General features: G+C 66.2%; 40 protein-coding genes and 1 tRNA gene (1 of these 41 only partly in view). 20 read left to right on the forward strand and 21 right to left on the reverse strand.

Translation table 11 applies throughout. The features are described 5' to 3' along the window. The 3 genes in view from NCCP691_RS15190 to rsmA are tightly spaced (at most 4 nt apart) and all read left to right on the forward strand, a layout consistent with a single transcriptional unit that may run on beyond the window. A protein-coding gene (locus tag NCCP691_RS15190) for a peptidylprolyl isomerase (protein WP_373870364.1) crosses the window boundary here: on the forward strand, window positions 1-1,275 show its 3' portion. Its footprint begins 126 nt before the window's first position; the window shows 1,275 of its 1,401 coding nt (coding positions 127-1,401); its start codon lies off the left edge, out of view; its stop codon occupies window positions 1,273-1,275. Between the two features lie 4 nt (window positions 1,276-1,279). Further along, window positions 1,280-2,299 carry a 4-hydroxythreonine-4-phosphate dehydrogenase PdxA gene (pdxA, locus tag NCCP691_RS15195; protein ID WP_220809401.1) on the forward strand — a complete coding sequence of 340 codons (1,020 nt, stop codon included), beginning with the start codon at window positions 1,280-1,282 and terminating at the stop codon, window positions 2,297-2,299. 1 nt (window position 2,300) lies between these two features. Continuing rightward, window positions 2,301-3,074 carry a 16S rRNA (adenine(1518)-N(6)/adenine(1519)-N(6))-dimethyltransferase RsmA gene (gene rsmA / locus NCCP691_RS15200; protein WP_220809402.1) on the forward strand — a complete coding sequence of 258 codons (774 nt, stop codon included), beginning with the start codon at window positions 2,301-2,303 and terminating at the stop codon, window positions 3,072-3,074. Window positions 3,075-3,435: 361 nt separating this feature from the next. Here the strand turns inward: rsmA and gloA are convergent, their stop codons facing one another. From gloA to NCCP691_RS21415, 12 genes are all read right to left on the reverse strand, one after another. Further along, window positions 3,436-3,825: a lactoylglutathione lyase gene (gene gloA / locus NCCP691_RS15205; protein WP_220809403.1), complete on the reverse strand. Its 390-nt coding sequence runs from the start codon at window positions 3,823-3,825 to the stop codon at window positions 3,436-3,438. 10 nt (window positions 3,826-3,835) lie between these two features. Then, window positions 3,836-4,741: a M48 family metallopeptidase gene (locus NCCP691_RS15210; protein ID WP_220809438.1), complete on the reverse strand. Its 906-nt coding sequence runs from the start codon at window positions 4,739-4,741 to the stop codon at window positions 3,836-3,838. Continuing rightward, complete coding sequence (locus tag NCCP691_RS15215; RefSeq protein WP_220809404.1) at window positions 4,713-5,498, reverse strand: lysophospholipid acyltransferase family protein; 786 nt, start codon at window positions 5,496-5,498, stop codon at window positions 4,713-4,715. Before NCCP691_RS15215 ends, NCCP691_RS15210 begins: the two co-directional genes overlap by 29 nt. A gap of 30 nt (window positions 5,499-5,528) precedes the next feature. Next, on the reverse strand, window positions 5,529-6,095 hold the full coding sequence (gene gmhB, locus NCCP691_RS15220) for a D-glycero-beta-D-manno-heptose 1,7-bisphosphate 7-phosphatase (RefSeq protein WP_220809405.1): 567 nt from the start codon (window positions 6,093-6,095) through the stop codon (window positions 5,529-5,531). Between the two features lie 4 nt (window positions 6,096-6,099). Further along, on the reverse strand, window positions 6,100-8,184 hold the full coding sequence (gene glyS / locus NCCP691_RS15225; RefSeq protein WP_220809406.1) for a glycine--tRNA ligase subunit beta: 2,085 nt from the start codon (window positions 8,182-8,184) through the stop codon (window positions 6,100-6,102). A gap of 51 nt (window positions 8,185-8,235) precedes the next feature. Then, window positions 8,236-9,147 (reverse strand): glycine--tRNA ligase subunit alpha, encoded by a 912-nt coding sequence (gene glyQ, locus NCCP691_RS15230; protein ID WP_220809407.1) that lies wholly within the window; start codon window positions 9,145-9,147, stop codon window positions 8,236-8,238. A gap of 80 nt (window positions 9,148-9,227) precedes the next feature. Further along, a complete protein-coding gene (gene lnt, locus NCCP691_RS15235) occupies window positions 9,228-10,799 on the reverse strand; it encodes an apolipoprotein N-acyltransferase (protein WP_373870363.1) in 1,572 nt (523 codons plus the stop codon). After that, window positions 10,799-11,683: a CorC family transporter gene (locus NCCP691_RS15240; RefSeq protein ID WP_220809408.1), complete on the reverse strand. Its 885-nt coding sequence runs from the start codon at window positions 11,681-11,683 to the stop codon at window positions 10,799-10,801. Before NCCP691_RS15240 ends, lnt begins: the two co-directional genes overlap by 1 nt. 86 nt (window positions 11,684-11,769) lie before the next feature. Then, entirely contained in the window at window positions 11,770-12,225 is a 456-nt protein-coding gene (ybeY, locus tag NCCP691_RS15245; RefSeq protein ID WP_220809409.1) for an rRNA maturation RNase YbeY, read from the reverse strand. Then, window positions 12,209-13,225, reverse strand: a complete 1,017-nt coding sequence (locus NCCP691_RS15250; RefSeq protein WP_220809410.1) for a PhoH family protein — start codon at window positions 13,223-13,225, stop codon at window positions 12,209-12,211. The genes ybeY and NCCP691_RS15250 overlap by 17 nt, the downstream gene beginning before the upstream one ends. Window positions 13,226-13,250: 25 nt before the next feature. Next, the gene (miaB, locus tag NCCP691_RS15255; RefSeq protein WP_220809411.1) at window positions 13,251-14,591 is read right to left on the reverse strand and encodes a tRNA (N6-isopentenyl adenosine(37)-C2)-methylthiotransferase MiaB; all 1,341 of its coding nucleotides are present in this window, start codon (window positions 14,589-14,591) and stop codon (window positions 13,251-13,253) included. A gap of 2 nt (window positions 14,592-14,593) precedes the next feature. Further along, on the reverse strand, window positions 14,594-15,154 hold the full coding sequence (locus NCCP691_RS21415; RefSeq protein WP_238482455.1) for a hypothetical protein: 561 nt from the start codon (window positions 15,152-15,154) through the stop codon (window positions 14,594-14,596). A gap of 57 nt (window positions 15,155-15,211) precedes the next feature. Between NCCP691_RS21415 and NCCP691_RS15265 the strand changes: the two genes are divergently transcribed. The 6 genes from NCCP691_RS15265 to csgH all read left to right on the forward strand — a co-directional run bounded on the left by NCCP691_RS15265 (window position 15,212) and on the right by csgH (window position 19,721). Further along, on the forward strand, window positions 15,212-15,619 hold the full coding sequence (locus NCCP691_RS15265; RefSeq protein WP_220809412.1) for a CsgE family curli-type amyloid fiber assembly protein: 408 nt from the start codon (window positions 15,212-15,214) through the stop codon (window positions 15,617-15,619). A gap of 17 nt (window positions 15,620-15,636) precedes the next feature. Beyond that, on the forward strand, window positions 15,637-16,080 hold the full coding sequence (locus tag NCCP691_RS15270) for a curli assembly protein CsgF (RefSeq protein ID WP_220809413.1): 444 nt from the start codon (window positions 15,637-15,639) through the stop codon (window positions 16,078-16,080). Beyond that, window positions 16,080-16,967: a CsgG/HfaB family protein gene (locus NCCP691_RS15275; RefSeq protein ID WP_220809414.1), complete on the forward strand. Its 888-nt coding sequence runs from the start codon at window positions 16,080-16,082 to the stop codon at window positions 16,965-16,967. Before NCCP691_RS15270 ends, NCCP691_RS15275 begins: the two co-directional genes overlap by 1 nt. Before the next feature lie 36 nt (window positions 16,968-17,003). Beyond that, entirely contained in the window at window positions 17,004-17,501 is a 498-nt protein-coding gene (locus tag NCCP691_RS15280) for a hypothetical protein (protein ID WP_220809415.1), read from the forward strand. Window positions 17,502-17,550: 49 nt separating this feature from the next. Beyond that, window positions 17,551-19,329 carry a beta strand repeat-containing protein gene (locus NCCP691_RS15285; protein WP_220809416.1) on the forward strand — a complete coding sequence of 593 codons (1,779 nt, stop codon included), beginning with the start codon at window positions 17,551-17,553 and terminating at the stop codon, window positions 19,327-19,329. 80 nt (window positions 19,330-19,409) lie between these two features. Continuing rightward, complete coding sequence (gene csgH / locus NCCP691_RS15290) at window positions 19,410-19,721, forward strand: curli-like amyloid fiber formation chaperone CsgH (RefSeq protein ID WP_220809417.1); 312 nt, start codon at window positions 19,410-19,412, stop codon at window positions 19,719-19,721. A gap of 74 nt (window positions 19,722-19,795) precedes the next feature. On the opposite strand, the gene NCCP691_RS15295 is transcribed toward csgH, so the two are convergent. From NCCP691_RS15295 to tsaE, 6 genes are all read right to left on the reverse strand, one after another. Next, window positions 19,796-19,872, reverse strand: a tRNA-Met gene (locus NCCP691_RS15295). 42 nt (window positions 19,873-19,914) lie between these two features. After that, window positions 19,915-20,832 (reverse strand): tRNA (adenosine(37)-N6)-dimethylallyltransferase MiaA, encoded by a 918-nt coding sequence (miaA, locus tag NCCP691_RS15300; protein ID WP_220809441.1) that lies wholly within the window; start codon window positions 20,830-20,832, stop codon window positions 19,915-19,917. 40 nt (window positions 20,833-20,872) lie between these two features. Next, window positions 20,873-22,705, reverse strand: a complete 1,833-nt coding sequence (gene mutL, locus NCCP691_RS15305) for a DNA mismatch repair endonuclease MutL (protein ID WP_220809418.1) — start codon at window positions 22,703-22,705, stop codon at window positions 20,873-20,875. A 161-nt stretch (window positions 22,706-22,866) separates the two neighbouring features. After that, window positions 22,867-24,624 (reverse strand): methyl-accepting chemotaxis protein, encoded by a 1,758-nt coding sequence (locus NCCP691_RS15310; protein ID WP_220809419.1) that lies wholly within the window; start codon window positions 24,622-24,624, stop codon window positions 22,867-22,869. A 172-nt stretch (window positions 24,625-24,796) separates the two neighbouring features. After that, window positions 24,797-26,116: an N-acetylmuramoyl-L-alanine amidase gene (locus tag NCCP691_RS15315; RefSeq protein ID WP_220809420.1), complete on the reverse strand. Its 1,320-nt coding sequence runs from the start codon at window positions 26,114-26,116 to the stop codon at window positions 24,797-24,799. Continuing rightward, entirely contained in the window at window positions 26,080-26,565 is a 486-nt protein-coding gene (tsaE, locus tag NCCP691_RS15320; RefSeq protein WP_220809421.1) for a tRNA (adenosine(37)-N6)-threonylcarbamoyltransferase complex ATPase subunit type 1 TsaE, read from the reverse strand. Before tsaE ends, NCCP691_RS15315 begins: the two co-directional genes overlap by 37 nt. Before the next feature lie 41 nt (window positions 26,566-26,606). On the opposite strand from tsaE, the gene queG reads away from it, so the two are divergent. Continuing rightward, window positions 26,607-27,758: a tRNA epoxyqueuosine(34) reductase QueG gene (gene queG / locus NCCP691_RS15325; protein WP_220809422.1), complete on the forward strand. Its 1,152-nt coding sequence runs from the start codon at window positions 26,607-26,609 to the stop codon at window positions 27,756-27,758. Here queG and NCCP691_RS15330 read toward each other — a convergent pair. The 3 genes from NCCP691_RS15330 to NCCP691_RS15340 all read right to left on the reverse strand — a co-directional run bounded on the left by NCCP691_RS15330 (window position 27,680) and on the right by NCCP691_RS15340 (window position 31,339). Further along, window positions 27,680-28,570, reverse strand: a complete 891-nt coding sequence (locus NCCP691_RS15330; protein WP_220809423.1) for an AEC family transporter — start codon at window positions 28,568-28,570, stop codon at window positions 27,680-27,682. The genes queG and NCCP691_RS15330 overlap by 79 nt on opposite strands. 82 nt (window positions 28,571-28,652) lie before the next feature. After that, window positions 28,653-29,243 (reverse strand): response regulator transcription factor, encoded by a 591-nt coding sequence (locus NCCP691_RS15335; RefSeq protein WP_220809424.1) that lies wholly within the window; start codon window positions 29,241-29,243, stop codon window positions 28,653-28,655. Between the two features lie 8 nt (window positions 29,244-29,251). After that, on the reverse strand, window positions 29,252-31,339 hold the full coding sequence (locus NCCP691_RS15340; protein ID WP_220809425.1) for a PAS domain-containing sensor histidine kinase: 2,088 nt from the start codon (window positions 31,337-31,339) through the stop codon (window positions 29,252-29,254). A 144-nt stretch (window positions 31,340-31,483) separates the two neighbouring features. On the opposite strand from NCCP691_RS15340, the gene NCCP691_RS15345 reads away from it, so the two are divergent. The 10 genes from NCCP691_RS15345 to NCCP691_RS15390 all read left to right on the forward strand — a co-directional run bounded on the left by NCCP691_RS15345 (window position 31,484) and on the right by NCCP691_RS15390 (window position 40,292). Continuing rightward, window positions 31,484-32,482 (forward strand): TRAP transporter substrate-binding protein, encoded by a 999-nt coding sequence (locus NCCP691_RS15345; protein WP_220809426.1) that lies wholly within the window; start codon window positions 31,484-31,486, stop codon window positions 32,480-32,482. Window positions 32,483-32,688: 206 nt separating this feature from the next. Next, window positions 32,689-33,663, forward strand: coding sequence for a tripartite tricarboxylate transporter substrate binding protein BugE (locus tag NCCP691_RS15350; RefSeq protein WP_220809427.1), 975 nt, complete (start codon window positions 32,689-32,691; stop codon window positions 33,661-33,663). A 235-nt stretch (window positions 33,664-33,898) separates the two neighbouring features. Further along, entirely contained in the window at window positions 33,899-34,633 is a 735-nt protein-coding gene (locus tag NCCP691_RS15355; RefSeq protein ID WP_220809428.1) for a TerC family protein, read from the forward strand. Window positions 34,634-34,673: 40 nt separating this feature from the next. Further along, window positions 34,674-35,099, forward strand: a complete 426-nt coding sequence (locus NCCP691_RS15360) for a universal stress protein (RefSeq protein WP_220809429.1) — start codon at window positions 34,674-34,676, stop codon at window positions 35,097-35,099. A 176-nt stretch (window positions 35,100-35,275) separates the two neighbouring features. After that, complete coding sequence (locus NCCP691_RS15365; protein WP_220809430.1) at window positions 35,276-36,250, forward strand: tripartite tricarboxylate transporter substrate binding protein BugD; 975 nt, start codon at window positions 35,276-35,278, stop codon at window positions 36,248-36,250. A gap of 146 nt (window positions 36,251-36,396) precedes the next feature. After that, a complete protein-coding gene (locus NCCP691_RS15370) occupies window positions 36,397-36,858 on the forward strand; it encodes a tripartite tricarboxylate transporter TctB family protein (protein ID WP_220809431.1) in 462 nt (153 codons plus the stop codon). 13 nt (window positions 36,859-36,871) lie between these two features. After that, window positions 36,872-38,371: a tripartite tricarboxylate transporter permease gene (locus tag NCCP691_RS15375; RefSeq protein ID WP_220809432.1), complete on the forward strand. Its 1,500-nt coding sequence runs from the start codon at window positions 36,872-36,874 to the stop codon at window positions 38,369-38,371. A gap of 128 nt (window positions 38,372-38,499) precedes the next feature. Then, on the forward strand, window positions 38,500-38,994 hold the full coding sequence (locus NCCP691_RS15380) for a methylated-DNA--[protein]-cysteine S-methyltransferase (protein WP_220809433.1): 495 nt from the start codon (window positions 38,500-38,502) through the stop codon (window positions 38,992-38,994). Then, the gene (xerD, locus tag NCCP691_RS15385; RefSeq protein WP_220809434.1) at window positions 38,994-39,899 is read left to right on the forward strand and encodes a site-specific tyrosine recombinase XerD; all 906 of its coding nucleotides are present in this window, start codon (window positions 38,994-38,996) and stop codon (window positions 39,897-39,899) included. Before NCCP691_RS15380 ends, xerD begins: the two co-directional genes overlap by 1 nt. A 12-nt stretch (window positions 39,900-39,911) precedes the next feature. Beyond that, window positions 39,912-40,292, forward strand: a complete 381-nt coding sequence (locus NCCP691_RS15390; protein ID WP_220809435.1) for a YbaN family protein — start codon at window positions 39,912-39,914, stop codon at window positions 40,290-40,292. The last annotated feature ends 384 nt before the right edge of the window (window positions 40,293-40,676 follow it).

Raw genomic sequence — 40,676 nt, forward strand, 5'->3', positions numbered from 1 at the left:
CCTCGCCCCGCCGCCGCGCCGCGCATCTATCTCGCCGATTCGATCATCGCCGTCGTCAACAACGAAGTGATCACCCGCCAGGAGCTGCTCGAGCGCCTGCGCACCGTGGAGCGGCGCATGCGCGCGCAGAACATCGCGCTGCCGCCCCAGCAGGAATTCCAGCGCCAGCTGCTTGAGCGCATGATCGTCGACCGCGCCCAGCTGCAGCTGGCCAAGGAAAGCGGCATCCGCGTCGACGACACCATGCTCGACCGGGCGGTTGCCCGCATCGCCGAACAGAACCGCCTGAGCATGCAGCAGTTCCGGGCCGAGCTGGAGCGCGAAGGCATCCCCTATGCCCGCTTCCGCGAGGACATCCGGGAAGAAATCATCATGCAGCGCCTGCGCGAGCGCGAAGTCGACAACAAGATCCAGATCACCGAATCCGAGGTCGACAACTATCTCGCCGCCGAAAAGGGCGCCGCGGCCGACCAGAAGGAATTCAACGTCTCCCACATCCTGGTGCGCATTCCGGAAAACGCGAGCGCCGAGCAGATCGCCGAACGCCGCGCGCGGGCCGAGAACGTGCTGCAGCAGCTCAAGGCGGGCGGCGATTTCGCCAAGCTGGCGGCGACCTACTCCGACGCCACCGACGCGCTGTCCGGCGGCGAACTCGGCTGGCGCACGCCGGAGCGGCTGCCGCAGCTGTTCGTCGACACGGTCGGCGGCATGAAGGAGGGCGAGATCTCGCCGGTGATCAAGAGCGCCAGCGCTTTCCATATCGTCAAGCTCGGCGGCCAGCGTACCGCCAGCGTGATGAAGGGCGGCACGGCGGCCACGGCCAGCGTGCAGCAGACCAAGGTGCGCCACATCCTGATCAAGGTCAATCAGATCGTCACGCCCGACGAAGCCCGCCGCAAGCTCAACGACATCAAGCAGCGCCTGGACAACAACGCCGCCAAGTTCGAAGACCTGGCCAAGCTGTACTCCAACGACCTGTCCGCCTCGCGCGGCGGCGATCTCGGCTGGGTCTACCCGGGCGATACCGTGCCGGAGTTCGAGCGCGCGATGAACGCGCTCAAGCCGGGCGAAGTCAGCGAACCGATCGAGTCGCCGTTCGGGTATCACCTGATACAGGTCCAGGAGCGCAAGACGGATGACGTCTCCGCCGAGCGCCGCCGACTGATCGCCCGCCAGGCGATCCGCGAGCGCAAGCTGGAAGAGGCGACCCAGGAATGGCTGCGCCAGCTGCGAGACCGCGCCTACGTCGAATACCGCTTCGACAACGCGGGCTGACGCCATGCACAGGCCGACCCTGGCCGTAACCTGTGGCGAGCCGGCGGGCATCGGCTACGAAATCTCCATTCGCGCCGCCTGGGCGCTGCGCGGCGAGATCAACAGCGTACTGATCGGCGACGCCGCGCTGCTGGCGTCCATCGCATCGGCCATCGATCCGGACATCCGCCTGATCGCGCTGTCCACGCAGGCCTTGCGCAACAGCGGCCTGCCGCAGCTCGGCGCCAATGCCCTGGCAGTCATCGACTGCCCGCTGGCCGAGCCCGCGGTCGCGGGCCGCCTCGACCCGCGCAACGGACGGGCCGTACTGCAGACGCTGGATGTGGCGATACGCGGCGCCGGGCAGAAGACCTTCGACGCCGTCGTCACCGCTCCGCTGCAGAAGAGCACGATCAACGATGCCGGCGTGGCCTTCACCGGCCATACCGAATACCTCGCGCAGCAGACCGGCACCCGGCAGGTGGTGATGATGCTGGCGGGCGGAGAACCCTTGCTGCGCGTTGCGCTGGCGACCACCCATCTGCCGCTCAGGGACGTGGCCGCTGCCATCAGCGTCGATGGCCTGTCGCGCGTTCTCGATATCCTCGATGCCGACCTGCGGCGCAAGTTCGGCTTGCCGAATCCCCGCATCCTCGTCACCGGCCTCAATCCACACGCGGGGGAGGGCGGCTACCTCGGGCGCGAGGAAATCGACATCATCACGCCGGCGCTGGAAGCCGCCCGGACCCGCGGCATCGACGCGCGCGGCCCCTATCCCGCCGACACCCTGTTCCAGCCGCGCTACCTGGACGACGCCGACTGCGTGCTGGCCATGTATCACGACCAGGGCCTGCCCGTGCTCAAGCATGCGAGCTTCGGCCGCGGCGTCAACATCACGCTCGGCCTGCCGATCATCCGCACCTCCGTCGACCACGGCACCGCGCTCGACCTCGCGGCCGCCGGCCTCGGCCACGCCGACGACGGCAGCATGCGGGAAGCGCTCCGGCAGGCGGCGGCGATGGCGCTGGCCTCGAAAAGACAATGACATGAAACACATCCCACGCAAGCGCTTCGGCCAGAACTTCCTGACCGACGACGGCGTCCTGCACGACATCATCCGCGCCATCGATCCGCGCCCCGACGACAGCATGGTCGAGATCGGCCCCGGCCTGGCCGCGATGACGCGCCTGCTGCTGGAGTCGGTGCGCCGCCTGCATGTGGTCGAACTCGACCGCGACCTCGTCGCCAGGCTGAAGAAGGCCTTCGACCCGGAGCGCCTCGTCGTCCACGAGGGCGACGCGCTGCAGTTCGATTTCGGCAGCATCCCGGTAGCGGAGGGCGGCAAGCTGCGCGTGGTCGGCAACCTGCCCTACAACATCTCCAGCCCGCTGCTGTTCCACCTCGCGCAGATCGCGCCGCAGGTGCAGGACCAGCATTTCATGCTGCAGAAGGAAGTGGTGGAGCGGATGGTGGCGGAGCCGGGCAGCAAGGCCTTCGGCCGGTTGTCGGTGATGCTGCAGTGGCGCTACTACATGGAGCTGCTGTTCGTCGTGCCGCCTTCCGCCTTCGACCCGCCGCCGTCGGTCGATTCGGCCATCGTGCGGATGATCCCGCTGCCTCAGCCCCTGGACTGCGACGTGGCGCTGCTGGAAAAAGTGGTGACGCAGGCGTTTTCCCAGCGCCGCAAGGTGATCCGCAACTGCCTGTCGGGGATGTTCAGCGAGCAGCAGCTGATCGACGCCGGCGTCGATCCGCAGGCGCGGCCGGAGGCGGTGCCGGTGGAGGGATTCGTGGCGCTGGCGAATCTTCTGCGGCGGTAGAGCAGGCCGCCGTGCCGGCACCAGCGCCGGCCGCCCGAAGAATGAATAACCGCAGCCATTGACGCCACCTCCGCCAGGCCGGCAGGGACGCCGGCCCTACCACAGCGCGCCGCCGCCAACCAGGTAGTGCCAGCCTCCGTGCCGGCACCAACGCCGGCCGTCCGAAGAATGAAGAACCGCAGCGATTGAAGCCACCTGCGCGAGACCGGCAGGGACGCCGGCCCTACCACAGCGAGCCGCCGCCAACCAGGTAGTGCCGGCCTCCGTGCCGGCACCAACGCGGGCAGTCCGAAGAATGAAGAACCACAGCGAGTGACCCAACCCGACCTCCGCCACGCCATCACAAACGCCTGCCCTCCGTTCAATCCCCCTTGCGCTCGATCAGCTCGATCTTGTACCCGTCCGGGTCCTGCACGAATGCGATCACGGTCGTGCCGCCCTTGACCGGTCCCGCTTCGCGGGTGACATTGCCGCCCATGGTCTTGACCGACTCGCAGGTCTTGTAGGCGTCGTCCACCGCGATCGCGATATGACCATAGGCGGTGCCGAGTTCGTACTTGTCGACGCCGTAGTTGTAGGTCAGTTCGATTTCCGCATGGTCGGGATTGGTGCCGTAGCCGACGAACGCGAGCGAGTACTGCTGCTCGGGGCGGTCGGTGGTGCGCAGCAGTTTCATGCCGAGCACGCGGGTGTAGAAATCGATGGAACGCTGCAGGTCGCCGACGCGCAGCATGGTGTGCAGAATACGCATGAGGTAATCCTTAAAAGATGGGAAGGGTTTCCGGTCCGCTGTCGCGCAGGCTCCGCCGCGCGGCCTCGAATTCCGGGAAGATCGATTGCACCGTCGCCCAGAAGCGCGGGCTGTGGTTCATCTCCCGCAGGTGCGACAGCTCGTGCGCGATCACATAGTCGATCAGGGGCAGCGCGAAATGGATCAGGCGCCAGTTCAGCCGTATCCTGCCCTGCGCCGTGCATGAGCCCCACTGGGTGGTGGCAGACGACAGGGCGAAGGACTGGTAGCGCACGCCCAGCTTGTCCGCATACACCGGCAGACGCTCGCCGAATACGCGCCTGGCCTCGCCCTGCAGCCAGCCCTGCACCCTGTCCTTGAGTTGCTGCTCGCCGGCGTCGGGCGGCAGGCTCACGGTCAGCTGGCGGCTGTCCGCGCACCACGCGATGCCGCTGCCCTGGGCGGACAGGATGCGCAGCGTGAGATCGGCGCCGAGATATGGCAGGGTGGCGCCGTCCACCCATTGCATCTGCGGCTGCAGCCGTCGGGCGGAGCGCTCGCGCCGCTCGGTCAGCTTGCTGAAGATCCACCGCTGCTTTTCCCGGATCGCGCTTTCGATCTCGGCCACCGTCACCCAGCGCGGGGCCGTGATGCGCAGGCCGTCGTCGTCGATCAGGAAGCCGATGGTGCGGCGCTTGGAACGCAGCAGCCGGTACTCGAGCAGATGCTCGCCGACCTGCAGGCGGCGCTTGCGCACGGACGCCGCGTCCCCGCCGCCTGTCGAAGGAAAGGCCTGCGGCGCGTCGGGAGGGGATGGCTGTTGCTGGCGCGGAGCCGGCTGGTCGACCGCCGGCTGCGAGGCCGGCGGCGCGGAAAAGAAATCGAGCTGCAGCGCGAGCTGCTGGGGGTCAGGCGGAGTCTGGCGTAGCAGCTTCAAAGGCATGGGGTGCGGTGTCGTTGGTATAGATGCCGGGGCTGGAAATGCGGCGCATCTCGGATTCTATCCAATTCTCGACTTCCTGCATGAGCTCGGCCGGATGCCTGCCGGCCGACGAGATCGGCTTGCCGATGGAGACGGTGATCAGGCCGGGTTTCTTGATGAAGGAATTCTTGGGCCAGCATTCGCCGGCATTCATCGCGACCGGAATGACCGGCACGCCGGTCTCCACCGCGAGACGGGTGCCGCCGCTCTTGTACTTGCCCTGCTTGCCGACCAGCGAGCGGGTCCCTTCGGGGAACATGATCACCCACTGGCCGTCGGCCAGCCGCCGGCGGCCGACTTCCACCACCTGGGCAAAGGCGTCCTTGGTCTTGCTGCGATCGATCGGGATCATGCGCAAGAGCGCGATGCCCCAGCCGAAGAAGGGGATGTAGGTCAGCTCCTTCTTGAATACGAAGACCAGCGGACGCGGGAAATTGAAGCAGTAGAAAATGGTTTCCCAGGCCGACTGATGCTTGGACAACAGGATGGCCGGCGAATCCGGCAGGTTTTCGCGGCCCTTGACCTGGTAGCGGATGCCGCACACCACCTTGGCCGCCCAGATCACGAACTTGTTCCAGTAGACCGTCATGTGATAGCGCTGGCGATACGGCAGCGGCGCGAACAGGAAGCACAGCGGCGCCCAGATCACGGTCGCCACCGTCATCAGCAGCATGAACACCAGCGAGCGCAGGAAGAGGACGAACTTGTACATGAATGCTCCGGGAGAAAAGAGGGCGCGGCGTCAGGCGGCGCTTGCGGTCTCGGGCTTGCGGCCGAGAAGATCGTCGACGAATGCCGCGAGGTGGTCGTGCACCCGCGTGCCGGGCGGCAGGCCGCCCTTGGCCAGGGTCCGCTCGCCCTTGCCCGTGCGGACGAGGTGCGGCGTGCAGCCGCACACATAGCCGGCCTGCAGGTCGCGCAGCGAGTCGCCGACGGTGGGCACGCCCTTGAGGCTGATGTCGAAGCGCCTGCCGATCTCCTGCAGCATGCCCGGCTTGGGCTTGCGGCAGTCGCAGTTGTCATCCGCCGCATGCGGGCAGAAGAAGATGGCGTCGATGTCGGCGCCGACGCGCTGCGCCGCATCGTGCAGCTTCTGGTGGATGGCGTTGAGCGTGACCATGTTGAACAGGCCGCGGGCGATGCCGGACTGGTTGCTGGCGACGACCACGCGGTAGCCCGCCTGGTTCAGCCGCGCGATCGCTTCCAGCGAGCCGGGGATAGGAATCCACTCCGCCGGCGACTTGATGAACTCGTCGGAGTCGTGATTGATCACGCCGTCGCGATCGAGAATGATGAATTTCGGGACCACGCTCTTATGCCGCCAGCTTGGAGATGTCGGCCACCCGGTTCATCATGCCGTGCAGCCCCGACAGCAATGCCAGCCGGTTGTTGCGCAGCTGCTCATCCTCGGCCATCACCATCACGTCATTGAAGAACGCATCGACGTCGTTGCGCAGTGCGGCCAGCGACTTGAGGGTGCCGCTGTAGTCGCCGCCTTCGAAAGCGGCGTCGACCTGCGGACGCAGCCGGTTCATGGCTGCATACAGGCCCTGTTCGGCGGCTTCCCGCAGCAGCGTCTGCTGCACCTCGGCGCGCACGCCTTCGGTCTTCTTCAGGATGTTGGTGATGCGCTTGTTGGCCGCCGCGAGCGATTCCGCTTCCGGCAGCGCGGCGAAGGCCTTGACCGCGTCCAGGCGTTCGATCACGTTGTCGAGCCGGTCGGGCTGCTGCGCGATCACCGCTTCCACCTCGTTCTGCGCATAGCCGCGGTCGCGCAGCAGGCCGCGCAGGCGGTCGTAGATGAACTCGGTCAGCTCGGCGCTGCCATCCTTGAAATTGGCATTGCCGGCGAAGAGTTGCGCGGTGTCGGCCAGCAGGCCGCGCAGCGACAGCGGCAGGCGCTTTTCGACCAGCATGCGCAGCACGCCGAGCGCATGCCGGCGCAGCGCGAACGGGTCCTTGTCGCCGGTCGGCTGCAGGCCGATGCCCCAGATCCCGACCAGGGTTTCGAGCTTGTCGGCCAGCGCCGTCGCGGTGCCGCTCGCGGTCGCGGGCAGGGCATCGCCGGCAAAGCGCGGCTGATAGTGTTCGGAAATGGCCAGCGCCACTTCTTCCGGCTCCCCGTCATGGCGGGCGTAGTAGGTGCCCATGATCCCCTGCAGCTCGGGGAACTCGCCCACCATGTCGGTCAGCAGGTCGGCCTTGGCCAGCTGCGCGCTGCGCCTGGCCAGCGCGGCATCGGCGCCGGTCGCGGCGGCGATCTTTTCCGCCAGTGCCGCCACCCGCTCGGTGCGCTGCGCCTGGGTGCCCAGCTTGTTGTGATAGACCACGCTCGCCAGTCCCGCCACGCGGTCGGCGAGCTTGCGCTTCTTGTCCTGCTCGAAGAAGAACTTGGCGTCCGACAGGCGCGGCCGCACCACGCGCTCGTTGCCGCCGATGATGTGCTGCGGGTCCGGGGTCTCGAGGTTGGAGACGATCAGGAAGCGCGAGCGCAGGCGGCCCGCCGCGTCGGTCAGCGCGAAATATTTCTGGTTCGTCTGCATGGTGAGGATCAGGCATTCCTGCGGCACGGCCAGGAAGCTTTCCTCGAAGCGGCAGGCGTAGACCACCGGCCATTCCACCAGGGCGCTGACTTCGTCGAGCAGGCTCTCAGGCATCAGCACGCGGTCGTCGCCCGCCTTGTCCAGCAGGGCGGCGCGGATGCGCTCCTTGCGCGCCGCCGCGGAAGCGATCACCTTGCCCTGCACCTCCAGCGTCTGCGCGTAGCTGTCGGCATCGGCGATCGCGATGTCGCCCGTCGACAGAAAGCGGTGGCCGAGCGTGACGCGGCCGGCCTGCAGCCCGAGCAGCGCGACCGGCACTTCCTCGGCGCCGTGCAGCGCGATCAGCTTGTGCGCCGGACGCACGAACTGCACCGTGTCGCCGTCGGGACGCTGGTAGCTCATCACCTTGGGGATCGGCAGCCTGGCGACGGTTTCTTCGAGCGCCGCCTGCAGGCCCTTGCCGAGGGCGCCGCCGGGTGCGGTGTAGGTGTAGAAGAAGCTTTCCGCCTTGCCGTCCTGCGCGCGCTCGAGGTCGGCGGGCGTCAGGTCGGGGAAGCCGAGCGCGGCGAGTTTCTTGGCCAGCGGCGCGGTCGGATTGCCGTCCTTGTCGAGGGCGACCGAGACCGGCAGGACTTTCTCCCGGATCGACTTGTCGGGCGAGGTGGCGCGCACGCGCGTGATGGTGACGGCGAGACGGCGCGGGCTGGCATAGGCGGTGGCGACGGCGTCGGCCTCGACGAAATCGCGCGCCCTGAGGCCGTTGAAGATGCCCGCGGCAAAAGCATCGCCCAAGCGCGCCAGTGCCTTCGGCGGCAGTTCTTCGGTGAGCAGTTCGACTAACAGTGTCTGGTTCATGTTTTTCTTGGTCCCGCCGGCGCGGGATGGGGCAATGCGTTGAATTGACGGTCAGGCGGCGCGGCGGGTATCCCCGCACATCGGGAAGCCGAGCTTCTCGCGCGAGTCGTAATAGGCCTGGGCCACCGCGCGCGACAGGTTGCGGATGCGGCCGATGTAGGCGGCGCGCTCGGTCACCGAGATCGCCCCGCGCGCGTCCAGCAGGTTGAAGGTATGCGCGGCCTTGAGCACCATCTCGTAGGCGGGCAGGGCCAGCGGCACTTCCATCAGTCGCTTGGCTTCCGCTTCATAGTTGCCGAACAGGGAGAACAGGAATTCGGTATTCGAATGCTCGAAGTTGTAGGTCGACTGCTCGACCTCGTTCTGGTGGAACACGTCGCCATAGGTGAGGCGGCGCGTGACGCCGTTCTCTTCCCACTCCGTCCAGACCAGGTCGAAGACATTCTCGACGCCCTGCAGGTACATCGCCAGGCGTTCGATGCCGTAGGTGATCTCGCCGAGCACCGGCTTGCAGTCGAGGCCGCCGACCTGCTGGAAATAGGTGAACTGCGTCACTTCCATGCCGTTGAGCCAGACTTCCCAGCCCAGGCCCCACGCGCCCAGGGTCGGGTTTTCCCAGTCGTCCTCGACGAAGCGCACGTCGTTCTGCTGCAGGTCCAGGCCGAGCGCCCGCAGCGAGCCGAGATAGAGGTCGAGGATGTTCTCCGGCGCCGGCTTGAGCACCACCTGGTACTGGTAGTAGTGCTGCATGCGGTTCGGATTCTCACCGTAGCGGCCATCCTTGGGGCGGCGCGAGGGCTGGACATAGGCGGCGCGCCAGGGCTCGGGGCCGATCGCGCGCAGGAAGGTCGCGGTATGCGAGGTGCCGGCGCCGACTTCCATGTCGTATGGCTGGAGCAGCGCGCAACCCTGCGCATCCCAATACTCCTGCAGCTTCAGAATGACTTGTTGAAATGTGAGCATCGTGAGAGATCCGGCGGGCGCGGGACGCGCGGCGCCAGCATATGGATGGATTGGCTAAAACTCCAGATTTTAGCGGCTTTTCATGGCGCCGGGCGCATCGCGCGGACACGGCGCGCGCCCAGCCAGGCCAGCGCGAGCAGCGCCAGCGCCAGGCCGACGGCGAGCGCGTTGCCGTAGCGGCTGTAGGGCGTCAGGCCGTCGTGCCCCTGCACCAGGGCGGCAAGCTCGCCCCGGGTGTAGGGCTCGAGCTGCGCCTGCACGCGGCCATCGGCGCCGATCACGGCGGTGGCGCCGGTATTGGTCGCGCGCAGCATCGGCCGCCCGGTCTCGAGCGAGCGCATGCGGGAAATCTGCAGATGCTGCGGCACCGCGATCGAATCGCCGAACCAGGCGATATTGGACACGTTGAGCAGCATGGTCGCGCGCGGCATGCCGGGCGCCGACAGCTGCGCCGCGATCTCTTCGCCGAACAGATCCTCGTAGCAGACGTTGGGCAGCACCCACTGGTCGCGCACCTTGAACGGCCGCTGCAGCACCTCGCCGCGCTCGAAATCCCCGAGCGGAATGCGCATCATGTCGACGAACCAGCGAAAGCCCGGCGGGATGAATTCGCCGAAGGGCACCAGATGATGCTTGTCGTAGCGGTAGGGCATGCCGCCTTCCGGCCCCATCCCGAGCACGCTGTTGGCGTACTGCCCCGGCCCGTCGCTCACCGGCAGGCCGAGCGCGAGCGAGCTGTTGGAGCGGCGCAGGAAATCCTGCAGCAGCCCGAGGTAGTCGGGCGGCAGCTGCGACGACAGCAGCGGAATCGCGGTCTCCGGAGTGGCGATCAGGTCAGCCGGCTGCGAGGTCACCATCCGGTGATAGAGCGCGAGGCTGGCCTGTATCTGCTCCGGCGCGAACTTCATTTCCTGCGGCACGTTCCCCTGCAGCAGGCGCACCGAAATCGGCGCGCCGACCGGTTCGGTCCAGGCCACGCTCCTGGCGCCGAAGCCGGTTGCAAGCAGGGCCAGCGCCCCCAGCAGCGGCAGGCGCCGGTGCGGCAGCAGGGCGAGACAGCCGGCCGCGAGCGCCGACAGCAGCGCCAGTCCGTAGACGCCGACCAGCGGCGCGAATCCCGAAAGCGGTCCGTCGCTGTGCGCATAGCCCGAGGACAGCCAGGGAAAACCGGTCAGGAACCAGCCGCGCGACCATTCGGCCAGCGCCCACCAGCCGGGCAGGATCAGCAGCGCGCCGGCGGTGCGCGAGGCGCCGAGTTTCTGCTGCATCGCGCGCGCGGCGCCGAAGGCGAGCGCCGCGAAGCTGCCGCCCATGCCCAGCGCCAGCACGCCGACCGCCAGCACCGCCAGCCAGGCCGGCAGTCCGCCGTGGTAGTGCATGCTGATGTAGAGCCAGTGCACGCCCGCCGCCAGCCAGCCGAAGCCGTAGGCGGCGCCGATCAGCGCCGCGCTGCGCCAGCCGGCGCTGCCGAGCACCAGCAGGAAGGCCAGCGCCAGGGTGGCGATCTGCAGCGGCCACAGGCCGAAGGGCGCGAAGGCGAAGACATTGAGCGCGCCGGCCGCCATTGCGAGCAGCGGCGCATGGCGCGTCAGCGCGGCCGGGAGGGCGTCGCCCGCAGCGCGCGAGGCGAGGGCGGCGCCGTCACCCCGCATCAGGACACCGCAGCCAGCGGCTGGCCGGGCAGGCGCTCCACCACCAGCACATGGATCTGGCGGGCGTCGGCGCGCAGCACCTCGAAGCGCATGCCGTCGATCTCCACGCTTTCTCCCTTGCGCGGCACCCGCCCCATCCGGTGCGCGACCAGCCCGCCGATGGTGTCGACGTCTTCGTCCGCCAGCGCGGTGCCGAGGGTCTCGTTGAACTGCTCGATCGCGGTCAGCGCCTTGACCCGCCAGCGCATCGCGCCGGCGCCGTCGTGGATCGGCAGGATGTTGTTGGCTTCCTCGTCGTAGTCGTATTCATCCTCGATGTCGCCGACGATCTGCTCCAGCACGTCTTCGATCGTCAGCAGACCGGATACCGCGCCGTACTCGTCGACCACGATCGCCATGTGGTTGCGGTTGGCGCGGAAATCGCGCAGCAGCACGTTGAGATGCTTGGATTCCGGGATGAACACGGCCGGGCGCAGCATGTCGCGCACGTCGAAGCTCTCGTGCGCGTAGTAGCGCAGCAGATCCTTGGCGAGCAGGATGCCGACCACCTTGTCGCGGTCGCCGTCGACCGCCGGAAAGCGCGAGTGCGCGGTCGACAGCACCAGCGGCAGCCATTCGTCGATCGGCTTGTTGAGGTCGACCACGTCCATCTGGGCGCGCGGGACCATGATGTCGCGCGCGGTCAAGTCGGAGACCTGGAACACGCCCTCGATCATCGACAGCGCATCGGCGTCCAGCAGCTTGCGCTCGTGCGCGTCATGCAGGATTTCGAGCAGCTCGGCGCGGCTTTCGGGTTCGGGGGAAATCAGGGCGGTCAGGCGTTCAAGCAGCGACCGGTGAGGTTTGGTGTCAGTTGTCTTGGCACCACTAGGGTGATCTTGCATATGGCGGGGAGCCGGAATTGAACGAAGGGATAGCATACAACAAATGTCCGCCCCTGCTCAAAGCCGGGGCTTGCCGTTGAGTCAACTCAAGCAGCGTATGGATTGGGCTGGCCCATGCTTGCCAGGATTTCAACTTCCAGCTGTTCCATCTCCGCCGCTTCCTCGTCGGTTTCATGATCGTAGCCCTGGGCATGCAGCACGCCGTGCACCACCAGGTGCGCGGCATGGGCCTGGACGCTCTTGTTCTGCTCGGCCGCCTCGCGCTGCAGCACGTCGGTGCAGAGGATGATGTCGGCGCGGGTGACCTCGCTGTCCTCGTCCTCGGTATAGGCGAAGGTCAGCACGTTCGTCGCATAGTCCTTGTGGCGGTAGTCGCGGTTGAGCATGCGTCCTTCCTCCGCATCGACGATGCGGATGGTCAGCTCGGCGGGCGCGAACAGGGCCGCCTGCACCCAGCGCCGCAGGTCGGTGCGGGACAGGATGTCTCTCAGGCGGGGATCGGGGTACTGGACGGACAGTGACAGCTTATTTTTTTGTGGCATTTCGGGTCGCGGCACTCTTGGGTGTCGCGGCATCATACGCGTCCACGATGCGCGCGACCAGCGGATGACGCACGACGTCGGCGCTGGTGAAGCGCGTGAAGGCGATGCCGCGCACGTTCTTGAGCACGTTGACGGCGTCGACCAGGCCGCTCTTCTGTGTGCGCTGCAGGTCGATCTGGGTGACGTCGCCGGTGACCACCGCCTTGCTGCCGAAGCCGATCCGGGTCAGGAACATCTTCATCTGCTCGGGCGTGGTGTTCTGCGCTTCGTCCAGGATGATGAAGGCGTGATTGAGCGTGCGTCCGCGCATGTAGGCCAGCGGCGCGATCTCGATCACCTGCTTTTCGAACATCTTCTGCGTGCGGTCGAATCCGAGCAGGTCGTACAGCGCGTCATACAGCGGCCGCAGATAGGGATCGACCTTCTGCGTCAGGTCGCCGGGCAGGAAGCCCAGCCGTTCGCCTGCTTCCACCGCCGGCCGCGTGAGCACGATGCGCTTGATGGCGTCGCGCTCGAGCGCGTCCACCGCGCAGGCCACCGCGAGATAGGTCTTGCCGGTACCGGCCGGACCGACGCCGAAGGTGACGTCGTGCTCGAGGATGGACTTGATGTACTGGTTCTGGTGCGGCGTGCGCCCGCGCAGGTCCGATCGCTTGGTCTTGAGCGCGGGGCTCGCCTGCTGCCCGGCCTCGTCCTCGTTGGCGGCGGGCTCCGTTTCCGCTTCCGTGACCGCGCGCTGCTCAACCAGCGCGAGCTGCACGTCCTCGACGGAAATCGGGTTCTCGGCGAGCTCGTAGAAGTTCTCGAGCAGTTCGATTGCGCGTGGCGCATTGGCGCCGCTGACGATGAATTTTTCACCGCGGCGAAACACGGTCACGTCGAGTCCCGCCGAGATCTGGCGGAGATTCTCGTCCATCGGGCCGCACAGGTGTGCAAGCCGCTTGTTGTCGAGCGGCTCCGGGATGAAATGTTGAGGTTGCGCTGGAATTTTGCTGTTCAAAATGGGTGGATGACGACGCTGAGATTCACTGTTTGATGACAAGTTCTCCACGAAGGGAGTTGGGATAGGCCTTGACGATATTTACATCAACAAACTGGCCGATCAGGCGCGCGCCGTTCGGGCCGCCGGAGAAATTCACCACCCGGTTGCATTCGGTACGGCCCTGCAAGTCCTGCGCGTCCTTCTTCGCCGCGCCTTCCACCAGGATGCGGCGCACGCTGCCCACCATGGATTCGCTGATGCGCTGCGAGTTGGCGTTGATGGCCGCCTGAAACCGCTGCAGCCGCGCCAGCTTCACCTCGTGCGGCGTGTCATCCGGCAAGTTGGCCGCGGGCGTGCCGGGGCGGGGGCTGAAGATGAAGCTGAAGCTGTGGTCGAAGCCGACGTCGTCGACGAGTTTCATCAGCGCCTCGAAATCCTGTTCCGTCTCGCCGGGGAAGCCGATGATGAAGTCGCTCGCCACCGAAATGCCGGGACGCACTTCGCGCAGGCGGCGGATCACCGACTTGTATTCGAGCACGGTGTAGCCGCGCTTCATCGCCATCAGGATGCGGTCCGAGCCGTGCTGCGCCGGCAGGTAGAGATGGTTCACCAGCTTGGGCACCTTGGCGTAGGTGTCGATCAGGCGCTGGGTGAATTCCTTCGGATGGCTGGTCACGAAGCGGATGCGCTCGATGCCGGGGATTTCCGCGATGTATTCGATCAGCAGTGCGAAGTCGGCGATCTCGCCGTCCGCCATCTTGCCGCGGTAGGCATTGACGTTCTGTCCGAGCAGCGTGACTTCCTTGACCCCCTGGTCGGCCAGCCCGGCCACCTCGGTCAGCACATCCTCGAAGCGGCGCGAGACTTCCTCGCCGCGGGTGTACGGCACCACGCAATAGCTGCAGTACTTGCTGCAGCCTTCCATGATCGAGACGAAGGCGGTGCCGCCCTCGACCCGCGCCGGCGGCAGGTGGTCGAACTTTTCGATTTCCGGGAAGCTGATGTCGACCTGTGCGCGGCCGCTGTCGCGGCGCTGGCGGATCAGGTCCGGCAGGCGATGCAGGGTCTGCGGGCCGAACACCACGTCGACATAGGGCGCGCGCTTGACGATCGCTTCGCCTTCCTGCGACGCCACGCAGCCGCCGACCCCGATCACCAGATCGGGCCTGGCCTGCTTGAGCTCGCGCAGGCGGCCGAGATCGGAAAACACCTTCTCCTGCGCCTTTTCGCGCACGGAGCAGGTATTGAGCAGGATGACGTCCGCTTCTTCCGGCGTCTCCGCCCGGGTCAATCCCTCGGCTGCATTGAGCACGTCGGCCATCTTGTCCGAGTCGTACTCGTTCATCTGGCAGCCAAAGGTCTTGATGAAAACTTTCTTCTGCATGTTCAACGGAGGTTGCTGTTGGTCTGTTGCCTGATCGGCTGGCGCGCTTCTTCCGGCGTCAGTATCCATACCCGGTCGATCGCGCCCTCGACGTCTTCGGTGTAGTTCACCGTCGCCCCGCGTACGTCGAGCGCGGCCGGCATTTCGATGAGGTTTTCCGCATTCCAGATGCGGGCGCCCGGCGCGAGCCGGCGCAGCTTCCCTTCGATCACGATCTCCGGATGCGGCGCCGAACTCATCGTGCCGCGCTTGGCCGTCGGCGGAAAGGGCCGCTCGAAGGCGTGGGCCGGAATCAGGAGCTGTGCTGCCAGGAAAAAAAGGAGGAGGGGGCGACGCCGCATCTCTAACCCCATTTCGTCGAAAACGCCGCTGCGCGGCAGGAAAAGGCCGCCGGTGGCGGGCGCCCGAATTATAGCACCGGGGGTGTTTTCGCCCTGGCCAAAGCTGGCGATGGAACCGGCGCTTCCGCCCTGCCACAGATGGCATGAAGTGTTGCGCGGGACAGCACGTGTTGTAGATAGTTCAATTAAAGAAGTGACAATTGTCAGAGCGGCCATCATCATCCGCAGCGCTTGTTACATAAATTACAACTATTTCAAAAACAAAATAAGGAGCGGAGTGTGAACCGACGCTTTCTGGCTGTCCTGGCGCTGCTGGCGCTGCTGGCGCTGTTGCCCTGGGCGCGTGCTCAGGCCGCGGGTGACACCCTCGGCGCCCTGGTCGTCAATCAGACCGTCACGGTCGCCGGCCAGGAGTTCTTCCAGCATTTCGTCGCGGCCTGGCGAGAACGCGAACTCGCCGAGCGCTATTCCCTTTCCATCATCGAACGTCCGACCGCCCGCCACGGCAGCCAGGTCTGGGTCGAGTACGCGCAGCGGCGGATGCTGCAGCTGCAGCTGCCCGCAGCTCGGTCCGGCCTGCAGGCGCTCGGCGAACGTGCCGCCGAGGCGGTGTTTCAGCGGGTGGCCGACGCCGAAGTCGAACGCCTGCTGTTCCGCGACCTCGATCTCGCTCCCGACGAAATCTGATCCAGGAGAACCTACCCATGCGAAGTCACACGACACGCATCGTGCGCGCCATGCTGCTGGCCATGCTTGTACAGGCCCCCGCCCTGCAGGCGACTGAACTGGTCTACACGCCGGTCAATCCCTCTTTCGGCGGCAGTCCGCTCAACGGCGCGGTGCTGCTCAATGCCGCTCAGGCGCAGAACAAGCACACCGATCCCAAGTCAGGCCCGGCGGGCGGAATCGGCGGGCAGCAGACGCCGCTGCAGCAGTTCAACGACATCCTGGAGCGCGCCGTACTGAACCGTCTCGTATCGGCGGCGACTACCAGCGTCATGGGCGCGGACGGCAAGCTCCAGCCCGGTACCGTCACCACCGGGAATTTCACGATACAGATCACCGATCTCGGCGGCGGCCTGCTGCAGGTGACGACCACCGACAAGGTGACCGGGGCCTCCACTTCTTTCCAGGTAGGGGGAATGTGATGCGCGCCTGCCGTCGAATTGCCGCCCGTCTTTGCGCTGCCGGCGCAGCGCTGCTGCTCTCCGCCTGCGCCACCCTGCAGGAACCCGCTCCCGCCGACGACAACGCGCAGCTGACGCCGGCCACGCGCATCACGCGCGACCTCGTCAGCCTTCCGCCGCCCAAGGGCAAGGTGGTCGCCGCGGTCTACGGTTTCCGCGACCAGACCGGCCAGTACAAGCCCAGCCCCGACAGTTCCTTCTCCACGCTGGTCACGCAGGGAGCGGCATCGATGCTGGTCAAGGCGCTCAAGGACTCGGGCTGGTTCACGCCGGTCGAGCGCGAAAACCTGCAGAACCTGCTCACCGAGCGCAAGATCGTGCGCGCGCTGGAGACCCCGCAGGACAAGGCCGTGGTCAACCTGCCCGCGCTGATGCCGGCGACCGTGCTGATCGAGGGCGGCATCGTCGCCTATGAAACCAATGTCCGCACCGGCGGCGCGGGCGCGCGCTACCTCGGCGTGGGCGCCAAGACGCAGTACCGGGTCGACCAGGTGACGGTGGTGCTGCGCACGGTGGACATCCGCAGCGGACAGATCCTCAACAGCGTGTCGACCACCAAGACCATCTACTCCCATGAGTTGTCGACCGGCGTGTTCCGCTTCGTCAATTTCAAGGAATTGCTGGAACTGGAAGGCGGCTACACCCGCAACGAGCCGTCGCAGTTGTGCGTGCGCGAGGCGATCGAGGCCGCCGTCGCACACCTGATCGCGCAGGGGCTGAAAGACCGCGTCTGGGCACTGCGCGACGAAGCCGACTGGTATTCGCCGGTGCTGCAGACCTATCTCAGGCAGGGCGAGGAACCGGTGGGCCAGGCGGCCGCGCCGCGCGCCGGGGCTGCCGGCAGCTGAGCCGCCACGTCAATCCGCATCGACAAGAGGACTTCCATGCATACCAAGCCTTTCGTGCGCATCGTCGCGCGCGCGCCGGCGATCGCCCTGTTCGTAATTTCCGCCGCCTCCGCCGCCGGCGACCTGGCGCAAAAGCCCGAACTCGGGCCGTCCGAGCTGAACGTCCCGGTTCACGGCCACCAGGCGCGCGTCGGCCAGTACGGCGATTTCAACAGCGCCGCCATCGCCCAGCACGGGAGCCGTCACAGCGGCGAAGTCAGGCAGGCCGGCTACGGCAACGAGGCCGAGGCCGTCCAGCACGGACACCGCAACGCCGCCACGCTCGTCCAGACCGGCAGCGGCAACGAGATTTCCCTGACCCAGTCCGGCCGAGACAACCGCGCCGACATCGGCCAGCTCGGCAACAAGCTGCACGCGGCCGTCGAACAGGCCGGTCACTCCAATTCGGTCATCGTCCGGCAGTCGCCGCTCAGCCCCGAGCTGCAGCTGCGACAGCACGGCAATGGCCTTGCCGCAAAGGTGATCCAGTACTAGGGGCGCTGGATCGCGTCGTTTCTTGCCCCTGTCATCCGAGGAGAATGAATTGAAAATCCGTTTGTCCGCCATTGCGCTCGGCATCAGCCTTGCCTACACCGCCGCTCCCGCGTTCTCGCAGGCCACCATCTCGTCCACCGGCGTCGCCAATGACGCTTACATCGAGCAGAACGCGTCCACCGGCGCGGCTGCCGCCATCACCCAGAACGGCACCGGCAACATCGCCGGCAATCCGGCTGGCGGCCCGGGCGATCCGGCGGCCGTGCCCGGCATCCTGCAGCTCAACAGCACCGCAGTCAGCGCCGCCATCGCGCAGACCGGCAACGCCAACGTCGCGGGCGTGGTGCAGACCAGTGCCGCCGACAGCAGCGCGTCGGTTTCGCAGGACGGCAACGGCAATCAGGCCGGCGGCGTCCAGACCGGCGTCAACCAGGCAGCCAGCGTGACTCAGACCGGCACCGGCAACATCGCCGGCTTCGGCCAGGCGGGCGCGAATCACACCGCGACCATCAGCACGCTGGGCTCGACCGGCAGCATCGCCGGCGTGACCCAGCTCGGCGGCAACCTGACCGGCAACAGCGCCAACGTGCAGCAGAACGGCGTCACGCAGCAGACCGCCGGCGTGGTCCAGGTCGGCGACGGATTGTCCGCCAATGTGTACCAGAACGGCGGCGCGCGCGAAGGCACCGCCTTCGTCAACCAGCTCGGCCTGGACAACAGCGCCAATGTGACCCAGACCAATACCTGGTTCAGCGACGCCACCGTCACCCAGGGCGGCCAGTCCAACGCCGCCAATGTGGTCCAGGGACCGCTGGCCGATTCCAGCACCGCGAACATGCTGCAGACCGGCAGCGACAATGCCGCCAGCGTTTCGCAGAGCGGCGCCACCAACTTCCCGGGCGGCTCGGTGTCGCAGGGCAGCTATGTCGCCACCGTCAACCAGACCCTCGGCAGCGGCAATACCGCAAGCGTCAGCCAGTCCAGCGGCTATCTGAGTAGCGCGCTGATCAACCAGACCGGCACCACCAACCAGCAGGCAGCGGTGACCCAGACCGGCAACAGCCACATGGGCGTGATCAATCAGATCAACGGCGCCCGGGAGGGCAGCGCCTCGATCGCACAATCGGGCAACAACAGCTCCGCCAACGTGCTGCAGACCAATACCTGGTTCAGCAACGCCGCCGTGTCGCAGAGCGGCTCCCAGCACACCGCCTCCGTCAGCCAGGGTCCGCTGGCCGACTACAGCAACGCCACCGTCCTCCAGTCGGGCAACAACCAGTGGGCGCAGGTGCAGCAGAGCGGCGGTTCCGTCAACGGGCCGGGCAGCGTGGTCAAGGGCCTGTACCAGGCAAGCGTGGAGCAGGCCGGCGACAGCAACGTCGCCACCGTCACTCAGTCCAACGGTTATGCCGACGTCGCCGCCGTCCATCAGGACGGCGTCGCCCAGGTCGCCGCGATCACCCAGGACGAGGGCACGAGCAGCACCGCCGGCATCGCCCAGGCAGGCAGCGTCAACCTCGCGACCATCGGCCAGAGCGCCGTGGCCAACTCGTCGGCGTCGATCAACCAGAACGGCAGCAACAATGAAGCGCTGATCGCGCAGGCCAACGGCAATGCACTGACCGCTTCCATCGGCCAGAGCGGCGACTGGAACTACGCCAGCGTATCGCAGACCGGCAGCGGCCACCTCGCCACCGTGTCCCAGATCGGCGACGGCGCCGGCTATGCCGCACGCAATGTCGCGGGCATCCTGCAAAGCGGTGTCGGCCACGTTGCCTCCATCACCCAGAACGGCAGCGCCAACCACGCCGCCATCTGGCAGCACTGATCGGTATCCGGTCTGGTCTGCAGCAAGGCGGGCGCCGCAAGAACAGGGCGCCCGCCTTTTTTTTTCGAAGGAGTCCGGGCATGGATGCAGCCGGCGTGGAAGTATGGATAGAGACGCAACGGGAAGGTGCGCAGGTGATCATTGCGCCTTTTGCGCGGAGTCTGCTCGACAGGCAGGTCACTTTCCGCCTGCATGCCAGCTGCCGCAGTGGAAGCAGCAGATCGAGCGTGGCGCAGCAAGGGCAGATCCGCCTGGCGGCGGGGCGCGGCACGGCGCTGGCGCGGATGAGCCTCGGCGGCGCCGGATGCACGGAGTGTAAGCTGGAGATCGCCCTGCGCAGCGGGGACGAGGATGTGGGCGTGCACCGCTTCGACTTGAATCTTGCGGATTGATCAAGACCGGCCTGGACGGTCACGATGCCCGAAAACAAAAAGGCCACAACCCGAAGATTGTGGCCTTTGAATTCTGGTGGTGATAGGTGGACTTGAACCACCGACCCCAGCATTATGAGTGCTGTGCTCTAACCAGCTGAGCTATATCACCAGCGAAAGAAGCCGTAGATTATGCTTCCTCTCGTAAAGGCTGTCAAGCCTTGCCTTCCAGCTTCTCCCGGACACGCCGCAGCACACGAGCGCCGCAGTCCGGCAGCAGGCAGTCGATGACCTCCCGCTCGGGCATCGAGCGCAGCCAGGTGAGCTGGCGCTTGGCCAGTTGCCGGGTCGCCGCGATTCCTTTTTCCCGCAGGCTCTGAAAATCGTAATCGCCATCGAGATATTCCCACGCCTGCCGATAGCCGACGCAGCGCATCGAGGGCAGGCCGGGATGCAGGTCGCCGCGGGCGCGCAGGCGGCGGACTTCCTCGAGCAATGCATCGTTGGCAAGCATGGCGTCGAAGCGGGCGGCAATGCGCGCATGCAACTCGCTCCGGTCCGATGGCTCGAGCGACAGCGGCAGGAGATCGAACGGCAGTTCCTGCGGCGGCGCCCGGTCGAGCAGCGCGGACATCGGTTGGCCGCACAGCGCATGGATCTCGAGCGCGCGCTGTATGCGCTGGCTGTCGTTGGGATTGAGGCGGGCGGCGGTGACCGGGTCGATCTCCGCCAGCCTCGCATGCATGGCCGGCGCGCCGAGGGCGCGCATCTCGTCTTCCATGCGCGCGCGCAGCGCCGGTTCCGGCTGCGGCAGGCTGTCGAGCCCGTCCCGCAAGCCCTTGAAGTAGAGCATGGTGCCGCCGACCAGCAGCGGCAGCCGGCCGCGGCCGCTGATGTCCTGCACGAGGCGCAGCGCATCGTCGCGGAACTGCATGACCGAGTAGGACTCGGCCGGGTCGAGAATGTCGATCAGGTGATGCGGGGCCTGCGCGCGCTCTTCCGGGCTCGGCTTGGCGGTGCCCACGTCCATGCCCCGGTAGACGAGGGCGGAGTCGACCGAAATGATTTCGGCCGGCAGGTGGCGTGCAACGTCGAGCGCGGCCGCGGTCTTGCCGGAGGCGGTCGGACCCATGATCGCCACGGCCAGCGGTCTGGTGGAGCGGTTCACGGAATCACTGCCCCCGGAGGAAGAGCTTGTCGAGATCCGACAGCGCCAGTTGCGTCCAGGTCGGACGGCCGTGATTGCACTGGTCGGCGCGCTCGGTTGCTTCCATCTGGCGCAGCAGCGCGTTCATCTCGGGAATCGTGAGCGCGCGGTTGGCGCGGACCGCCGTATGGCAGGCGAGCGTGGCGAGCAGCTCGTTGCGTCGCTCCACCAGCACGCGCGAGCCGCCGAATTCCCGCACGTCGCGCAGCACGTCGCGCGCCAGCGACTGCGCGTCGGCGTTCCTGAGCAGGGCGGGAATCGCCCGTACCGCCAGGGTGGTGGGCGAGAGCGCGGTGATGTCGAAGCCGAGCGCCTGCAGCGCGTCGCGATGCTCTTCCACCGTGCCGACCTCGACCGGATCGGCGTAGAAGGTGACCGGGATCAGCAGCGGCTGCACCTGCATCGCGTCGGCATCGAGCGCGTTCTTGAGCTGTTCGTACAGAATGCGCTCGTGCGCGGCATGCATGTCGACCAGGACCAGTCCCTTGCGGTTCTGCGCCAGTACATAAATGCCGTGCAACTGGGCGAGCGCGAAGCCGAGCGGGAAGTCTTCCCCGGGCAGCGCTTGCGGTGCGCTGGCGGGTGCGGCGACGCCGGGTTCGGGCGGGAGGGCGCTTGCAACGGCAACAGGCGGCGCGGCATCGCGGAACATCGCGCCATAGCTCGCGAGGGTCTGCGCCACGCCCCCCGATCCGGCGAAGGACGGGGCGAAGGATGTCTGCTGCGGTTCACGGATCCATGGCAGCCGTCCGGGTACGGGCGCCGCGGGCGGCGTCGTCTCGCCCTGGGCGGCGGCGGTGGTCTGCGCCAGCGCACGCTGCACCGCGTGAAAAACGAACTGGTGCACGCCGCGGCTGTCGCGGAAGCGCACTTCGATCTTGGACGGATGCACGTTGACGTCGACCAGCGCCGGATCGAGGTCGAGGCAGAGCATGTAGCACGGGTAGCGGTCGCCGTGCAGCACATCCTGGTAGGCGGCGCGCACCGCGTGGGTGAGCAGCTTGTCGCGCACGAAGCGGCCGTTGACATAGAAATACTGGCCGTCGGCCCGGGCCTTGGACGCGGTGGGCAGGCCGACGAAACCGTGCAGCCGCAGCGGACCCGCGCTTTCGTCCAGCGGCAGCCGCGCGCTGGCGAAGTCCTGGCCGAGGATATGCGCGCTGCGCTTGTCGGTCGCGCTCGCGTTCCAGTGATCCACCGTCTTGCCGTTGTGCGACAGCGAGAAGCTCACGTCCGGGCGCGACAGCGCGATACGGCGCACCACTTCCGCGCAGTGGCCGAATTCGGTCTGCTCGGACTTGAGGAACTTGCGGCGCGCGGGCGTATTGAAATACAGGTCGCGCACATCCACGGTGGTGCCGGTCGCGCCGGAGGCGGGCGCAGGCTGCGCGCCCGGGCTGCCGGACAGCTCCCAGGCGTGGTCGGCGCCGGGCGTGCGCGAGGTCAGGGTGAGCTGCGCCACCGAGGCGATCGACGCCAGCGCTTCGCCGCGGAATCCGAGCGTGGCGACGTTCTCCAGGTCTTCCAGCGAAGCGATCTTCGAGGTGGCGTGGCGGGCGAGCGCAAGCGGCATCTGCTCGGGCGGAATGCCGCGTCCGTTGTCGATGATGGCGATGCGCTTGACACCTCCTTCCTCGAGCCTGACCGTGATCTGGGTGGCTCCGGCATCGAGCGCGTTCTCGAGCAGTTCCTTGACGACGGCGGCGGGGCGGTCGACCACTTCGCCGGCGGCGATCTGGGAAATCAGCCGGTCGGGCAGGGCCTGGATCGGGCGGGCGGGCATGTGCGGCGCATTCATGCCCGGATTATAGCGCCCGGCCCTCGCGGCGATGGGGAGCGTGCTCGCGCCAGGGGCTGCCGGCGTCGGCAGGCGCGATGTCGCGCCGTGCGTTTTTCAATACCGCAAAAAAAAGTGCAGGCACTCGGGCCTGCACTGTCTGTCGGGGAATCGCGCCCCGGTCAGAACTCTTCCCAGTCATCATCGCCGGCATGCGTCTTGGCGCCGACCGGCAGGCGGCGGGGAGAGGCGGCAGGTACGGGATGGGCGGCCGGAACGGTGACGGTCTTGACCGGCGCCGCGGCGGCAGCGGCCGGCCTGGCGGTACGCGGCGCAGGCACGGCCGGCGTGGCCTTGCGGATCGCCGCCGGGGCGGAGGCGGGTGCCGCCGGCGCCGCCGGGCCGCCGACCTTGAACACGCTGACCACGCCCGACAGCTGGCGCGCCTGGTCCTGCATCGACGCGGCGGCGGCGGCGGCTTCTTCCACCAGCGCCGCATTCTGCTGCGTCACATTGTCCATTTCCGCGATCGCCCGGTTGACCTGCTCGATGCCGGCGGTCTGTTCCTGGCTGGCGGCGGCGATCTCGCTGATGATGTCGGTCACGCGGCGCACGCTGTTGACGACTTCCTCCATCGTGCTGCCGGCCTGGTCGACCAGCCGGGAGCCGGCTTCCACTTTTTCCACCGAGTCGCTGATCAGCGTCTTGATCTCCTTGGCGGCATTGGCCGAACGCTGCGCGAGGCTGCGCACTTCGGAGGCCACGACGGCGAAACCCCGGCCCTGCTCGCCCGCGCGGGCCGCTTCCACCGCCGCATTGAGTGCGAGGATGTTGGTCTGGAAGGCGATGCCGTCGATGACACCGATGATGTCGACGATCTTGCGCGCGGAATCATTGATCGAGCCCATGGTCTCGACCACCTGGGACACCACGGCGCCACCCTGCACCGCGACATCGGACGCGGTGGCGGCCAGCTTGTTGGCCTGGCTGGCGTTGTCGGCGTTGTGCTTGACGGTGGAGGTCAGCTCTTCCATCGAGGAGGCGGTCTGTTCCAGCGCACTGGCCTGCGACTCGGTGCGCGCGGACAGGTCGGCATTGCCGGATGCGATTTCGGCCGAGGCGACGTTGATGGCGTCGGTTCCCATGCGCACCTGGCTGACGATGCGTCCGAGGCTGTCATTCATGTCGCGCAGCGCCGCCAGCAACTGGCCGGTCTCATCCTGGGAGTCCACTTTCACCGCGGTGGTGAGGTCGCCGTCGGCGACGCGCCGCGCGACTTCGAGTGCGCCGTGCAGCGGCGCGGTGATGCTGCGGGTGACGAGCCATGCGATGCCGGCGCCGAGCAGCAGGGCGACGGCGGCCAGGCCGATCGTCAGCAGCCGGGCGCTGTCGTAGGCGCTGCCGGTTTCCTCTGCCGTCTTGCGGGCGGCGCTTTCCTGCATGCGCACCATCTCATCCATCGCTTCCAGCCACTTCTTCTGCTGCGGCACCACGTCCGACAGCAGGATGGGGATCACGTCGCCCTGGCGCTTGGCCAGTCCGACCGCCTTCTCGACGCCGGGGGCGGTGGCGACACGGGCCGCCTCGACCTTGGTCAGCAGGGCGCGACTGGATTCGTCGGTGATCATCTTTGCGAGCGCCTCCGCGCTCTCGCGGTACTGGGCGCCGGCCGCTTCGATCTGCTTGACCTCGGCGTTGACGTCATCCTCGTTGGTCATCACGGACACGTTGCGCACGGAGACGGCGGTGCGCATCACGGCCTGCCGCATGTCATTCAGATGCTTGACGATGACGTCGTTTTCATTGATGACCTTGTCGAGTCCGTTGTGGATCAGCGCCATGCCGGACAGGCTGGCCATGGCGAGGCCGAGCAGCAGGGCCAGGACCAGGCCGAAGCCCAGCCCGAGCCGGGCGCCGATGTGCAGGTTGCGGAATTTCATGAGTCTCCCCTTGCGAAGGTCCGCCCGGGTCCCGGACGGATTGGATGAGTGCGGCCGCGGCCGGCGCGGCCGCGTGTTTTTCTGATCGGCATGTATTAAAGCGCACTTGAGCGGCGCGCTCATCTTGGTATTTCTACGTATGCGGCGGCGTCCCCATGCGGAAAGGCGTTGATCAGGTCATGCGGTTCTTGGCCAGCGGGGGATTCTTGGCGAAGTACTTGCGGATGCCCTTGAAGACGGCGTCGGCCATCTTGTCCTGATAGTCGTCGTCGGTCAGCTTGGCCTCTTCCTCCGGGTTGGAGATGAACGCGGTTTCGATCAGGATGCTCGGAATGTCCGGCGCCTTGAGCACCGCGAAGCCGGCCTGCTCGACCGCCTGCTTGTGCAGGCGGTTGATGCCGCCTAGTTCCGCCAGCACCGCCCGGCCGACCTTCAGGCTGTCATTGATCTGCGCGGTGGTCGTCAGATCGAGCAGCACGCTCGCGAGCTGCTTGTCATGGGTGCGGATGTTGACGCCGCCGATCAGGTCGGCCGCGTTTTCCTTGTTGGCCAGCCAGCGTGCCGCGGTGGAGGACGCGCCTTTTTCCGACAGCGCGAAGACCGAGGAGCCGCGCGCCGTCGGTTCTATCCAGGCATCGGCGTGGATCGACACGAACAGGTCGGCCTGGACCTTGCGCGCCTTCTGCACCCGTACATGCAGCGGCACGAAGTAATCGCCGTCGCGCGTGAGCATGACGCGCATGTTCGGCTGCTGCTCGATGCGCTGCTTGAGCCGCTTGGCGATCGCGAGCACCACATCCTTTTCGCGGCTGCCGCGGCGTCCGATCGCGCCGGGATCCTCGCCGCCGTGGCCGGGGTCGAGCGCGATCGTGACCATGCGCGTCAGAGCCTGCGGCTTGTCCTCGGCGGCTTCGCTCCTCGCGGTTTCCGGCACCGGCTTCGTTTCCGGCACCGCCGGCGTCTCGGCCTGCGGCGCGCGCGTCCATTCGCCCTTTTCGATCAGGGCGAGGATGGGGTCGGGCGGCGCGACCGGGTACAGGTCGAAGATCAGCCGGTGGCGGTATTCGCCGACCGGCGCCAGCGTGAAGACCTGCGGATTGATTTCTTCCTTGAGGTCGAAGACCAGGCGCACCACGTTCGGCCGGTTCTGGCCCACGCGTACCTGGCGGATGTAGGGATCGTTGGACTGGATCTTGGCGACCAGTTCCTTGAGCGTCTGGTTCAGCTCCAGGCCCTCGATGTCGACCACCAGGCGTTCCGGGTCCTTGACGATGAAATGCGTGGCCTTGAGGTTGCTGTCGTTCTCCAGCGTGACGCGGGTATAGTCCTCGGCCGGCCAGACTCGCACCGCGAGGATCTGTGCGGCGCGTGCCGGCACGGATGCGAAGACGGAGAGAAGCAGGGTTCCGCCGGCCTTGATGAGGGTGCGGCGGGAGCGTGAAGCCGCGCGGGGCTTCACAGACGGGACGCGAATTTCAGTCGATCGAGGCATTGAGAACCGAGGGGTGACAATGCCCGTAATTCTATATCACGTCCGTTGCCGCTGATTCTCAGGAGTATTTCCATGTCAGCCGGAGGCAACACTTGTTCCGCCTTCTCCGGCCATTCGACCACGCAGATGCCGTGCTTGCCGAAATGCTCACGAAACCCGGCGTCGAGGAATTCTTCCGGGCTCGACAGCCGGTAGAGGTCGAAATGCACCAGCTCCACCTGCTCGCCGCCGACGGTGACGGCATAGGGTTCGGCCAGGGTATAGGTCGGACTCTTGACGTGCCCGGCATGGCCCGCCGCGTGCAGCATGGCGCGGGTGAGTGCGGTCTTGCCGGCGCCGAGATCGCCGTGCAGGTAGATCGCCAGCCCGGGCGCGAGCGCGCGGGCCAGCGCGGCGCCCATGGCGGCGGTCGCGGCTTCGTCGTGAAGGTGGGTGTGGAATCGCTGCATCTCGTAAAATGGCTGTTTTGCGGCGCCGCCCGCAGGGTGCGATGAATCTTCCTGATGACAAACTGGCCACGCTCGCGCTGACGATCAAGGCGTGGGGGCGCGAACTCGGCTTTGCGCAGCTCGGCATCGCCGGCATCGACCTGCCGGATGCCGAAGCCGGTCTGCAGGCATGGCTCGACGCCGGCCATCACGGCGAGATGGATTATATGGCAGCCCACGGCATGAAGCGCGCGCGGCCCGCCGAGCTGGTGCCCGGCACGGTGCGCGTCATCAGCGCCCGCATGGACTACCTGCCGGCATCCGCCGGCGACGACTGGCGCGAGCGGGAAGCGCGACGCGCCGAAGACCCGGGCCATGCCGTCGTCTCGCTCTACGCGCGCGGCCGCGACTACCACAAGGTGCTGCGCGCGCGGCTGCAGCAGCTGGCCGATCGCATCCGTGCCGAGATCGGCGAATTCGGCTACCGGGTGTTCACCGATTCGGCGCCGGTGATGGAGGTGGCGCTGGCCGAGCAGGCCGGCATCGGCTGGCGCGGCAAGCACACCCTGCTGCTCAGCCGCGAGGCCGGCTCAACCTTCTTCCTCGGCGAGATACTCACCGACCTGCCGCTGCCGGTGGACCAGCCCTCCGGCAGGCACTGCGGCCAGTGCAGCGCCTGCATCGACGGCTGTCCGACGGCGGCCATCCTCGGCCCCTACCGGCTCGACGCGCGGCGCTGCATTTCCTACCTGACCATCGAACTCAAGGGCAGCATCCCGGTCGAGATGCGTCCGCTGATCGGCAATCGCGTCTACGGCTGCGACATATGCCAGCTGGTCTGCCCCTGGAACAAGTTCGCGAGAGCGTCGACGCTGAGCGATTTCGACGTGCGCAACGGTCTCGACCAGGCATCCATGATCGAGCTGTTCGGCTGGAGCGAGCAGGAATTCGGCCAGCGGCTCGAGGGCAGTCCGATACGCCGCATCGGCCACGAGCGCTGGCTGCGCAATCTCGCGGTCGGGCTCGGCAATGCCCTGGGCGCCGGCGCCGAGCCCGCTCCCATTCGCGCGGCCCTGCAGGCGCGGGCCGACCACCCGTCAGCGCTGGTGCGCGAGCATGTGCACTGGGCGCTCGCTCAGCGCGCCAGCGACAGCCAGACCGGCAGCGTGAACAGCGAAAGCACCGTGCCGGCGGAAATCAGGAAAGCCACGTAAGGACCGTTTCCGCCCATGCGCGCGGCGAGCACATAGGCGCTGGAAGCCGTCGGCATCGCGCAGAACATCACCAGGATCTGCAACTGCAGCGGCGGCAGGCCGGCGTAGCGGCCCGCGACCAGGCCGATCGCCGGCAGCGCCAGCAGCTTGACGGCAATGAACCACAGCGCCATTCCCCTGGCTTCCCGCAGACCCGACAGCCGCAGGCCGGCGCCGACCGCGATCAGGCCGAGCGCGATCGAGGCATTGGCCATGCGCGAGAGCGTGGCGCCGACCACATCCGGCAGCGTCAGCCCGGCGAGATTGAACGCCATGCCCCCCGCGGTCGCCACCAGCAGCGGGTTCTTCGCCAGCTCGCGCAGCAGGCCGCCGCTCTTGTGCACCAGGGCATGGACCGCGGCCATATTGCACAGCGGGACCGCGAAGCCGATGATCAGCGCCATCAGCGTCGTGCCCTTGTCGCCGGCGAGACGCGAGGCGATTGCCAGCGCGATGTAGGAATTGAACCGGAAAGCCGTCTGCACGCCCGACTCGAACATCATCGGCGGCGCCCTGAACAGCGGCCGGGCCAGCCAGCCGAGCGCGACGCCGCACAGGCATGCCCCGATGGCCAGCTGCAGCATCATGCCGGTGGTGTCGAAATCGAATTCCGTGCGCGCGGTGGAATAGAACAGCAGGGCAGGGAACAGGAAGTAGTAGACCAGCTTCTCGACGCCGGCCCAGAACGCCGTGCCCCAGTCGGTGAAGCGCATCAGCAGAAAGCCGAGCAGGATCAGCGCGAAATCGGGGAACAGCAGGGCGGCGACGGACATGGAGGAAGCGGCGGAGGTATGGGCAGCCCGACATCTTACCCCGCCGGCGGCCCGGCCGGCGGAAGTGCTGCGGCAAGCGCTACTATTTGAGCAGTCGCGCCAGCTCGACCGCGGTCTTCACATTCATCTTGTCGAAGATGTGGGCGCGATGGACTTCCACCGTGCGCATGCTGATGCCGAGCTCATCGGCGATGACCTTGTTCATCTTCCCCGCCAGGATGAGGTCGAGCACCTCGCGCTCGCGCACCGACAGCGTGTCCAGGCGCGACGCGACCTCGGCGGCGGCCCCGGCCTCCTGCGATGCCAGCAGGGCTTCCTGCACCCGGTCCATCAGCTTGTTGTCGTTGAACGGCTTTTCGAAGAAGTCGAAGGCGCCCCGCTTGAGCGTGTCGACCGCCATCGGCACATCGCCGTGCCCCGTGAGGAAGATCACCGGCAGGCGCTTCGTGAGCCGCCGCGCGGTCAGCGCATCGAACAGGGCCGCGCCGCTGATGCCGGGCATGCGCACGTCGAGCAGTATGCACTCACCCGCCGCGTCGAAGCCGTTGCCCCGCTCGAGCCACTGGAGGAAGGCCGCGCCGCTTTCATAGGCGGTGCTGGCGATGCCGCGCGAATGGGCGAGCCAGGTCAGCGAATCGCGGATCACTTCTTCATCGTCGACTATGTGCAGCATGGCTTTCCCTATTGGTGCGTACGGCTCTGGTTTGCGGTGTCGCGACCGCCGATTATCCCCGAATCCGGTGCCGCCGGCACTGCCGCATGGCCTTCGGCCGGCAGCGTGAAGCGGAAAACCGTGCCGCCGCCGGGATTGTCTTCGTGGATCAGGGTCCCGCCATGGAACTCGACCGCGGTGCGGCAGATTTTCAGGCCCATCCCCATGCCTTCGGCCTTGGTCGAGAAAAACGGCGAGAACAGGCGCTCGGCGACATCGGGCGGGATGCCGTGGCCGCGGTCGATGATCTCGATCACCACACCCGCACCGTCGGCGCTGGCGCGTGCGACCATGCGCAGCACCCGCCGTTCGGGCGCGACCTTCTGCATCGCCTCGATACCGTTGCGTGTCAGATTGAGCAGCACCTGTTCCAGCATCACGCGGTCGGCGAGCACCTTCGGCAGGCCCTGCGCGATCTCGGTCTGGATCACCACGAAGAACTGGTTGGCCTGCAATTCCACCAGCGGCGCCACGCTGTCGAACAGCGCATTGACGGTGACCGGTTCGCGCGTGGGCTCGCGCCGCTTGACGAAGGTATGCACGCTGCGGATGATCTGGCCGGCGCGCTGGGCCTGGCTGCTCGCCTTTTCGAGCGCCGCGCGCAGCAGGTCGAGCCGTCCGCCGTCCGCTCCCGACGACAGCATGTTGAGCGCGCCGGTGGCGTAGCTGGAGATGGCCGCCAGCGGCTGGTTCAGTTCATGCGCGAGCGTGGAGGCGATCTCGCCCATGGTCGCGAGGCGGGCGCTGGCCTCCAGTTTTTCCTGCTGCCGGCGGTTCAGGTCCTCCACCTGCTTGCGGTCGGAAATGTCGAGGATGGAGCCCATCCAGCCGGTCTGACGGCCGCTGTCGTCGACCAGCGGCGATTCGAAGATCAGCACCGGAAAGCGCTCGCCGCTGGAGCGCAGGAAGATGGTCTCGAACTGCGGCGTCACCGTCCCCGCCAGCACCTGCGTGAAGCGCTGCTGGTATTCGTCCATCGCCTCCGGCGCCCAGTAGGGCATCGGCGGCGACTTGCCCACCAGTTCCTCGGCCGGAATGCCGACCATCTGGCAGAAGGCGGGATTGACATAGGTGATGCGGCCGTTGAGATCGCGTGCCCGCAGGCCGGTCATCAGCGAGTTTTCCATCGCCGTGCGAAACGCCACCTGCTCGCGCAGCGCGCCCTCGGCGGCCAGGCGCCGGTTGATGTCGCGCCACAGCGCCCACAGGCTCCACAGCAGTCCGATCGACAGCACGATGACGGAACCGACCAGCAGGCTGGGCAGCAGCTTGGGCTGGCCCTTGACGCTGTCGGTGCGCAGCGTGAGGTTCGCGCCCGGCAGGTCGAGCGCGCGCCGATGGGTGTAGACGCCCCGGCCCGGACCGCCGGCGGCCCGTCTTTCGATCACGTTGTCGTCCTGGTCCACCACCGTGATCTCGTTGTCCTGCGCGAACCACCAGGGCACCATCTCGGCCAGGATGCTCGCCACCGAATAGCTGGCGATGAGCATGCCGACGTAGCGGTCGCCGGAGAAGATCGGCACGTGATAATCGAGCATCATCGGCCCCGCCAGCCCCGGCGGCGGTGCCGGCTGGCTGTAGCGCGGCGCCCGCGTCTCGCGCGCGAGCTGCCACGTCGCGCGCGACTGGAATGAATAGTCGGCCACCGTCAGCGTGCCGTCGTCGGTGGAGAGCACCGCCTCGCCCTGGTCATCGAATTGCGCGATCCGCGTCAGTTCCCGGTTGTTGCGCGTCAGCGCGACCAGCCGGTCCCGCAGCCGCCGTTCGTTGAGGTAGCCGGACGCCACCTCGCTTGCCAGCAGGCGCAGGTTTTCCTCGTTGCGGCCGAGCTGAAAGCGGATGGTCTGCTCCACCCACAGCGTGTCGGCGATCAGCTGTTCCTGGCGCTCGTTGGATTCCATGCGCTGCGTTTGCCAGGGCAGCCAGAGCAGGGTGGACAGGAACAGGAACACCAGCAGGATGGGCAGCAGCCAGCGCCAGGCCTGGCGGCGGCTCGGAACGGCGGCGCCCAGCCTGCGAAAGAGGCGATGCAGCGGCGTGAACGGCGTGAGATTCATCGTGCGAAGCGGCGGGGATTTCCCGGCCTTGTGGTTATCCACACTTGCCGCTGTCCGGCGCGGTAGTGACAATTGCCCAACCCGATTCCTACCGGGCGCATTGCCGGCAGGCCTGCGTCGAACGCCCGGACGCCGAGACAACGCATGAGATCAAGAATACTGCTGTTCCTGCTGACGGCTGTTCTGACCGTCGCCAACGCGTCGGCCCAGGGGCCCATCGTCATCAAGTTCAGTCACGTGGTGGCCGCCGATACGCCCAAGGGCAAGGCCGCGGTCCGCTTCAAGGAACTCGCCGAGAAGACGACCGGCGGACGGGTGCGGGTCGAAGTGTACCCGAACAGCATGCTTTACAAGGATAAGGAAGAACTTGAGGCCCTGCAACTCGGCGCCGTGCAGATGCTGGCGCCCTCGCTTGCCAAGTTCGGCCCCTTCGGCATCAAGGAATTCGAGCTGTTCGACCTGCCCTACATCTTCCCCAGCCGCGACGTGCTGTACCGGGTCACGCAGGGGCCGATCGGCCGCGAGCTCTTCCGCAAGCTCGAGTCCAAGGGCATCACCGGCCTGGCCTACTGGGACAACGGCTTCAAGGTCATGTCGGCCAACCGGCCGCTGCGCATGCCCGCCGACTTCCAGGGCCTGCGCATGCGGATCCAGTCGTCCAAGGTACTCGACGCGCAGATGCGCACGCTCGGCGCATTACCCCAGGCCATGGCCTTCTCCGAAGTCTATGACGCGCTCAGGAACGGCATCGTCGACGGTACCGAAAATCCCCCGTCCAACCTCTACACGCAGAAGATGTACGAGGTGCAGAAGCATGTGACCGTGTCGAACCACGGCTACCTCGGCTATGCGGTCATCGTCAACAAGAAGTTCTGGGACGGTCTGCCCGGGGATATCCGTTCCGCGCTCGAGGCGGCGATGCAGGAAGCGACCCGCTACGCCAATACCATCGCCCAGCAGGAGAACGACGCCGCGCTGCAGGCGGTGCGCAGATCCGGCAAGACCGAGGTCCATGTACTGAATGACAAGGAAATGGCCGCCTGGCGCGAAGCCCTGCTGCCGGTGCAGCGTGACCTGGAGTCACGGATAGGCCGGGACCTGCTATCCTCCGTCAACAAGGAAATCGCGAACAGCCGGCGCTGAAGCGTGCGGGTTTCCGGAATTTCGCCGGAAAATCGAGCGGAAATCCGCCGCTCTCCACCTGTCCTGTGCCTGGGTTGCGCCTGAAACGGCCGGCGCAAGCACGGCAGGATCTGGCCGCGAGAGGCTGGCCCGGGCTTTGCTAGCTGGCCTCGCTGCATACCGTATTCGCAAGTTTTGTCGTCCCATACTAACAGGAGAGAGACCAAATGAAACTCACCCGCATCGCCGCATCCCTGATCGCGTCGCTGGTCGTGGCCGGCACCGCCGCTGCGCAAGCCTACCCGAACAAGCCGATCCGCATCATCGTGCCCTTCGCCCCGGGCGGCACCACCGACATCGTGGCGCGCATCGTCGGCGACCGTCTCGGCAAGGAGCTCGGCCAGCCGGTGGTCATCGAGAACCGCGGCGGCGGCGGCGGCAGCATCGGCGCGGCGGCGATCGCCAAGGCCGACCCGGACGGCTACACGCTCGGCGTGTCGACGATTTCCACGCACGCGGTCAATCCCGCCTGCAATCCCAAGCTCGGCTACGACCCGATCGCCGACTTCGTGCCGGTGACCAACCTGGCGCGCACGCCCAACGTCCTGACCGTCAATCCGAAATTCCCGGCGGAGGACTTCAAGGGCTTCCTCGAACATGTGAAGAAGAATCCGGGCAAGCTGAACTATGCCACCTCCGGTACCTGCAGCATTCAGCACATGGTCGGCGAGCAGTTCAAGGCATCCACCGGCACCTTCATCCTGCACATTCCGTATCGCGGCGCGGGCCCTGCGCTCAATGACCTGCTGGCCGGCCAGGTCGACATGATGTTCGACAACCTGCCGTCGTCGATGTCGCATATCCAGGCCGGCAAGCTGCGTCCGCTGGCCATCGCCTGGAACAAGCGCCTGGAGTCGCTGCCGAATGTGCCCACCTTTGCCGAGATCGGCCTCAAGCAGGTCAACGACCCCGCCTGGTACGGCCTGGTCGCGCCGGCCAAGACGCCTGACGAAGTGATCCGCAAGGTGAATGCCGCCGCGGTGAAAGTGCTGGCGATGCCCGAGGTGAGGGAGCGCCTGCGCACGAGCGGCGCCGAGGCCGTCGGCAATTCCCCGTCCGAGCATGCGGCCGAGATCAAGGTCGAGCTGGAAAAGATGCGCAACCTGGTCAAGAAGCAGGGCATCAAACTTGAAATGAACTGATCGCACGCCTGCGGTTGGCCAGCGAGTCCTGGGGCCGCCATCGCCGCAAGGAGATGGCGGCCCTTGTGCTTTTCACTTCGGTTTTAACGAGGTATTCTGTTTTTTCTGCGTTTTTTCCGCAGGGACGGTTCGGTTCCAGCGATGTGGCAATTCTGTATACTCGCCACGCGTAGTTTTACCCCGCACAAATCGCGGATGCTCTTCACCTCAACCAATTCACGCTCCAAGGGTAATCATGGAATTCAGCTCTCCGCAGTTCTGGGTGGCGCTCCTGCAGATCGTCGCCATCGATATCGTCCTCGGCGGCGATAACGCGGTCGTGATCGGCCTGGCCTGCCGCCGTCTGCCCGATCATCAGCGCCGCCTCGGCATTTTCTGGGGCATGGTCGGCGCCATCGGCCTGCGCGTCGTACTCATCATGTTCGCGGTCACGCTGCTGGCCGTTCCCTACCTGAAGCTCATCGGCGCCGTGCTGCTGCTCTGGATCGGCATCAAGCTGCTGCTGCCCGAAGAGGAAGACGGACACAACATCGAAGCCGGCGCGACGCTGTTCGCGGCCATCAAGACCATCATCGTCGCGGATGCCGTGATGAGCCTGGACAATGTCATCGCGATCGCCGGCGCGGCGGGCGACAGCAAGTTCCTGGTGGTGTTCGGCCTGCTGCTCAGCATCCCGATCATCATGCTCGGCAGCCAGCTCGTCATCAGGCTGATGGACCGTTTCCCGGTCGTGGTCGTCCTCGGCGGCGCACTGCTCGGCTGGATCGCGGGCGGCATGGCGGTCACGGACGTCGCGGTCAAGGACTGGTTCGACGCGAACGTGCCCTATGCGCTCTGGATCGCGCACGCACTTGGCGCGATACTGGTGATCATCGTCGGCAAGATGATCGCTTCGCGCACCGAAAAACGCATCGAGCCGCTGGAAGACCTGGCGCACGAAAAGCAGTCGGGCGACGGCTCCGGCCGTTGATTCCGGTCTCACTACCTCAACTTTCCACTGGAGAGAACACATGCAGAAGATCCTGTTGGCAGTCGATGGCTCGGAAACCTCGTTGCGCGCGGTCGCCCATGTCGCCAAGCGCGCTGCCGCGGCGAAGGAGGATTACCAGATCCTGCTCGTCAATGTGCAGTACCCGTTGCACGGCAGCGTCAGCACCTTCATCGATGGCGGCCAGATCAAGCAGTATCACCACGAGGAAGGCATGAAAACGCTTGCCGCGGCCCAGGAAAACCTGACCGCGGCCGGCGTGCCTTACACCCACCATCTGTTCGTCGGCGAGCCGGCCGAAGTGGTCACCCGCTTTGCCCGGGAGCAGGGCTGCGACGAGATCGTGATCGGCACCCGCGGGCTGTCCGGGATCGGCAGCCTGCTGATGGGTTCGGTCGCGACCAAGGTGATTCACCTGGCCGACATGCCGGTATTGCTGGTGAAGTAAAAATGCGCCGTGGTTACCCGCGAGTGTTGCGGGTTTCCACAGTTGTTCGAGTGGCAGGCCTCCGTAATAATCGCTAGGCGAAGGCGGAACAAAGAAGCTGCCGGTTCGAGGCGGAGCAGGCAGCACGGTTTTCTTTCCGCACGTTCTCGCTTACCTAATACTAGAGAGGAGCACACATGCCTATCAAATCCCTGCGCCTGCTTGCGGGTATCGCGCTGGTGGCCAGCACGGCCGCATACGCCCAGAACTATCCCACCAAGACCGTCACCGTGATCGTGCCGTTCGCGGCCGGCGGCCCGACCGATACGGTTGCCCGCCTGGTCGCGCAGTCGATGAGCAAGACGCTCAACCAGCAGGTCATCGTCGAAAACGTCGGCGGCGCAGGCGGCACGATCGGCGCGGCACGCGTGGCAAAGGCCGATCCCGACGGCTACACCCTGTTCCTGCATCACATCGGTCAGTCGACGGCACCGGCGCTGTACCGCAAGCTGAGCTACAACGCCATCGACAGCTTCGAGCCGATCGGCCTGATCACCGATGTTCCGATGACCTTCGTCGCGCGCAAGGACTTCCCGGCCAAGGACTTCAAGGAACTCGTCTCCTACGTCAAGGCGAACAAATCCAAGGTCACCTATGCCAACGCCGGCGTGGGATCCGCTTCGCATCTGTGCGGCATGCTGTTCATGAGCGCGATCGACGCCGATCTCACCACCGTGCCGTACAAGGGCACCGGCCCGGCCATGAACGATCTGCTGGGCGGCCAGGTGGACTTCATGTGCGACCAGACCACCAACACCACCAGCCAGATCAAGAGCGGCAAGATCAAGGCCTATGCGGTGACCACGAAGAGCCGCGTCGCCTCGCTGCCCGAGATCCCGACCACGGCTGAAGCCGGCCTCGGCAGCTTCGAAGTCGCGGTATGGCATGGCCTGTACGCGCCGAAGGGCACGCCCAAGCCCATCGTCGACAGCCTGTCGAAGGCGCTGCAAGTGGCGCTCAAGGACAGCAACGTCAAGCAGCGCTTCGCCGAACTCGGCACCGAGCCGGTGGCGGAAAACCGCGCGACGCCTGACGCGCACCGCGCCTTCCTCAAGTCCGAGATCGACAAGTGGAGCCCGATCATCAAGAAGGCGGGCGTCTACGCGGACTGATCCCCGCGTGACGCGATAAGCGTTTCAAAAGAGCGGCGGGGCAGTAAGCCCCGCCTCTTTTTGTGTGTGGTATGAACACGGTCGCGATGCCGGCGCCGCACAGAAGATTTTCCAATCAGCGATTGCATATTCAGGAGGAGAGCACTGTGGCATCGTTAATCCGCAACCCCAAGGACTTCTGGTCCGGGGTGATCTTCATTGTCTTCGGGCTGGCGGCCATCTTCATCGGCCGCGACTACTCGATGGGCTCGGCGGGCCGCATGGGTCCGGCCTATTTCCCCACGGTCCTCGGCGGCATACTGGCTGTCATCGGCGCGGTCGCCGTGCTGCGCTCGCTCGTGACCCGCGCCGAGGGCACCGGGAAGTTCGCCATCAAGGAGACGATTCTTGTCCTGGTCGGCACGCTGCTGTTCGGCTTCCTGGTCCGCCAGGCGGGCGTGGTGGTCGCCGTCATCGTTCTGATCATGCTCGGCGGCATGGCGAATCCGAAATTCCGTACCGGTCCCTATCTGTTGCTCGCAATCGGTGTCGCCATCTTCTGCGTGCTGCTGTTCGTCAAGGCACTCGGCTTGCCGATGCCCATCATCGGCCCCTGGCTCGAGTTTTAAGGAGTAGCCCAGCATGGAACTCTTCAGCAACCTGGCGCTCGGCTTCGAAACCGCGCTCACCCTGAGCAATTTGTTGTACTGCCTGATCGGCGTATTCTTCGGCACCGCCGTGGGCGTGCTCCCGGGTCTCGGGCCGACGGCCACCATCGCGATGCTGCTGCCGATCACCTTCTCGCTGCCGCCGGTATCGTCGCTCATCATGCTTGCCGGTATCTACTACGGCGCCCAGTACGGCGGCTCCACCACGGCGATCCTGGTCAACCTGCCCGGTGAAGCCTCGTCCGTGATCACCGCCCTCGACGGCTACCAGATGGCCAAGAAAGGGCAGGCCGGCAAGGCGCTGGCAACCGCCGGCATCGGTTCCTTCTTCGCCGGCTGCGTGGCCACGCTGCTGCTGGCGATGTTCGCGCCGCCGCTGGCCGAACTGGCGCTCAACTTCGGTCCGGCGGAATACTTCTCGCTGATGGTGCTCGGCCTGGTCGCGTCGGTGGTGCTGGCGCACGGCTCGCTGCTGCGCGCGATCGGCATGATCATTCTCGGCCTGCTGCTCGGCCTGATCGGCACCGACGTCAACTCCGGCACGCCGCGCTACACCTTCGACCTGCCCCAGCTTGCCGACGGCATCAACTTCGTCGTCGTCGCGATGGGCATGTTCGGCCTCGGCGAGATCATCCGCAATCTCGAGCATGACGAGACCCGCACCGTGATGGTCAAGAAGGTGGAGGGCCTGATGCCGACCAAGGACGACCTCAAGCGCATCGTCGCGCCCATCCTGCGCGGCACCGCGCTCGGTTCGGCGCTCGGCATTCTGCCGGGCGGCGGCGCGATGCTGTCGTCGTTCGCGGCGTACTCGATCGAGAAGAAGGTCAGCAAGAACTCGGCCGAGTTCGGCAAGGGTGCCATCGAAGGCGTGGCGGCACCGGAGTCGGCGAACAACGCCGGCGCGCAGACCTCGTTCATCCCGATGCTGACGCTGGGCATTCCGTCGAACCCGGTGATGGCGCTGATGATCGGTGCGATGATCATCCAGGGCATCCAGCCGGGACCGGCCGTGATGACGGAACAGCCGGCGCTGTTCTGGGGCATCATCGCCTCGATGTGGATCGGCAACTTCTTCCTGATCGTGCTGAACCTGCCGATGATCGGCCTGTGGGTGCGCATGATCATGGTGCCTTACCACTTCCTCTATCCCTGCATTTTGGTGTTCTGCGCAGTCGGCGTGTTCAGCCTGAACAACAGCGAATTTGATGTCTACCTGATGGCGCTGTTCGGCCTGTTCGGCTACATCTGCGCCAAGCTGGAGATGGAAGCGGCGCCGATGCTGCTCGGCTTCATCATCGGCCCGATGATGGAAGAGTATCTGCGCCGTGCGCTGCTGCTGTCGCGCAGCGATCCGATGGTCTTCCTGCAGCGTCCGATCTCGGCCACCATGCTGATCCTCGCAGCGCTGGCCATGGCGGTGGTGCTGCTGCCGTCCCTGCGCAAGAAGCGCGAGGAAGCCTTCGAGGAGTAAGCGCAACGCCGGCGCAAGCCGGCCCGCCCTGACAATCGGCGTGACCGTGCGAACGGCGCGCCGATTGTCTTTTCTGCATGGCATGCATGCGCGTGGGCGCCGCGGCGATTTTGAATTATGCTATCCGGATGAAATCCGAAAGCGCTTCACTCTTCAATGCCATCGTCGAGGCGCCGTTCGGCGCCGTCGGCATACGCACCGCGGACGATGCGGTGCGCGAACTGGTGTATCTGCCGCCAGGCTACGACGAGCAGGCCGCCACCGACCCGCTCGCCGATCAGGCCGCGCAACAGGTGGCGCGCTACCTGCGGGAGCCCGACTTCCGTTTTTCCCTGCCCCTGGCCGCTGCGGGCACGGCTTTCCAGCGCCGCGTGTGGCAGGTCATCTCGGAGATCCCGCCCGGCAGCGTGCTGACCTACGGGCAGGTGGCGAAGCTGATACGCTCCGCGCCGCGCGCGGTGGGCCAGGCCTGCGGGGCGAACTGGTTCCCGCTGATCATTCCCTGCCACAGGGTGACCGCCAGCGGCGGCCTGGGCGGCTTCTCCAATCATGACGAGGAAACCGGTTTCCACCTTGGCGTTAAGCGCTGGCTGCTGGCGCACGAGGGCGTGAAGGCGTGGTGATGAGCGAGATCCAGGCTGCCAATCAGACCGCCATCGACGAATTTTGCGACACCCTCTGGCTGGAAGACGGATTGGCCAGGAATACCCTGGACGCCTACCGGCGCGACATGGCGCTGTTCGCGCAATGGCTGCAGAGCGAGCGCACCAAGCTGCTGTACGCGGTGCAGGCCGACGACATCAACGCCTATTTCGCCGCACGCCATGCCGAATCCAAGGCGACCTCGGCCAATCGCCGGCTGGCGGTGCTCAAGCGCTTTTATCAGATGGCGCTGCGGCAGAAGCGGGTGACGATCGATCCCTGCCTCAAGCTGCGCTCGGCCAAGCAGCCGCCGCGATTTCCCAAGATTCTGTCGGAAGCGCAGGTCGAAGCCCTCCTCGCCGCGCCCGACGTCAATACGCCGCTCGGCCTGCGCGACCGGACCATGCTCGAACTCATGTACGCCAGCGGCCTGCGGGTCTCGGAACTGGTGCAGCTCAAGACGGTCGAGCTTGGCATGAACGAAGGCATACTCCGCATCCACGGCAAGGGCAGCAAGACCCGGCTGGTGCCTTTCGGCGAAGAGGCGCGCGACTGGATCGAGCGCTACATGAAGGAGGGCCGCCCGGCCATCCTCAACGGTCAGGTCGACGATGCGCTGTTCGTGACGGCGCGCGGTTCGGCCATGACACGGCAGATGTTCTGGACGCTGATTAAAAAATATGCAATCAGGGGCGGCATCAATGCGCCGCTGTCGCCGCACACCCTGCGTCACGCGTTCGCCACGCATCTGCTCAACCATGGCGCCGACCTGCGCGTGGTGCAGTTGCTGCTCGGCCACGCCGATATCTCGACCACGCAGATTTATACCCACGTCGCCCGCGAGCGTCTCAAGACGCTGCATGCGAAGCATCATCCGCGCGGGTAGGGACGGCGGCTCATGAAATTCCTGCTCAACCTGGTCGGCTGCATCGCGGTGGTGCTGGCCGTGCTCGGCGTGTTCCTGCCGCTGCTGCCGACCACGCCTTTCCTGCTGCTGGCATCGGCCTGCTTCATCCGCGGCTCGGACCGCATGCATCGCTGGCTGATGAACAACCGGCTGTTCGGCGAGTACCTGCACAATATCGAGACCCGGCGCGGCATGCCGCTGCGCGCGAAGGTCGTCGCGCTGGCGCTCATGTGGCCGTCGCTGCTGTGGTCGATGCACATCGTCGGCAGGCCGCTGGTCACGGCACTGCTGCTGGTCACCGGGAGCGGCGTGACGGTCTACATCCTGCGCATGAAGACCCTGAAGAATGAAGGACGCAACGACGCAGCATGAAGCAGCCGGCGTTTTTGCGAAAGCGGGAACAGACGTGCAAACACCCTTGCTTTGACTCAATTCGCGGCGGGGCGGCCTTGCTACATTGCCTGTTCCTTCTGCATTTTCAGGGTGCCCGCCATGGATCGTTTTCCTACGCTGTCCTACATTGCGCTGGTGGCGGCGACCTTCGCGGCGACGTACTACGTGGCCGCGATCTGAGCAACACCGGGCAAAAACAAAAAGGGCCGCAGCGATGCGGCCCTTTTTCATGATGTTGACCCGTCCTGAAATGCGTTGACACTTTTTTGGAGGTGTCAAATGGACAGAGGGATCAAGCGTACGCAGCGGGACTACACGCTGGCTTTTAAGTTGGCGGTAGTTGACGAGGTGGAAAAAGGCGAG

Source organism: Noviherbaspirillum aridicola, assembly GCF_019656455.1.
GTDB classification, from domain to species: domain Bacteria; phylum Pseudomonadota; class Gammaproteobacteria; order Burkholderiales; family Burkholderiaceae_D; genus Noviherbaspirillum; species Noviherbaspirillum aridicola.

Excerpts from the sequence above, each read along its gene's own strand:
- NCCP691_RS21415 (WP_238482455.1), bottom strand. The coding sequence starts at position 15,154 with ATGATGATGGCCGCTCTGACAATTGTCACTTCTTTAATTGAACTATCT.
- gloA (WP_220809403.1), bottom strand. The coding sequence starts at position 3,825 with ATGCGTATTCTGCACACCATGCTGCGCGTCGGCGACCTGCAGCGTTCC.
- ybeY (WP_220809409.1), bottom strand. The coding sequence starts at position 12,225 with ATGCCACAAAAAAATAAGCTGTCACTGTCCGTCCAGTACCCCGATCCC.
- NCCP691_RS15365 (WP_220809430.1), top strand. The coding sequence starts at position 35,276 with ATGCCTATCAAATCCCTGCGCCTGCTTGCGGGTATCGCGCTGGTGGCC.
- NCCP691_RS15380 (WP_220809433.1), top strand. The coding sequence starts at position 38,500 with ATGAAATCCGAAAGCGCTTCACTCTTCAATGCCATCGTCGAGGCGCCG.
- queG (WP_220809422.1), top strand. The coding sequence starts at position 26,607 with ATGAATCTTCCTGATGACAAACTGGCCACGCTCGCGCTGACGATCAAG.
- NCCP691_RS15330 (WP_220809423.1), bottom strand. The coding sequence starts at position 28,570 with ATGTCCGTCGCCGCCCTGCTGTTCCCCGATTTCGCGCTGATCCTGCTC.
- NCCP691_RS15315 (WP_220809420.1), bottom strand. The coding sequence starts at position 26,116 with ATGCCTCGATCGACTGAAATTCGCGTCCCGTCTGTGAAGCCCCGCGCG.
- miaB (WP_220809411.1), bottom strand. The coding sequence starts at position 14,591 with ATGCAGAAGAAAGTTTTCATCAAGACCTTTGGCTGCCAGATGAACGAG.
- NCCP691_RS15350 (WP_220809427.1), top strand. The coding sequence starts at position 32,689 with ATGAAACTCACCCGCATCGCCGCATCCCTGATCGCGTCGCTGGTCGTG.
- NCCP691_RS15280 (WP_220809415.1), top strand. The coding sequence starts at position 17,004 with ATGCATACCAAGCCTTTCGTGCGCATCGTCGCGCGCGCGCCGGCGATC.
- NCCP691_RS15345 (WP_220809426.1), top strand. The coding sequence starts at position 31,484 with ATGAGATCAAGAATACTGCTGTTCCTGCTGACGGCTGTTCTGACCGTC.
- NCCP691_RS15335 (WP_220809424.1), bottom strand. The coding sequence starts at position 29,243 with ATGCTGCACATAGTCGACGATGAAGAAGTGATCCGCGATTCGCTGACC.
- glyS (WP_220809406.1), bottom strand. The coding sequence starts at position 8,184 with ATGAACCAGACACTGTTAGTCGAACTGCTCACCGAAGAACTGCCGCCG.
- rsmA (WP_220809402.1), top strand. The coding sequence starts at position 2,301 with ATGAAACACATCCCACGCAAGCGCTTCGGCCAGAACTTCCTGACCGAC.
- NCCP691_RS15390 (WP_220809435.1), top strand. The coding sequence starts at position 39,912 with ATGAAATTCCTGCTCAACCTGGTCGGCTGCATCGCGGTGGTGCTGGCC.
- NCCP691_RS15355 (WP_220809428.1), top strand. The coding sequence starts at position 33,899 with ATGGAATTCAGCTCTCCGCAGTTCTGGGTGGCGCTCCTGCAGATCGTC.
- NCCP691_RS15240 (WP_220809408.1), bottom strand. The coding sequence starts at position 11,683 with ATGCAAGATCACCCTAGTGGTGCCAAGACAACTGACACCAAACCTCAC.
- NCCP691_RS15270 (WP_220809413.1), top strand. The coding sequence starts at position 15,637 with ATGCGAAGTCACACGACACGCATCGTGCGCGCCATGCTGCTGGCCATG.
- NCCP691_RS15360 (WP_220809429.1), top strand. The coding sequence starts at position 34,674 with ATGCAGAAGATCCTGTTGGCAGTCGATGGCTCGGAAACCTCGTTGCGC.
- xerD (WP_220809434.1), top strand. The coding sequence starts at position 38,994 with ATGAGCGAGATCCAGGCTGCCAATCAGACCGCCATCGACGAATTTTGC.
- miaA (WP_220809441.1), bottom strand. The coding sequence starts at position 20,832 with ATGGGTCCGACCGCCTCCGGCAAGACCGCGGCCGCGCTCGACGTTGCA.
- csgH (WP_220809417.1), top strand. The coding sequence starts at position 19,410 with ATGGATGCAGCCGGCGTGGAAGTATGGATAGAGACGCAACGGGAAGGT.
- mutL (WP_220809418.1), bottom strand. The coding sequence starts at position 22,705 with ATGAATGCGCCGCACATGCCCGCCCGCCCGATCCAGGCCCTGCCCGAC.
- NCCP691_RS15340 (WP_220809425.1), bottom strand. The coding sequence starts at position 31,339 with ATGAATCTCACGCCGTTCACGCCGCTGCATCGCCTCTTTCGCAGGCTG.
- glyQ (WP_220809407.1), bottom strand. The coding sequence starts at position 9,147 with ATGCTCACATTTCAACAAGTCATTCTGAAGCTGCAGGAGTATTGGGAT.
- NCCP691_RS15310 (WP_220809419.1), bottom strand. The coding sequence starts at position 24,624 with ATGAAATTCCGCAACCTGCACATCGGCGCCCGGCTCGGGCTGGGCTTC.
- lnt (WP_373870363.1), bottom strand. The coding sequence starts at position 10,799 with ATGCGGGGTGACGGCGCCGCCCTCGCCTCGCGCGCTGCGGGCGACGCC.
- pdxA (WP_220809401.1), top strand. The coding sequence starts at position 1,280 with ATGCACAGGCCGACCCTGGCCGTAACCTGTGGCGAGCCGGCGGGCATC.
- NCCP691_RS15275 (WP_220809414.1), top strand. The coding sequence starts at position 16,080 with ATGCGCGCCTGCCGTCGAATTGCCGCCCGTCTTTGCGCTGCCGGCGCA.
- tsaE (WP_220809421.1), bottom strand. The coding sequence starts at position 26,565 with ATGCAGCGATTCCACACCCACCTTCACGACGAAGCCGCGACCGCCGCC.
- NCCP691_RS15375 (WP_220809432.1), top strand. The coding sequence starts at position 36,872 with ATGGAACTCTTCAGCAACCTGGCGCTCGGCTTCGAAACCGCGCTCACC.
- NCCP691_RS15215 (WP_220809404.1), bottom strand. The coding sequence starts at position 5,498 with ATGTACAAGTTCGTCCTCTTCCTGCGCTCGCTGGTGTTCATGCTGCTG.